42 protein-coding genes and 3 pseudogenes are annotated in these 48,851 nt (G+C 62.4%); 33 read left to right on the forward strand and 12 right to left on the reverse strand.

Going from position 1 to position 48,851, the window contains the following annotated elements:
* Both EOB80_RS35145 and EOB80_RS08855 read right to left on the reverse strand, forming a co-directional pair.
* Positions 1–359, reverse strand: a pseudogene (locus EOB80_RS35145) (anthranilate phosphoribosyltransferase); the annotation flags it as partial.
* Positions 356–2,248, reverse strand: coding sequence for a SurA N-terminal domain-containing protein (locus EOB80_RS08855; RefSeq protein WP_127327367.1), 1,893 nt, complete (start codon positions 2,246–2,248; stop codon positions 356–358). The pseudogene EOB80_RS35145 and the gene EOB80_RS08855, both read right to left, overlap by 4 nt.
* A 145-nt stretch (positions 2,249–2,393) precedes the next feature.
* Between EOB80_RS08855 and tpiA the strand changes: the two genes are divergently transcribed.
* From tpiA to EOB80_RS08880, 5 genes are all read left to right on the forward strand, one after another.
* Positions 2,394–3,161: a triose-phosphate isomerase gene (gene tpiA / locus EOB80_RS08860; protein WP_127327368.1), complete on the forward strand. Its 768-nt coding sequence runs from the start codon at positions 2,394–2,396 to the stop codon at positions 3,159–3,161.
* Between the two features lie 170 nt (positions 3,162–3,331).
* The gene (secG, locus tag EOB80_RS08865) at positions 3,332–3,802 is read left to right on the forward strand and encodes a preprotein translocase subunit SecG (RefSeq protein ID WP_127268768.1); all 471 of its coding nucleotides are present in this window, start codon (positions 3,332–3,334) and stop codon (positions 3,800–3,802) included.
* A gap of 211 nt (positions 3,803–4,013) precedes the next feature.
* A complete protein-coding gene (locus EOB80_RS08870; RefSeq protein WP_127327369.1) occupies positions 4,014–5,141 on the forward strand; it encodes a L,D-transpeptidase in 1,128 nt (375 codons plus the stop codon).
* A 146-nt stretch (positions 5,142–5,287) separates the two neighbouring features.
* Positions 5,288–6,916, forward strand: coding sequence for a CTP synthase (locus EOB80_RS08875; RefSeq protein ID WP_164748819.1), 1,629 nt, complete (start codon positions 5,288–5,290; stop codon positions 6,914–6,916).
* Between the two features lie 18 nt (positions 6,917–6,934).
* Positions 6,935–7,471, forward strand: a complete 537-nt coding sequence (locus EOB80_RS08880; RefSeq protein ID WP_127327370.1) for a DUF1697 domain-containing protein — start codon at positions 6,935–6,937, stop codon at positions 7,469–7,471.
* A gap of 37 nt (positions 7,472–7,508) precedes the next feature.
* On the opposite strand, the gene EOB80_RS08885 is transcribed toward EOB80_RS08880, so the two are convergent.
* On the reverse strand, positions 7,509–8,966 hold the full coding sequence (locus EOB80_RS08885) for an NCS1 family nucleobase:cation symporter-1 (RefSeq protein WP_127327371.1): 1,458 nt from the start codon (positions 8,964–8,966) through the stop codon (positions 7,509–7,511).
* 242 nt (positions 8,967–9,208) lie between these two features.
* On the reverse strand, positions 9,209–10,111 hold the full coding sequence (locus EOB80_RS08890; RefSeq protein ID WP_127327372.1) for a LysR family transcriptional regulator: 903 nt from the start codon (positions 10,109–10,111) through the stop codon (positions 9,209–9,211).
* 231 nt (positions 10,112–10,342) lie between these two features.
* On the opposite strand from EOB80_RS08890, the gene EOB80_RS08895 reads away from it, so the two are divergent.
* The 8 genes from EOB80_RS08895 (at position 10,343) to EOB80_RS08930 (ending at position 18,918) form a co-directional block, all read left to right on the forward strand.
* Positions 10,343–11,857 carry a leucyl aminopeptidase gene (locus tag EOB80_RS08895; protein ID WP_127327373.1) on the forward strand — a complete coding sequence of 505 codons (1,515 nt, stop codon included), beginning with the start codon at positions 10,343–10,345 and terminating at the stop codon, positions 11,855–11,857.
* 55 nt (positions 11,858–11,912) lie between these two features.
* Positions 11,913–12,818, forward strand: coding sequence for a proline iminopeptidase-family hydrolase (locus EOB80_RS08900; protein ID WP_127327374.1), 906 nt, complete (start codon positions 11,913–11,915; stop codon positions 12,816–12,818).
* A 19-nt stretch (positions 12,819–12,837) separates the two neighbouring features.
* Positions 12,838–14,499: an ABC transporter substrate-binding protein gene (locus EOB80_RS08905; protein WP_024503325.1), complete on the forward strand. Its 1,662-nt coding sequence runs from the start codon at positions 12,838–12,840 to the stop codon at positions 14,497–14,499.
* Between the two features lie 39 nt (positions 14,500–14,538).
* Positions 14,539–15,555 (forward strand): ABC transporter permease, encoded by a 1,017-nt coding sequence (locus tag EOB80_RS08910; protein WP_127267731.1) that lies wholly within the window; start codon positions 14,539–14,541, stop codon positions 15,553–15,555.
* A complete protein-coding gene (locus EOB80_RS08915) occupies positions 15,555–16,526 on the forward strand; it encodes an ABC transporter permease (RefSeq protein ID WP_127267730.1) in 972 nt (323 codons plus the stop codon). The genes EOB80_RS08910 and EOB80_RS08915 overlap by 1 nt, the downstream gene beginning before the upstream one ends.
* Complete coding sequence (locus EOB80_RS08920; protein ID WP_127327375.1) at positions 16,523–17,482, forward strand: ABC transporter ATP-binding protein; 960 nt, start codon at positions 16,523–16,525, stop codon at positions 17,480–17,482. The genes EOB80_RS08915 and EOB80_RS08920 overlap by 4 nt, the downstream gene beginning before the upstream one ends.
* Complete coding sequence (locus EOB80_RS08925) at positions 17,479–18,477, forward strand: dipeptide ABC transporter ATP-binding protein (RefSeq protein WP_245466299.1); 999 nt, start codon at positions 17,479–17,481, stop codon at positions 18,475–18,477. Before EOB80_RS08920 ends, EOB80_RS08925 begins: the two co-directional genes overlap by 4 nt.
* A gap of 138 nt (positions 18,478–18,615) precedes the next feature.
* On the forward strand, positions 18,616–18,918 hold the full coding sequence (locus EOB80_RS08930) for a DUF982 domain-containing protein (protein ID WP_127327376.1): 303 nt from the start codon (positions 18,616–18,618) through the stop codon (positions 18,916–18,918).
* A gap of 106 nt (positions 18,919–19,024) precedes the next feature.
* On the opposite strand, the gene EOB80_RS08935 is transcribed toward EOB80_RS08930, so the two are convergent.
* The 3 genes from EOB80_RS08935 to EOB80_RS08945 form a co-directional block, all read right to left on the reverse strand.
* On the reverse strand, positions 19,025–19,831 hold the full coding sequence (locus tag EOB80_RS08935; RefSeq protein ID WP_127327377.1) for a DUF1194 domain-containing protein: 807 nt from the start codon (positions 19,829–19,831) through the stop codon (positions 19,025–19,027).
* Between the two features lie 41 nt (positions 19,832–19,872).
* Positions 19,873–20,574, reverse strand: a complete 702-nt coding sequence (locus EOB80_RS08940) for a hypothetical protein (protein ID WP_127327378.1) — start codon at positions 20,572–20,574, stop codon at positions 19,873–19,875.
* A gap of 112 nt (positions 20,575–20,686) precedes the next feature.
* Positions 20,687–21,685, reverse strand: coding sequence for a DMT family transporter (locus tag EOB80_RS08945; protein ID WP_127327379.1), 999 nt, complete (start codon positions 21,683–21,685; stop codon positions 20,687–20,689).
* A gap of 292 nt (positions 21,686–21,977) precedes the next feature.
* Between EOB80_RS08945 and EOB80_RS08950 the strand changes: the two genes are divergently transcribed.
* The 3 genes and pseudogenes from EOB80_RS08950 to EOB80_RS08960 form a co-directional block, all read left to right on the forward strand.
* A complete protein-coding gene (locus EOB80_RS08950) occupies positions 21,978–23,819 on the forward strand; it encodes a BTAD domain-containing putative transcriptional regulator (RefSeq protein ID WP_245466300.1) in 1,842 nt (613 codons plus the stop codon).
* A 236-nt stretch (positions 23,820–24,055) separates the two neighbouring features.
* Positions 24,056–24,724: a succinylglutamate desuccinylase/aspartoacylase family protein gene (locus EOB80_RS08955; RefSeq protein ID WP_164762560.1), complete on the forward strand. Its 669-nt coding sequence runs from the start codon at positions 24,056–24,058 to the stop codon at positions 24,722–24,724.
* Positions 24,725–24,980: 256 nt separating this feature from the next.
* A pseudogene (locus tag EOB80_RS08960) lies at positions 24,981–25,106 on the forward strand (recombinase family protein); the annotation flags it as partial.
* 204 nt (positions 25,107–25,310) lie between these two features.
* Here the strand turns inward: EOB80_RS08960 and EOB80_RS08965 are convergent.
* Entirely contained in the window at positions 25,311–26,039 is a 729-nt protein-coding gene (locus tag EOB80_RS08965) for an SDR family oxidoreductase (protein ID WP_127327382.1), read from the reverse strand.
* A 95-nt stretch (positions 26,040–26,134) separates the two neighbouring features.
* Here EOB80_RS08965 and EOB80_RS08970 point away from each other — a divergent pair, with 95 nt between their 5' ends.
* Together EOB80_RS08970 and EOB80_RS08975 are read left to right on the forward strand one after the other, a co-directional pair.
* A complete protein-coding gene (locus EOB80_RS08970; RefSeq protein WP_127268214.1) occupies positions 26,135–26,557 on the forward strand; it encodes a helix-turn-helix domain-containing protein in 423 nt (140 codons plus the stop codon).
* 732 nt (positions 26,558–27,289) lie between these two features.
* The gene (locus tag EOB80_RS08975; RefSeq protein WP_127327383.1) at positions 27,290–27,616 is read left to right on the forward strand and encodes a DUF736 domain-containing protein; all 327 of its coding nucleotides are present in this window, start codon (positions 27,290–27,292) and stop codon (positions 27,614–27,616) included.
* Positions 27,617–27,646: 30 nt separating this feature from the next.
* On the opposite strand, the gene EOB80_RS08980 is transcribed toward EOB80_RS08975, so the two are convergent.
* Positions 27,647–29,023, reverse strand: a complete 1,377-nt coding sequence (locus tag EOB80_RS08980; protein WP_127268216.1) for a PLP-dependent aminotransferase family protein — start codon at positions 29,021–29,023, stop codon at positions 27,647–27,649.
* Positions 29,024–29,165: 142 nt separating this feature from the next.
* Here EOB80_RS08980 and EOB80_RS08985 point away from each other — a divergent pair, with 142 nt between their 5' ends.
* From EOB80_RS08985 to EOB80_RS09015, 7 genes are read left to right on the forward strand one after another with little or no spacing between them, the layout of a single operon-like run.
* Positions 29,166–30,485 carry a hydroxymethylglutaryl-CoA reductase, degradative gene (locus EOB80_RS08985; RefSeq protein ID WP_127327419.1) on the forward strand — a complete coding sequence of 440 codons (1,320 nt, stop codon included), beginning with the start codon at positions 29,166–29,168 and terminating at the stop codon, positions 30,483–30,485.
* Between the two features lie 3 nt (positions 30,486–30,488).
* A complete protein-coding gene (locus tag EOB80_RS08990) occupies positions 30,489–31,496 on the forward strand; it encodes an ABC transporter permease (protein ID WP_127327384.1) in 1,008 nt (335 codons plus the stop codon).
* A gap of 37 nt (positions 31,497–31,533) precedes the next feature.
* Positions 31,534–32,550, forward strand: a complete 1,017-nt coding sequence (locus tag EOB80_RS08995; protein ID WP_164762561.1) for a sugar ABC transporter substrate-binding protein — start codon at positions 31,534–31,536, stop codon at positions 32,548–32,550.
* A 13-nt stretch (positions 32,551–32,563) separates the two neighbouring features.
* Positions 32,564–34,678: an SMP-30/gluconolactonase/LRE family protein gene (locus tag EOB80_RS09000; RefSeq protein ID WP_127327386.1), complete on the forward strand. Its 2,115-nt coding sequence runs from the start codon at positions 32,564–32,566 to the stop codon at positions 34,676–34,678.
* Positions 34,678–35,784, forward strand: coding sequence for a strictosidine synthase (locus EOB80_RS09005; protein ID WP_127327387.1), 1,107 nt, complete (start codon positions 34,678–34,680; stop codon positions 35,782–35,784). The genes EOB80_RS09000 and EOB80_RS09005 overlap by 1 nt, the downstream gene beginning before the upstream one ends.
* On the forward strand, positions 35,777–37,291 hold the full coding sequence (locus EOB80_RS09010) for a sugar ABC transporter ATP-binding protein (RefSeq protein WP_127327388.1): 1,515 nt from the start codon (positions 35,777–35,779) through the stop codon (positions 37,289–37,291). The genes EOB80_RS09005 and EOB80_RS09010 overlap by 8 nt, the downstream gene beginning before the upstream one ends.
* Positions 37,275–38,165 (forward strand): hydroxymethylglutaryl-CoA lyase, encoded by an 891-nt coding sequence (locus EOB80_RS09015; RefSeq protein ID WP_127327389.1) that lies wholly within the window; start codon positions 37,275–37,277, stop codon positions 38,163–38,165. Before EOB80_RS09010 ends, EOB80_RS09015 begins: the two co-directional genes overlap by 17 nt.
* A 513-nt stretch (positions 38,166–38,678) precedes the next feature.
* Here EOB80_RS09015 and EOB80_RS09020 read toward each other — a convergent pair.
* Positions 38,679–39,515, reverse strand: coding sequence for an IclR family transcriptional regulator (locus tag EOB80_RS09020; RefSeq protein ID WP_256746366.1), 837 nt, complete (start codon positions 39,513–39,515; stop codon positions 38,679–38,681).
* A gap of 230 nt (positions 39,516–39,745) precedes the next feature.
* Here EOB80_RS09020 and EOB80_RS09025 point away from each other — a divergent pair, with 230 nt between their 5' ends.
* The 7 genes from EOB80_RS09025 (at position 39,746) to EOB80_RS09055 (ending at position 46,922) form a co-directional block, all read left to right on the forward strand.
* The gene (locus EOB80_RS09025) at positions 39,746–41,353 is read left to right on the forward strand and encodes an aldehyde dehydrogenase family protein (RefSeq protein ID WP_206516797.1); all 1,608 of its coding nucleotides are present in this window, start codon (positions 39,746–39,748) and stop codon (positions 41,351–41,353) included.
* 104 nt (positions 41,354–41,457) lie between these two features.
* Entirely contained in the window at positions 41,458–42,738 is a 1,281-nt protein-coding gene (locus EOB80_RS09030; protein WP_245466302.1) for an aspartate aminotransferase family protein, read from the forward strand.
* A gap of 62 nt (positions 42,739–42,800) precedes the next feature.
* Positions 42,801–43,970, forward strand: coding sequence for an FAD-binding oxidoreductase (locus EOB80_RS09035; protein ID WP_127320748.1), 1,170 nt, complete (start codon positions 42,801–42,803; stop codon positions 43,968–43,970).
* Positions 43,971–44,009: 39 nt separating this feature from the next.
* A complete protein-coding gene (locus EOB80_RS09040) occupies positions 44,010–44,771 on the forward strand; it encodes an amino acid ABC transporter ATP-binding protein (RefSeq protein WP_127327392.1) in 762 nt (253 codons plus the stop codon).
* The gene (locus EOB80_RS09045; RefSeq protein WP_127270812.1) at positions 44,768–45,412 is read left to right on the forward strand and encodes an amino acid ABC transporter permease; all 645 of its coding nucleotides are present in this window, start codon (positions 44,768–44,770) and stop codon (positions 45,410–45,412) included. The genes EOB80_RS09040 and EOB80_RS09045 overlap by 4 nt, the downstream gene beginning before the upstream one ends.
* A complete protein-coding gene (locus EOB80_RS09050; protein WP_127327393.1) occupies positions 45,409–46,068 on the forward strand; it encodes an amino acid ABC transporter permease in 660 nt (219 codons plus the stop codon). The genes EOB80_RS09045 and EOB80_RS09050 overlap by 4 nt, the downstream gene beginning before the upstream one ends.
* A gap of 38 nt (positions 46,069–46,106) precedes the next feature.
* Positions 46,107–46,922, forward strand: coding sequence for a transporter substrate-binding domain-containing protein (locus EOB80_RS09055; protein ID WP_164762562.1), 816 nt, complete (start codon positions 46,107–46,109; stop codon positions 46,920–46,922).
* A gap of 647 nt (positions 46,923–47,569) precedes the next feature.
* On the opposite strand, the pseudogene EOB80_RS35150 reads toward EOB80_RS09055, so the two are convergent.
* Together EOB80_RS35150 and EOB80_RS35155 are read right to left on the reverse strand one after the other, a co-directional pair.
* A pseudogene (locus EOB80_RS35150) lies at positions 47,570–47,683 on the reverse strand (conjugal transfer protein TraD); the annotation flags it as partial.
* Positions 47,684–47,726: 43 nt separating this feature from the next.
* The gene (locus EOB80_RS35155; protein WP_245466303.1) at positions 47,727–47,936 is read right to left on the reverse strand and encodes a hypothetical protein; all 210 of its coding nucleotides are present in this window, start codon (positions 47,934–47,936) and stop codon (positions 47,727–47,729) included.
* A gap of 377 nt (positions 47,937–48,313) precedes the next feature.
* On the opposite strand from EOB80_RS35155, the gene dusA reads away from it, so the two are divergent.
* A partial coding sequence (dusA, locus tag EOB80_RS35160) for a tRNA dihydrouridine(20/20a) synthase DusA (RefSeq protein ID WP_245466304.1) occupies positions 48,314–48,851 on the forward strand: 538 nt, incomplete at its 3' end.

The raw sequence follows: 48,851 nt of genomic DNA on the forward strand, positions 1-48,851 counted from the left end.
CCCGTCAACGATGACAGGCCGCGATTGCCGTGTTTGGCAACCGGCACGCCGCTGCCGGCAACGACGAAGGCCGATGCCGTCGAAATGTTGACGCTGTGAGAATTGTCGCCGCCGGTGCCGACGATGTCGATGGCGTCGGTCGGCGCGTCGACGTGCAGCATCTTGCCCCGCATGGTTGCGACGGCGCCTGAAATCTCGCTCACCGTCTCGCCGCGCACACGCAGCGCCATCAGGAAACCGCCGATCTGGCCGGGGGTCGCGTCACCCGACATGATGATGTCGAAGGCCTCGCGCGCTTCCTCGAAGGAAAGCGCGCTACCGGTCGCGATCTTGGCGATATGGGTTTTCAGCGCGCTCATCTTGTCGAGGCTTGGGCGACGGCGGCCTGGTCGATGCGAACGTCGTACTGCGTCTGCAACTGCGCCACCAACTGGTCGAGCAGGTCATCCGACATGCCGGAGGTGAAGGATTTCTGCGCGTCGTCCGGCACCGAACTGGCATCGGCTCCGGCGGGCTCGAACACTTCGGCGACCTTGTACAGGATCTGCCCGTCTCCGGTGGGTGAGGGGATCAGGCCGGTGCCGCCTTCGCCGACACCGAACATGGCTGCCGCACCCTCCTTACCGAAGTCGACATCGTCAGCCTCACGCTTGACACCGCGCTTGGTCTGCTTTTCGAGCTTCAGTTCGCTGGCGATGACATCGAGCGTTGCGCCGGCCTTGAGCCGCTTTTCCAGTTCGTCAGCCTTGGCGACCAGCCGCTTGCTTATTTCCGCCGCCGTCCAGTCGGCGACGACTTTCTGACGAACCTCATCCAGCGTGCGGTCGCGAGCCGGCGTGACGGACGCCACCTCATAGAAGACGAAGCCGTTGTCGGCTGTGGTCAAGGCATCGTTTTCCGTGTTGGGTTCGGCGTCGAAGACGGCTTTGATCAGCTCCGGCGATTGCGGCAGGTCCTTGACGATGCTTGCATCTGGCCGCAGTCCACTACGATCGATGGCGTCGATGGTGACGACCTTCAGCTTCAGCTTGGCCGCGGCCTCCGCCAGCGAACTCCCGGCGGCGCGGGTGTCATCGTAATTGTCGCGCACGTCCAGTAGGATGCGACTTGCCTCGCCCAGCGCCAGATCCTTGCGGATCTGATCGGACACCTCGGCCAGTGGTTTCACCACCTCGGGCTTGATCTCGGTGACGCGCAGCAGCACCGGACCGAAGGCGCCTTGCACGACCTGACTGACTTCATTGGCGTTGAGCGAAAAGGCCGCGTCGGCGACCGCCTTGTCGGCGATCTTGTCCTTGGCAAGCGTGCCGATCAACGTATCGGCCGGCGTCTTGCCTTCCGCCGTGACAAGCTTGTCGAAAGTGGCGCCGGCCTTGAGCGAATCGAGTGCGGCCTTGGCCGCATCCGGCGTCTTGAACACGAGCTGCTCGACGGTGCGCAGTTCCGGCGTGGTGTAACGCGCCTTGTTCTTGTTGTAGTCGTCGCTGACCTGGCTGTCGGTGACGGCGGTCGTATCCATGATGTCGACGGGTTCGAGGCGGACATAGGAAAATTTGCGGTATTCGGGTGCCGCATATGTCTTCTTGTTGGCTTCGAAATAGGCCGAGAGCACGCTATCGGACGGCGCCGCGATCGGCTCGACCAGTGCCTTGGGCAGCGTCAAATAGTCGATGGTGCGGTCTTCGCCGCGATAGAGCGCAACCGCCTTGAAGAAAGTGTCCGGAGCCTTGAGGCCATCCGAGACCGCTTCGACGATCTGCTGGCGCACCGCCACCTGGGCACGGTTCTTCAAATAGTCCTCGGGCCGCATGCCGATCTGCTGCAGCATATATTCGAACGTTCTGCGGTCGAACTGGCCGCCCGGGCCCTTGAAGGCGGGGTCCTCGCGTGTCAGCTCGGCCAGCCGGTCCTTGGAAAGTCCGAGGCCCAGCTTGCGGGCCTGTTCGTCGAGAACGGCACCAGAGACGAGCTGAGCCAACACCTGGTTGTCGACGCCGAGCGCCTTTGCCTGTTCGTGGCTGAGACGTTGGCCGAACTGTTGCGACATGACGGCGAGCTGGCGATCGTAGGCGAGACGGTATTCGTTGATCGATACTTTGGTGCCGCCGGCGGTTATCACCGAATCGTGGCCGGCAAGACCGCTCATCAGCTGTCCGGAAACGCCCCAGACCAAAAAGCTGAGCACCAGCAGCACCAACAGCCCCTTCGCGACCCAGGTGCCTGCCGCGCTTCTCAATATACCAAGCATTTTTACTTCCGATTTATGCGCATTTTCGCACGCGCCGAGTCTGAAACAAGCGCAATAGCGCCCTTCCGGCCCACTGTCGATTGCTTTGTGGCCTGATTTTGGTAGTGAGGGCCAGAGCCCCGATATCATCCGGAGAAGCAAACCCATGACGCCAGGAATTCGCCCGCTCGTCGCCGGCAACTGGAAAATGAACGGCACCAGCGCCTCGCTCAACGAGCTCCGGATGATCGGCAACGGTTTCATGAGCGGACTTGACGCGGAGACCGAAGCGCTGGTTTGCGTTCCCGCAACCCTGCTTGCTCACGCCGCGGAGATCCTGTCACGCACGCCGGTGCATGCCGGCGGTGAGGATTGCCATACCAAGGAGAGCGGCGCCTACACCGGCTGCATCTCGGCGGAAATGCTCAGGGATGCCGGTGCGAGCCATGTCATCGTCGGCCATTCCGAATGCCGCGAGCAACGCGGCGAGGATGACGCCACTGTCCAGGCCAAGGCATCCGCCGCATGGCGTGCCGGGCTTGTTGCCATCATTTGCGTCGGCGAAACGCATGAACAGCGTGAAGCGGGCGCCACGTTGGACGTGCTGTCGCGGCAGATCGATGGTTCGGTGCCGCCAAGCGCCACCCCGTCCAACACGATCATTGCCTATGAGCCGGTATGGGCGATCGGCACCGGCCTGACGCCGACGGCCGGCGATGTGGCGGCAGCACATGCACATATCCGCGAAAAGCTGTCGGAAAAGCTCGGCGGCGTCGCGGCGAAGATGCGCATTCTCTACGGCGGCTCGGTCAAGCCCTCCAACGCGGTCGAACTGCTCGGCGTCAGGAATGTCGACGGTGCGCTGGTCGGCGGCGCCAGCCTGAAAGCGGCGGATTTTCTCGGCATCGCCGAGGCTTATCGCAATATTGCCTGAAGACATTCGCTCCGCCGGACAGGGCTTCCGGTGCACGAAATCGTTGCAAAGGACGGGTTGCTTCCCATATTCCGGCCACGGGCTTGGAAATGCCGTCAAAGCATTGTATTGAGCCGCCTCCAATTCACCGGTCGTGTCCGCGGCCGGGCAAGGCCTTGCCAGGATAAACTATGGAAACCGTACTGATCGTCATCCATCTCATGGTCGTGCTCGCCCTTGTCGGCGTGGTGCTGCTGCAGCGTTCCGAAGGCGGCGGCCTCGGCATCGGTGGCGGATCCGGCTTCATGACCGCGCGTGGTGCTGCCAATGCCCTGACGCGTGCGACGGCGATCCTGGCGGCCGCCTTCTTCGCCACGTCACTGACACTGTCGATCGTCGCCCGCTACGGCGAGAAGCCGATCGACATCCTCGACCGCGTGCCGGCGACGTCGGACGGTGCGGGCAAAGGCGTGCTCAACCAGTTGCCCGGCACGACCACCCCGGCGCCCGCCGGCAGCACCACGCCGACGCCGCCTTCCGGCAACGACGCTGCGGCTCCGGCGACTGCCCCGGCCACGGCGCCTGCCGCCGGTTCGACGCCGCCGGCGACCAACGGCACGGCTCCCGCCGCACCGGCGACCCCGCAGGTCCCGAACCAATAGTCTTCCACGCTTGAAACCGCGATCTGTGGTCGTTTGAACACAGTCGCGGCAAATGCAGCAAGATCACGAAGATTCGACAGGGTGAGGCGGGGCCTCGCGCTTGAGGCAGCCGCGCTTATTCGACTATAGATTGCGCGCGGCATTTCCGGCGCCCTTGGGGGGCGCTGGGCGACGCCGTGGGCAACAAGCATAGAACGATCGGATCTTCGCCATGCAGCTTCGCAGCTTCATTTTCCTGGGACTTTGCGCCGCACTCGGCATGAGTTCCCCAGCCTCCGCCGGCGTGCCGGCAAATATGGCCGCACAGCCTTCGGCTGAAACAACTTCTGCAATCAACGTCGCCGTCAAGAGTGATGCGTCGCAATTGAAGCTTCTCAAGAAGAAGAAAAACCCGACGCCCGACGACCTCGCCCAGATCAAGAAGATCGAGGCCAAGATCGTTGCCGACAAGGAAGCCGCCAAAGCCAAGGCGCTCGAAGCCAGGAAACTGGCGATGCGCGAGGCGGCCAAGGCCAAGGCCGACGCTGAACGGCAGGCGTTCCTGGCCAAGAAGGGCAAGAGCGCGCAGGCAACCCAGGTGGCCGATGCCAAGCCAGCCAAGAAGCTGGTTGCCAAGATCATCGAACCGATCGAACCGATCGCGCCGATCCAGTCGGCCGAGCCGCTTCCGGCAGAGGCGATGAACATCGCCCTGACCGGCAACAATGGCGAGTTGCGCAGCGAGGTCATCGGCCAGAAGCAGCCGAGCAGCGGCGGTTTGTTCGCCGGTCTCTTCGGCGGTAGCTCTTCCTCTTCGTCGATTTCATATCTTCCCGAGACACGGGCTCTCGACCAGGCTCTCGCCAAGAGGGAAGCCAAGAAGCAGTTCAAGGTGAAGCCGGAATTCGTGCCGCAGGACGTGGAATTCAGCGGTTACGCTGCCGGCACCATCGTTATCGACACCAGCGCGCGCCGCCTCTACCTCGTCGAATCGTCCTCCACCGCGCGCCGCTACGCCATCGCGGTCGGCCGCGACGGCCTGCAGTTCAAGGGTACGGTTGCAGTCGGTGACAAGCAGGAATGGCCGCGCTGGATCCCGACGCTGGACATGCAGAAGCGCGAGCCGAAGCATTACGGCCAGTATAAGGACGGTATGCCCGGCGGTGGCCAAAATCCGCTCGGCGCGCGCGCCATCTATCTCTATGACGGCAAGAAGGACACGCATCTGCGCATCCACGGCACCATTGCGCCGCAGTCGATCGGAACCAGCGCTTCGAATGGTTGCTTCCGCATGATCAACGAGCACGTCATGGACCTTTACAGCCGCGTCAGGGTTGGCACCAAGGTCGTCATCATCTGACGTTTTCGTCATCCTGCCGAAAGGGCCGGCTCAGCCGGCCCTTTTGTTTTGCCTTGTTCACGATCCAAGCGCCTTCTTGGGAAAAAAGCTTCGCGGCGGTTTTTTCTCTGGCGGAATCAATCCGGCCGCGTTAAGCGATGACTCCCATGGCGCGATATGTATTCATCACAGGCGGCGTGGTTTCCTCACTTGGAAAAGGCATTGCCGCAGCGGCCCTTGGGGCTCTCCTGCAGGCGCGAGGCTATCGCGCACGCATCAAAAAACTCGATCCCTACCTGAATGTCGATCCCGGCACGATGTCGCCGTATCAGCATGGCGAAGTCTTCGTCACCGACGATGGCGCGGAAACCGATCTCGATCTTGGCCATTACGAGCGCTTCACAGGCCGCTCCGCCAACCAGCAGGACAACATCACCACCGGCCGCATCTACAAGAACATCATCGAGCGCGAGCGGCGCGGCGACTATCTCGGCGCAACCGTGCAGGTCATCCCGCACGTCACCGATGAGATCAAGAATTTCGTTCTCAACGGCAATGACGACTATGATTTCGTGTTGTGCGAGATCGGCGGCACGGTCGGCGACATCGAGGCGATGCCATTCCTGGAAGCTATTCGCCAGCTCGGCAACGACCTGCCGCGCAACAACGCCGTCTACGTCCATCTGACGCTGATGCCCTACATCCCGACGGCAGGCGAGCTGAAGACCAAGCCGACTCAGCATTCGGTCAAGGAGCTGCGCGGCATCGGCATCGCGCCCGATATCCTGCTGGTCCGTGCCGACCGCGCCATTCCCAAGGAAGAGCGCAGGAAACTGTCGCTGTTTTGCAATGTGCGCGAAAGTGCCGTGATTCAGGCGCTCGACGTGCCGCATATCTACGATGTGCCGATGGCATACCATAGGGAAGGGCTCGATTCGGAAGTGCTGGCCGCCTTCGGCATCGATCCGGCGCCGAAGCCGCGCATGGAGCCGTGGCAGGCGGTGTCCAACCGCATCCACAATCCTGAAGGCGAGGTCACCATCGCCGTTGTCGGCAAATATACCGGCCTCAAGGATGCCTACAAATCTCTGATCGAGGCGCTCTCGCATGGCGGCCTTGCCAACCACGTCAAGGTCAAGCTCGACTGGATCGAATCCGAGATCTTCGAAAAGGAAGATCCGACGCCATGGCTGGAAAAGGTGCATGGCATCCTGGTCCCAGGCGGCTTTGGCGAGCGCGGTGCGGAAGGCAAGATCCTGGCGGCGAAGTTCGCGCGTGAGCGCAAGGTGCCGTATTTCGGCATCTGCTTCGGCATGCAGATGGCCTGCATCGAGGCGGCGCGGTCGCTGGCCGGCGTCGAACATGCGTCTTCGACCGAGTTTGGTCCGACCGAGGAACCGGTGGTCGGCCTGATGACCGAATGGCTGAAAGGCAACATGCTGGAGAAGCGCCGCGAAACCGGCGATCTCGGCGGCACCATGCGGCTCGGCGCCTATCAGGCCGAGCTCGCCAAGGGCTCCAAGATCGCCGAGATTTATGGCGACACACAGATTTTCGAGCGCCATCGCCACCGCTACGAGGTCAATGTCGACTACAAGGAGCGGCTCGAGGATTGCGGCCTGGTGTTTGCCGGCATGTCGCCCGACGGCGTGTTGCCGGAAACGGTCGAATACCCGGACCATCCGTGGTTCATCGGCGTGCAGTATCACCCGGAACTGAAAAGCCGGCCGCTCGAGCCGCATCCGCTGTTCGCCAGTTTCATCGAGGCGGCCGTGGAGCAGAGCCGGCTGGTGTAGCGATCAGGTCGGGCGGCAATGCAGACCTATGTCGCGCTGCTTTACAGCATCATCCTGGGCGAGGGCCGCCGGGTCGTCATGGCCGACCTCAAGGCCATGGCCGAAGAGCTCGGGCTAAATAACCCGCGCACGTTGGTGGCGACGGGCAATCTGGTCTTCGAAGCGCCGGTGACGGATATCGCCGACCTCGAACAGTGGTTGGAGGCAGCCTTTGAAAAAACCTTCGGCCGCCATGTCGATATCATCGTGCGCGGTGCCGAGGACTGGTTGAAGCTTGCCGCCGGCAATCCGTTCCCGGCCGATTCGGCTAAAGCAGGCGATCAGGTGGCCGTACGGGTGATGCGTAAGCCTGCGCCCGAGGAGGCCGTGACGGCACTGCAGGCCTATGCCGCCGAGGACGAGAAAGTGACTTCGCTCGGCGGCGACATCTGGGTCGTCTTTTCGCGAGAGAGGCCAAGCTCGCGGCTGCTTGCGGCAATGAATCACAAGCGCATGGGCACGGGCACGTCTCGCAACTGGAACACAGTGCGCAGATTGGCCGAGATGCTGGGGTAGGTTTTGGGGCGGCTCTCGCCGCCCCAGATTCACCTTGTCAGGCTTTCGCGGTCTTGGCGCCTGCGCCAAGGGCGGCGGTGCGCAGCACGTAGTAGATAATGCCGGCGATCGCCACCCCGAAGAACCAGCCATAGACGCCCCACCAGGACGGCAGCCAGTTGGTGAAGTTGGGCAGGATCGACGAGAAGATGGCGCCGATGCCTGCTGCGATGAATGCATTGACGTGCCAGCCGCCCTGGAAACGGAACTCGCCGTCCTCGCGGTAGAGCGCCTCGACGTCGACCTCGCCCTTCCGGATCAGGTAGTAGTCGACCATCATCACGCCGAAGATCGGCCCCATTGTCGCGCCGATGATGTTGACGAAGGAAGCGGCACTGCCTTCCCACGGCGCGAAGGGGTAAAGCAGCAGGGCAATCACGGCCGCGATATAGCCGCCCTTCTTGAAGTCGATCTGCCTGGGAAAGACGTTGGAGAAGTCGAAGGCCGGCGAGACGAAGTTTGCCACCACGTTGATGCCGAGGGTTGCCACGGCAAAAGTCAGGGCTGCGAGCGCTGCCAGGAACCAGCTGTCGAATTTCGCCGAGATCTGGTCGGGATGCAGCAGCACTTCGCCATAGACATCAAAGGCGGCAATGGTGGTGACGCCGGCGACCAGCGAGAACAGGATCAGGTTGATCGGCAGGCCCCAGATGTTGCCCTTGCGCAGCGATGCCTTGTCCGGCGCGTAACGGGCGAAATCGCAGAAGTTGAGATAGAGCGCCGAGAAATAGGTGACCCAGATCGCCGCCACCGCAAACAGCGAGGTCCACGATCCCGGCGTGCCCGGCACGCCCGCGTCCTTCGTCTTGTCCAGCAGCACGTCCATCGGGATATCGCTGGTGAAGGCAAATCTCCCGGATTTGACGCAGAGATAGATCGCCAGGATCAGCATCATCACCCAAACCGCGGGGCCGGCCCAGTCCTGGAAGCGGCGCACCGTTTCCATGCCGTTCTGGATGATCAGCAGTTGCAGCCCCCAGATGACCACGTAGCAGATCACCTCCAGGCCGGTATGGCCGAGGAAATGCGTGCTGGCGTTGAAATCGGCGAACCATTGTGTGCGGATCAGCAGCGCCACGATCGCGCCCGAGGCGGCGGCCGTCTGCGCGCCGTACCAGAAACAGGCGACGATGGCGCGCACCAGTGCCGGTATGTTGGCGCCCCAGATGCCGAAAGAGGCGCGGGCAAGCACGGGGTAGGGCACGCCCGTCTTCACGCCGGCATAGCCGACCATGTTCATCAGCACATAGATGATCAGCGAGCCGATACCGATGGCGATGATGAAGTTGACGAAGCCGCCGCAGAACAGAAACAGGCTAGCGGCCAGATAGTAGCCCCAAAGGCTGTGGACGTCCGACGTCCAGACGTTGAAGATCGAGAATGGTCCCCAGTTTCGAACTTTGGCCGGAGCCAGATCCTCGTTGTACAGATCAGGTGAAGCACCCTGTATCGTCATGGCAATGTTCCCCTTTTGCAGCACGCGCCCTCACGCGTTGACCGCGTGCAGGTTAAGCCTGCCGCAGGGGAACCGACAAGCAACCTATTTGCCGGCTTTGGCCTTAAAGATATTCAATGAGAACTGCGATTATCGATGCAAGGTGATGGTGGGTCATCGCTGAACCCGGCACGGATGATTCGAAGTTCGACGCTGGGCTTCCAATGTGAAGCGGTGGCTGCCGACATCTTCGGTAGGGGGCCCTAAGCGATGGCCATCACCTGCTTGTGGTCCGCGACTTCAGCGAGCAGCCAATCCTGAAACAGGCCGGTGCCTGGTTTGTTGCCGATGCTGCGACGCTGATGCAGGTAAATGCCGGCCGGATAGGTGTGGCGGACATGGAACGGCGCGACCAGTTTGCCTTGCTGCAGAAAATCTTGCGCCATGATCGTGTCCGCAAGCGCTATTCCGGCGCCATTGATCGCTTCGCGCATGATGAGCGTACAATCATCCAGTGTTGTGCTGGATTTTGGCGTCGTTTCCAGAACGCCTTCCTGCTCCAGCCAACGCTTCCATCTCATGGTTTCGCATTCATGGATCAGATGATGATTGACCAGATCGGCCGGCGATCGCAGCGGCACAGGCCCCTCCAAAAGCGAAGGCGCACAGACCGGGGTCAAAAGCAGCGGGATCAGCAGCGTCAAAGCCGGGCCGGCCTTGTAGACGAACTCGTCGACAATGGCCAAATCGAAGTTGGCGCGCTTGCCTGAAGTGGAGATCTCCAAATCCACCGACGGATGCAACCGGCGAAAGTTCGGCAACCGGTCCGCCAGCCAAAGGTTCAGAACGGTGGGCACGCACAAGACCCGGACCCGTTGGATCTTGCCGTGGCGCGACCCCTCGGACAGGCTGACGTCATCGGTGGCGCGCCAGATGGCTTCGAACGCCTCCGAGAGGCTGCGCGCATAGTAGGAGCCCCTGATGGTTGGCGTTATCTGGCGAAAACCGCGTTCGAACAGGTCCTGGCCAAGATTTCGTTCAAGCGCGCGGATGTGGCGGCTGACAGCCGAGGGTGTCAGATGCAGTTCTTCCGCCGCGTCCTTGACGCTGCCGAGGCGAGCGGCGGCCTCGAAAGCGCGCATGCCATTGAGTGAGGGAAGGGCCATTGGCCGATCATGAATTGTCAGTTGAGTTTTTGTCAATCGACATGGGCAGAATTCGCGTTTGATCGCCTGCCCCGTTAGGGGATACCCAGAGGACAAGAGCAATTAAGTCGTCTCAAGCGACTGTTTGGGAACACCGGTACCATACCATCGGCTGAGACCGGCTTGACCAGTCTCACCGGTGGAGAGCGAAGCTTTGCTCGGTATCGCCGCAATTGGAGAGAGCGCCAGCCTATGCCTCAATCGCCAGCGCCGGTCTTCGAAGCTGCGGAGGAGATTTCCGCGGAAACCTCCGTCGTCGTGATTTTGCAAACTGCCCAACCAGGCTTTGGTCCCCGGGCAGCGGCTCTGGACGCTGAGATGAGCGGGATCGTGTCACGTGCTTGCTCCGACCCGGCCGCCTTGGCCGAATCCGGCACCTGCATCGATCTCATCGCCCCGCAAACAGTATCGACCAAGCGCGTGATCGTCCTGGCCTTGGGCAAAGCTGAAGCCGTAACCACCCTCTCGTTGGCGCGCGCCGGCGGTCTGCTTGCCGCGCATCTGGAGGGCAAGGGGGAATGCGCGGCCACTCTGGTCCTGGACCCCATCGCTGGCATTGAACTATCCGGCGCCGAAATCCTGGCGCGTGTCGCGCTTGGCATGCGGCTGCGCCGCTATCGTTTCGACATGCGCAACCGGCGGCAAGGCGCGGGGGCGGATCGAACCTTGCGGGTGAAACTGGTCGGAGCCGGCGGCCCGGATCTGACCGCGGCGCTGACGCGGATCAATGCAATCGCCGATGGCGTCGAATATGCACGCACCTTGGTCAACCTGCCGCCAAACCATCTCCACCCCGACAATTTCCATGATCATCTGGAGCCGCTGCGTGAAGCCGGCATCGACATCGAAATGCTCGATGCCGCGCAACTGAAGGAGCTCGGCATGAACGCGCTCCTCGCCGTTGGGTCGGGCTCGGCGCGTCCGCCACGGGTCGCTGTCCTGCGCTACCGCGGCAAGGGTGCTCCCGCCCAACCACTCGCTTTCGTCGGCAAAGGCGTCTGCTTCGATTCGGGAGGCCTCTGCATCAAGGGCGGAGCGCAGATGTTCGACATGAAAGCCGACATGGGCGGAGCGGCGGCTGTGGTCGGCCTGCTGATCGCGCTCGCCCGGCAAGGCAGCCCGGTACACGTTGTCGGTGTTCTCGGCATCGCCGAGAACATGCCATCGGGCACCGCGCTCAAACCGCGCGACATCATCACCACGGCCTCGGGACAGACAGTGGAAGTGTTCGACACGGATGCGGAGGGACGCCTGCTTCTGGCCGACTGCCTCTACTATGCAGCCACGCGCTTCAACCCTTCGGTGATCGTCGATCTGGCGACGCTGACCTATTCGGTGACGCGTGGCCTGGGGTCGATATTCGCAGGCCTATTCAGCACCGACGATGCCATCGCTTCACAGATGATCGCGGCCGGAGAAACGGTCGGCGAGCGGTTCTGGCGGCTGCCGCTCGACCGGGCCTATGATGAGGGTCTGCAATCGCCGTTCGCGGACCTCAGGCATCATGCCAAGGACATGGAAGACGGCGACGCTCCCTATGCGGCGGCCTTCCTGCGTCACTTCACGGAAGACCGCCCCTGGGTGCATCTCGACATCGCCAGCAAGGAACTGACCGACACCGATCGGCCTCTGGGCAGGCAAGGCGCCACGGCATTTGGCGTGCAGATGCTGGAAGAATGGGTGCAGGTCACCCGCAACATGAGTTAGGGCGCCTGCCGTCACGGACAAATACAAGATGCCTTCAACCGCACTGGGAACTGGGATGTCATCTGAGATCATAGGCATGGAAGGACGGGCCGCTTTCGGCGCCTACGAGACCTGGTATCGGGTCACCGGTGAACTCGGTGGCGAAAAGGCGCCTGTGGTGATCCTGCATGGCGGCCCGGGCGTCGCTCACAATTATGTCGACGCCTACAAGCTTCTTGCGCGCAGGGATCGCGTCGTCATCCACTACGACCAGTTGGGCTGCGGCAATTCCACCTTGCTGCCTGAGAAAGGCGCCGATTTCTGGACGCCTGGGCTGTTCATCGACGAGCTTGAAAACCTGGTCGACCATCTCGGCATTCGGGCGGGCTTCCACGTGCTCGGCCAGAGCTGGGGCGGCATGCTGGGCGCCGAATATGCCGTGACGCGGCCGCAGGGCCTGAAGTCGCTGACCATTGCCAACTCGCCGGCGTCCATGAAACTGTGGGTCGAAGAGGCCAACCGGTTGCGTGCGGATCTGCCTGCGGATGTGCAGGAGACCCTGACCCGACACGAGCAGGCCGGCACGACAAACGATGCGGCGTACCAGGCGGCGACGATGGTGTTCTACGAGCGGCATGTCTGCCAGGTCGTGCCTTTCCCGTCCGAAGTCACGGAAAGTTTCGCCCAGGTCGTGCGCAATCCGACCGTCTATAATCTGATGAATGGGCCAAACGAGTTCCACGTCATCGGAACGCTGAAGAACTGGAGCATCGTCGACCGTCTGCCGGCCATCGATGTTCCCACCCTGATCATCTCCGGACGTCACGACGAGGCCACGCCCGCGACCGTGCAGCCCTACAAGGACGGCATCAAGGGGTCTCGCTGGGAAATATTCGAGCATTCCAGCCACATGCCGCATGTCGAAGAGCAAGATGCGTGCATGCGGGTGGTGGGAGACTTCCTGGACCACAACGACAATTGAAGAAAAGGGGAATGAAGACATGAAGAAACTGCTTCTGGCGGCAACAGCCGCGGCATTGCTGGCCGGTACATGGCTGGCCCCGGCACAGGCCGAATATCTCAAGGAGCACCGAGGCGGCACCATCCGCCTGCTGGCCCGCTCCGCGGCCGGAACGCTCGATCCGCACATCAATTACACGGACCAGGGCTGGCAGATGTACCAGCCGATCTATGACGGCCTGGTAGCCTTCCGCAAGGCCGAGGGTATGGACGGCTTCACCATCGTTCCCGATCTGGCCGAGGCGTTGCCGCAGGTCAGCAATGACGGCAAGACCTTCACCTTCAAGCTGCGCAAGGGCATCAAGTTCTCCAGTGGCCAGGATCTTGGCGTGAAGGACGTCGTCGCTTCTTTCCAGCGCATCTTCAAGGTTTCCGGACCCACCTCCGGCACGTTCTATGCCGGCATCGTCGGTGCCGACAAATGCCTGGCCGACACCAAGAGCTGCACGCTGGAAGGCGGCGTTGTCGGCGACGAAGCGGCCGGCACCATCACCATCAACATCACCAAGCCGGATGCCGAGCTGCTCTACAAGCTCGCCTTGCCGCATGCCGTGGTCCTGCCGGCGGACACGCCCGCCGAAGACATGGGCTCCAAGCCCATTCCCAGCACCGGCGCGTACATGATCTCCGCCTTCGACCCGAACAAGGGCATGACGGTCTCCCGCAACCCCAATTTCAAGCAGTGGAGCGAAGAAGCCCAGCCGGACGGCTATCCGGATGTCGTCCAATATGATTTCGGCCTGTCCGAAGAGGCAGCCGTCACCGCGATCCAGAACGGCGAAGCGGACTGGATGTTCGACGCTCTGCCCAGCGATCGCCTGGGCGAACTGGGCAGCAAGTCCATGGACCAGCTGCACATCTCACCGCTTTCGGCTTGGTGGTACGCGCCGCTGAACAACCGTCTCGCACCCTTCGACAATGAAAAAGCCCGCCAGGCCGTTGCCTATGCGATCGATCGCAACACGCTGGTCAAGCTGTTCGGCGGCAAGGTGCTGGCCTCGCCGGTCTGTCAGGTCCTGCCCCCGGACTTCCCCGGCCATGAAGACTATTGCCCCTTCACCAAGAATCCGGGCGCCAAATGGTCGGCTCCTGATCTCGACAAGGCAAAGCAGCTCGTCGAGGACTCCGGCACCAAGGGCCAGAAGGTGACGATCATCGTCGAGGACACCGCCATTTCGCGCTCCATCGGCGTCTATCTGCAGAGCGTTCTGACCAGCATCGGCTATGTCGCCGACGTCAAGCCGATCTCGTCCAATATCCAGTTCACCTACATTCAGAACACCAACAACAAGGTGCAGATGTCCGTTACCCAATGGTACAAGGACTATCCTGCGGCTTCGGACTTCCTGAACATCCTGTTCAGCTGCGCCTCCTTCCGTGAAGGTTCGGATGCCTCGATCAACATCGCCGGCTTCTGCGACAAGGAAATCGACGCCAAGATGCAAAAGGCATTGGACCTCGGCGTCACCGATCAGAAAGCCGCCGACAAAATGTGGGCTGAAATCGACAGGCAGGTCACCGACAAGGCACCTGCCGTCGGCCTCTTCACGCCGAAGCGGCTTGACTTTGTCAGCAAACGTCTTGGCAATTTCAAGTTCAACCGTCAGTTCAACTGGATGATCACCCAATCCTGGGTGCAGTGATGGCCTGGGTGCAGTAACGAACCGCGGAGGGGCACGTCCGTGTCGAACGTAGCTGTCGCCGCGCCGCGCAAGACGCGAGGGCCCTGGGCCGTCGCGTTTGCGAAGCTGGCAAGGGACAGGGCTGCCATGGCGTCGCTGGCCGTGTTCCTCCTCATCGTCCTTGCCTGCCTCAGTGCGCCTCTTTATGCAAAATGGGCAGGCGTGGACCCCTTCGCCTCGACGCTCGACGCCGTCGTCCAGATCGACGGTGCCGACGTTCCGGTGATGGAACAGTCGACGGAAGGGCTAGGGCTTGGTTACACACCGCTCGGCCCGACCTGGCGGCTGGGCAATTATTTCCTCGGCGCCGACAGCCAGGGGCGCGATGTCATGGCCAGGATGCTCTATGGCGGGCTGAGCTCGTTGCTGATCTCCGGAGCAGCCACCATCTTCACCCTGATCCTGGGCACGGCGGCGGGATTGATCGCCGGCTATTTCGGCGGCGTCACCGACACGGTGCTGTCGCGCTTCCTCGACATACTGTGGGCGTTCCCCATCTATCTGCTGGCGATTTCGCTCTCCATCGTCACCATCGCGCATGGCATCACGATCGGACCGATCCAGATCGAGTCCGGCAGTTTGTGGCTGCCTGTCATCATCATCGGCATCGTCTACGTGCCCTACGTGGCCCGCCCAATACGCGGGCAGGTTCTGGCGCTGCGCAAGAGCGAGTTCGTGCTGGCCGCGATCAATCTGGGCGTGCCGGGGTGGCGCATCCTGTGGCGCGACATCCTGCCCAACGTCACCACCACGCTAATCGTCTTCGTGCCGCTGATGATGGCGCTGAACATGCTTACCGAATCAGCCCTTTCCTTCCTTTCGATCGGCGTGCAGCCGCCGGCCGCGAGCTGGGGCACCATCATCCAGGACGGACAGGCGCTGCTTTACACCAGGCCATTGGTGGCGCTGGTGCCGGGCCTGGCGATCGCGGTTTCCGTCATGGCGCTCAATGTCTTCGGCGACGGCCTGCGCGACGCGCTCGATCCGCGCTCCAAGGTTCGGCTGGGGCGCGACTGATGATCTACGCAATCCTGCGCCGGTTCGGCCAGATGCTGTTCGTGATGTTCGGCATCTCGGTCATCGTTTTCTTGATTTTCTTCGCAACGCCGGGCGCCGACCCGGCTGCGCGCATCGCCGGCCGCAATGCATCGCCCGAAGTGCTGGAGGCGGTACGCCACAGCTTCGGCTTCGACCGGCCGCTCTACGTGCAATATGTGACGATGATGGAGAAGATCTTCGTCACCGGCGATCTGACCTCCTTCGTCAATCGTGGCTGGAAGGTGGTGCCGGCGGTCATGGATTCGATCCCGGTCACGCTCTCGCTGGTGTTCGGAGCGGCGATCCTGTGGGTGGTCGTCTCCATCGTCATCGGCATCGCCGCCGCCGCCACGCGCGGCAGCTGGCTGGACAAGCTGCTGATGGCGCTAGGGCTGCTCGGCATTTCCATGCCGGTCTACTGGCTGGGCGAGGTGATGAACCTGATCACCCAGAGCCGCTATCACGACAGCTGGGCGTTCTCCTGGGTGCCGCCGCTCGGCTACAAGAATTTCTCCGACGATCCGAAGGGCTGGTTCCTGACCCTGGTCATTCCGTGGATCACACTGTCCATTCTCTATATCGGTATTTACGGGCGCGTGCTGCGCGCGGCAATCATCGAATCCCTGCAGGAAGACTATATCCGCACGGCCCGGGCCAAGGGGCTGTCGGAGACCCGCATCCTGCTGCGCCATGCCTTGCGCACGTCGCTCATCGCATTCGTCACTCTGTTCGGCCTGGACTTCGGTGCGCTGGTCGGAGGCTCAGCCCTGCTGACGGAGGTGGTGTTCGGGCTGCACGGCATCGGCAAGCTCACTTACGACGCTCTGCAGAATCTCGATCTGCCGATGATCATGGCAACCGTGATGTACGCGTCCATGTTCGTGGTCATCGCCAATGCGGTCGTCGATTTCGTCTACATCCTTCTCGATCCGCGCCTGAGGACATCATGATACTGTCGGTGCGCGACCTCAGAGTTTCCTTCCGCACAAATGATGGCCTGGTGCGGGCCATCGATGGCGTTTCCTTCGACCTTAAGGAGAGCGAAATCCTCGGCGTCGTCGGTGAGTCCGGTTCCGGCAAGACCGTGTCGCTGCTGGCCGTCATGGGTCTCATCACCGATCCCAACGCCACCATCGAAGGGTCGATCCGCTACAAAGGCCGCGAACTCGTGGGACTGCCCGCGCGCGAGCTCAGGCGGCTGCGCGGCAACGAGATCGCGATGATCTTTCAGGATCCGATGACCGCGCTGACGCCTGTCTACACGATCGGCTGGCAGATCGCCGAACAGATCCGCGCGCATCGCAGCATCAGCAAGTCCAAGGCGATGGAGCGCGTAGAAGAATTGCTGGCCGAGGTGAATTTTCCCAACCCGCACGAGGCGATGTCGCGCTACCCGCACCAACTGTCCGGAGGCATGCGTCAACGGGCGGTGATCGCAATGGCTTTGTCCTGCAATCCGGCGCTTCTGGTGGCTGACGAACCGACCACGGCGCTCGACGTCACCGTACAGGCCGGCATTCTCGATCTGGTGCGCAAGCTGCGCGCGACGCACAAGTCGGCGGTCGTCTTCATCACACATGACATGGGCGTGGTCTCCGAACTCGCCGACCGGGTCATGGTCATGTATGCCGGCCGCGTGGTGGAGCGCGGCAGTCGCGCGGAGCTGTTTTCCGATCCGCGACACCCCTATACGCGCGCGCTGCTGGGTTCGATCCCGCCGCTGACCGGCGAAAAACCACGGCGCTTGCCGGCCATTCCCGGTTCGCCGCCGTCATTGCTGCGATTGCCGCAGGGCTGTGCGTTCGGTCCGCGGTGCCCGGTTCACTACGAGCCCTGCGAGGCCGGCAAGCCCGACCTCGGGAGCGGCACCCATGCCGCGGCATGCTTCAGGGTGGCACAGGCATGAGCGGACCGATGATCGACAAGAACCGCCCAATCCTCGAGACGCGTTCGCTGGGCAAGCGCTTTACCATCGGCAGCCGTTTCTCCGCCGAAGGCAAGCGAACCGTTCATGCGGTCGACAATGTTTCCCTGACCGTGTGGCGCGGCGAGACGGTCGGGCTGGTCGGCGAATCCGGATGCGGCAAGTCCACGTTGGCGCGTTGCCTGGTGAGGCTCTACGACATATCGGACGGCGAGCTTCTGTTCGAAGGCAACGACATCACCTCCAAGTCGCTGTCCGAACTCAGGCCGCTGCGGCGCCGCCTGCAAATGGTTTTCCAGGATCCGTCGGCGTCGCTCAATCCGCGCCGGCGCGTCGGCGACCTGGTGGCCGAGCCGCTGCGCATCCATGGCAGGCTCTCGTCGAGCGAGATCACCAAACGCGTGGCGGAACTGTTCGACCTTGTCGGCTTGCTGCCGGATCACGTCATGCGGTTTCCGCACGAATTTTCCGGCGGACAACGCCAGCGCGTCGGCATCGCGCGGGCTATTGCATTGAATCCGGACCTCGTGGTCCTGGACGAACCCGTCTCCGCGCTCGACGTGTCGGTGCAGGCACAAATCGTCAACCTGCTTGCCGATCTGCAGGAGAAGCTCAATCTCACGTACATCTTCATCGCCCACGACCTGTCGGTGGTGCGTCAGGTTTCAACCCGCATAGCGGTCATGTATCTCGGCTCGATCGTCGAAGAAGGGCCGGCGGAAGACGTGTTTGCAGCACCGGCCCATCCCTATAGCCAGGCGCTGATTTCGGCGGTTCCCGTCGTGGAGACGACGCCGGGTGGGACGCGCAAGCGCATCATCCTCACCGGCGACGTACCGAGCCCTCTGAACCCTCCAACGGGCTGCCGTTTCCATCCCCGATGCCCAATCGCGGCGGAGCGCTGCCGTTCGGAGCGGCCACAGTTACGGGAATACCGACCCGGTCGCAAAGTCGCCTGCCACTTCCCGACGACGTAGGCGACACTCACCACCGCACGGGTGATCGCCTTCGCCTGATAGATTTCTAAAGAATTCCATTTTTGCCTGGAACCAACCGGCTATTGGCGCGTTTAGTGGGGTTCGATCGAGCGCATTGCGGTCGACCGGGAGGAAACGATGGATCAATTGCATTTCTTTTCGCCCGTGCGAATTTCGCGCGGGCAGGGACACCCTGCGGAAGAAATCGATAGTGTGGCCGAAGCCATGATGTTCTTGCGGAAATGGCCGACAGGACGGCGCGGTCCGGTTTATCAGTGCGCGTTGAATTGTTGCTCGGCCGCCTTGTCGGGCCAGATGTCGGCCGAGGAAGCAAGGAAAGCGTTCACCGGCTTTGCCCGCATCACGCGTCTTCTCGATGACGACATGGCGTTGCCGGTGCCCGGCGAAGGCGAGGTAAGGGTGCACGCGTTGCGGCGATAGGCTGTTGTCCTGGCGGTCCTACAAGGTCTCGCGCTGCAGCGGGGCGGGTCTTGTTGTGCAATGCGCTCGGATGGCGGGTCGAAAGTTCGTCTTGCGTGGCACACTTTCACAGCGGACGCTCGTCGTTCATGCTTACTTCAGTCACGAGCTTGCGGCGAAGCGCCATCGTGTAGTCGTCTGGCCCCTTCGGCGTCATGACGAAGGCCTGGGAACCGCCAATGACCGATCTGGCAAAATAGGATGCCAGAGGTTCGTCGGGATTCTCATCCTCCGTCGGGATGGCGATTGCATTGATCGTATATCCCTTGGCTATGGCGTTCGACCTGCTCGGCTGGACGGGAAGCCCGTCGTTGTTCTCGCCATTGGAGGAGATATCGATGACTTTCTTGGCCGCCTTTCCCGGAAACTGGTCGAGCAGGAGACTGCCGATGTCGATAGCCGAGGAAACGGATGTTCCGCCTCGCCCTCTGCGGATGAAGCCGGTATCGCCTTTCCTGCTGATCACCGCAGCCGCCGCTTTGGCATCTTCCAGTCCGCAGATGCTTGTCCACGGCAGCACGACGCGTGCGTGTCCGGGGCTCGACCATTCAAAATAGGCAACGCCGATGCAGCCAACATAATTCCGGCTGATGGCGGCGATGATCTCTGGCGAGGTGAGTGCTGCGGCATGTCCCTCGCGTTGCATATCGGCGATCTTCGGATCGATCGACGACGAGAAGTCGACCGCGAACACGATGGCGACGTCAACGTTCGCGGCATGGGCCGAGGCCCCCCAAAACAGCGAAGCTGCAAGTATCCCTGTCACTCTCGAGATTAAACCGGCCAGCGTCAGGAGACTGCCCCAGCCTGTCGCCCGCACCCGTTCGCGAAAGGATGGGGGGCCGGCGTCTTGATGATACACGCTGCCAAACATGTCATTCTCCATCTCGACATCCGGTCGTTTCAAAAGCGAGCTCAACATGTGGAAATCTGGCGGATCGCCTTGGTGCCCACGCCGAACAGCAGCAGATCGGCCTTGGTCCACAAGAGATAACAGCCGAGCAAGGTCAGTGGCATGGGGAGGGCCGCGAAGGAGCCGCCCGACCAGACCTCAGGCAAAGCACGGCCGAGGGCCACTGTCGTCGCCAGCATTGCAGGCAACCGGCTGGCGAGCACCGCACTGCGGAACGGATCGGGCCAAGCGGCCGGCCACATCGGAATTGGCGTGCCGGGCCTGTGGAAGGTGCTGCCGAATTTGCCGAGCGCATGCAGCAGGCCGGAGGTCGCCGCAAGCAATGGATCGCCGAGCAGCAACAGGGCAATGCCGAGCCCGATCGCCCCCAGGCCCGACAGGAAGTCGCCCAGACGGTTGAGGGCGGGATCGGGAGCATCCGGCCTTGCCCAGGCCCGGTGATAGGCCTCGCCGCCCCAGAAGAAGACCAGGGTGGTCAAGGTCAGCGCAACAGTGCCATGGCTGCCAGCGAAATATTCGATCACCGCCATGGTAACGCTGCTTCCCTCATGCAAGCCGACCGGCGCGGTGGCAATCTGGATGGCGAGACCGACAATGAGGCCGAGCGCGTTACCGCTGTTGTAATAGCCGCCCGGTCCCTTCATGCGGGCGCGAAGCGCCGATACCAAATGTGCGATAGGAAGAAGGATCGTCCGCGCGTCCATCGCTGCGCCTCCACGACAAGTCCTGCCGCCATCGGCAAGGCCACCGCCGCCTGGCTGATCGACGCCACTGGCCCGGTGTCGGGCGGCAGCCGGGGCCGGAATAGGTTTCGCATCACCGGCAAGGGTCATCACATTCCTCCACTGGACCTGAATTGTTGGGGTGACGATCGCCTGCCCAATTTGCGGCGGCAGCTGCAAAGGCAGGGGCCCCGTCGAAGGGTTGAACCGAAGCGGTTCGCAAGGACGTGCGTGCCTGCGGCGCTCGGTTCGACAGTGCCACGGACAGGATCGCACCCAGAATGATGGCGGCACCCAATGCGCTCGCGGACGAGCTCCGCTCGCCGAGAAAGATCGCCGCGCCCAGCGCCCCGAAAACGCTTTCTGCGCTGACGATCACGGCGGCGTGGCTGGCCGGCGTAAAGCGGAGGGCAACCGTCTGTATGCCGAAGGCAATCGCAGTGGAGAACACGCCGAGGATCGCCAGTTCCGGGCCAGCTGCGAATGCGGCGGTCAACGACAGATTGCCTTGCACTGCGCCGAGCGGCAGGGCGAAGGCGGCGGCGCCGAAGAACTGTGTCGCGGCTGCGGTGAACGGCCGCGCATGCACCTGCATGTGCCGGCCCAGTTCGACTGCCCAGAGCGCATAGCAGGCAGCCGAGAGGACAGCGGTGAGATCGCCACTGCTGAACCCGGCAATCCCATCCGACAACAGCAGGGCTCCAACAACGGTCAGCCCGGCGGCGACCGTGAGACTCGCTATCGGACGTTCGCCTACGAGAAACCAGGCGGCTAGCGGTGTCATTACCGTTGCCGTGCTGACCAGGAAGCTCGCATTGGTGACGGAGGCGCCGAGATAGCAAAGCTGCTGGAGCGTGATGGAGATGGCAAACAGCGCGCACACCTTGGCCAAGCTGGAAAAATAGTCCGGCCCGAGCGGAAGCCGCCTCTCCATCAAGACAAAGGGCAACACAAGCAGGCCGCCGATCAGGCAGCGCAGACCCACCGCACTCAGCGCGTCGAGATGCACAAGCACCATCTTTTGCGAGACATTGCCGAAGCCCCACAAAGCGGCTGCGAATAGCAGCAGCAAATTGGCTCTTGTCCTGGACACGCGTCCCCCTCGAACCAAGCCTTTCGTTGACTTGGTCACTTTAATTTAGCAAAGCCTAAACAGCCTGCCGTTACGGCAGCGCTTGAGCGCGAAGGCCGACTGTTGCGAAGCGTTAGTTTTGAGTTAGGATTTCGTCAGGCTGGGATAGCAAATGCAAAGTGAGGACAGGGGCGCTGCAAATAGAATCTCACTCTTCGGCGGTTTCCGGATTGAAAATGAAACGGCCGGTCCGCTTCGGCTGACCGGGAAACGAGGGCCGGCAATCATCGCCTATCTGGCCCGGTGTCCGGGCATGGCGGCGACGCGGGAGAGGCTGGCTGACCTCCTATGGGGCGACAGCGACGGCGAACATTCGCGCAACAGCCTTCGGCAAGCCCTCAGTGTCCTGCGCCAGGATCTGGCGCGAGAAGGGGTGGATCTCATCCATTCCAGCGGTGAGCTGATCGCCCTGAGGCCAGAGGCCTCTCAAGTCGACGTGGAGAAGTTCGAAACGGGTCTCTCGGCCCGTTCCGCTCAGGACCTCGCGAAGGCCTTGGCGAACTACACCGGGCCCTTCCTCGACGGGCTTTATCTGGGAAGCAATGCGTTCGATGACTGGATCACATCGGAACGCGACAGGCTGCTCGGCCGCGCGCTTGAGTCCTTCGAAAAACTGGCCCGTCTCGTCGACCCCGATGCCGGGCTGATCCTGGCCGATCGTATTCTGACCATGGAACCGACACGGGAAGAATCCTATCGGCTCAAGATGGAATTGCTGCTCGCATGTGGCCAACGCGACAGGGCAATCAGGACATACGAAGCTTGCAGAAGCATGCTGAAGAAGGAGTTCGGCGTCGAAGCCGGCCCTGAAACGCGGGCGCTTTGGCAATCTCTGTTGCTTGCCGCCGACGACACCTCAAATGTGCAGTCGACAAGTGGTGTTCCGGCCAGCCAGCGCCTTGGGCGTCCGTCCATCAGCGTTGCCGACTTCGTCAATCTGACTGGAAAGCAAGGCGACGACTTTTTCGCCAAGGGACTTGTCCAGGACATCACGACGGCCCTTTCCGAAGTGGCCGACTATGTCGTGCTCGCCGCGCTTCCGCCCGAGAAGAGCGGCCCGGGCGAAGAAGCCAAGACGCCAGGGATACTCCGGGCGCGATATATGCTCAGCGGCAGCGTCCAGAGATCCGGCAATGGGTTGAGGGTGAATGTCCAGCTCGTCGATGCCGCCGGCGGCCACCACGTCTGGGCCCAGAAGTTCGACGGCCACTCCGAGAACGCGCTCGAATTCCAGGACAGGATCGCACAGTCTGTTGTTCTTGCCGTGATCCTCGAACTTCAACTGACCAACTGGAAGGTTCGAGACAAAAGCCCGCCGGGTACCCCTGAAGTGCGCAGGCTGGTCAACGAAGCCCTCATGAAATATTTTGAGATGACTCGGGACTCACTTTTGGTCGGGATAGAGCTTGCCGAGAAGGCCTTCTCGCTAGGTCCCGACAACGCCCGTGCAAAGCGGACGCTCTCGATCGTAATATCCATGGGCGTGGCGTTTGGTGCACTGCCTCGGGAGCGAGGGGTGATCGAGCGTGCGGTCGAGCTTGCGGAAGCCGCGGTGCGGGCGGTACCGGACGATGAAATTGCCCGATGTATCTTGTCGTTCGCTCTCGAAAGTTGCGGTCGTATCGACGAGGCGATCGCCGAATGCCGCCACGCGATCAGCCTCAACCCGAGCTACCCGACTGGCCACGGCGATATTTCGATGCTCTTTGCATTGCGCGGACAGGTCGACGAAGCGGTGCGTGAGGCCAACGAAGCAATCCGGCTCGGAACGCACGATGTCATCGACTTCTGGCGCCACCACGGCCTGGTTGTGGCGCTCTTCGCTGGCGGAGACAACCAGCGGGCGCTCGAAGCCGCCCGCAAAGTGGTCAGGACAAAGCCGGGCTTCGTTCGCGGCGCCCTTTATTGGGCCGCGACCGCGTCGGCCACCGGAAACAACGAAGAAGCGTCCCGGGCCATCCACCATTGCCTGTCACAACTTCCGCATCTCAATCTCAGCAATGTCTGCCCTGGCTTTGTGCCGCGCTATGTGAAGGATCATCACCATTCCCGGTTCCTTGAGATGCTGTCGAGGGCTGGCCTTCCCAGTTCCTAGCCACATCATTGGCGTAGACACCGGCATACGAAGCTGGAGGCTTCCGTCCTCCGCCCAGGCATCGAAAGCAGATAACGCGTTGGCATTTCCGGCCAGGTCGACCTATAAGCTACCCTGCGATTGAGGTATTCGGCGCCGCACGCCGTCGCGCCGGCCAGGGCATTCGGCCGATTTGCGGCGGGGGCTGTCATGGCAGGCGATAGCGTTCACGCGACGCGTGCCCAAACTTTATTGCGGTGCTGGCGCGCGAAGCCTTCGATTCTGATCTCGTTCTCGATCTTCATTGCGATGACGAAGGGCTGATGCATCTTTTCGTGCGGCCGGAGATCGCGGCGGAACTGTCGGACATCTCGGGCGAACTCGGCTGCCGTGCCGTGTTTTCGCAGGGCGCCTCCGGCGGCTCGACCTTTGCCGAAGCAAGCGTCGAGCCGTGGTTGAAGCTCGCGGCGGCGTATCCCGACAAGCTGATACCGGTCGGCTGCATGGCAGCGACGGTCGAATTGCGCGGCTTCGTCGACATCGGCGACGAGATGGCCGCGACAGATGCGTCGGCGCTGCTGAATGTGCTGCGCCGCCGCGGCTATATCGCCGGTCAAGCACCCGCCGCGCCGCCGCTCTGCGACGTCACAGGCTTCGACGCCTGCGACGTGGTGCGCACGCCGGCGTTCGGCGTCATCGTCTACCGCGTCGAACTTGGCGAGCGGGTCACGTCCGGACAGCCGATCGCCGACATCGTCGCGCCCGCTGCGATTGGCGGCGATGCCCGTATCACCGTCCATGCGCGTACTGACGGCGTGGTCGTCACCCGCAGACTGAAGAAGCTGGTGGCGGCCAACCAAGTCATCGCCAAGGTAGCCGGCACCGAGCCGCTTTCCCATCGCAAGGGCTATCTTCTGGAGGATTGATAACATGTCGCTCGAAAGCTGCTCCGGTTTCGAGAGAACGACATGCATGCCTGTCACTGCGAGACACCGACCGGCATGAGCCCCGTTCCGCAGGGGAGACCGCAAGCCTGTTGAAGGAGAAGCGGCTGTCCCAACTTCAACGGAGTATCCTTCAGCAAGACCTTGAGCGAGCCAGGACGGTCCTGAACGGCATAGACAAGGACGGATCCTCATCTAGCTCCTGAAGGGAGCCCACCGTGCAAGTGCGCCGGTAGGGATTTTGATCCTGACCAAACTCGACCGGCTCGACCGTGACGCAACAGATGTCAGTACCACGGTCAAGGCACTGGATGAAATGGGCGTGAGAGTTTATTGCCCCGCACTCGGCGGCGCCGACCAGACACAGGACGCAACTGAGGTCATGAACCATCATTGGCACGGACACTGGGATGGGCGCGGCTCGCATCTGCCAGATGTCAGGGCTACTTCGCCGTATCCTCCAAGCGCATACGCCCACAACTCAGAGATCCGGACTCTATTCCGGCCCACGCGTAAAGCCACATCGCGCAACGGCGGCCGTCCAGGTTTCAGTGGTCGAAGGCGCACGTCACACCTGGGCCATGCCGCCATCGACGGCCAGTTCTGCGCCGGTTGTGAAACTGCTCTCGTCGCTGGCGAGGAAAACAACCGCGGCGGCCACCTCGTCAGGCCGGCCCATGCGCCCGAGAGGGATCATGCTGGAAAGCGCGTCTCGAATCTGTTGCGAGGCCCCGGCCATCATCGCCGTATCGGTCGGGCCGGGGCTGACGATGTTGACACGAATGCCTTTGGGAGCAAGTTCGTTGGCCCAGGTGCGGGTGAACGAGCGGACAGCGGCCTTGGTGGCGCCGTAGACGCCATATCCTTTGGTGCCGATGTCGCCTGCGATAGAGCCGATCAACACGATCGTTCCGCCTGGCTGCATGAGGTTGACGGCACCTTGTGCTGCGAAAACCAGGGAGCGCACATTCAGACCGAATGTCCTGTCGAAATGATCCTCCGAAATATCTTCAAGCGGGGCGTATTCGGAAAGGCCGGCATTCACAATGAGCACGTCGATACGCCCGCGTTCCGATCTGATCTGCTCGAATACACGTTCAAGATCCGCTCTGTTGCTTGCATCCGCCAGGACCGTCCGGATGCTGCCGGTGCCCGCCGCTTCCGAGGCGCCGTCCGCACCCTTGCGGCTGGTCGCATAGACCTGCGCTCCCTCCCTGGCGAACCTTTGTGAAACTGCCCCGCCGATACCGCCGGCACCGCCGACAACCAGTGCGATCTTGTTTGCCAATCTGCTCATGTGAACTCCATCAAAAAGTGATGGCTAAAGATATATGCTCTATACCTACGGTCAATTACGCACTACAACTAGAGCAGATATCGAGGAGTATACCTATGTCCGCCGTGACTGAAGACTTGCCCGTCAAGGTCAGCCCGCCCCGTCGTCCTAAGCCCGTGTCCGTCGAGGCGTTGATAGATGTGCAAAAGGCGCGGCCGGCACTTGAGCAGATCGCCAACAAGTGGTCGGTCCTGATTCTGACCGTTCTGTGCACCAGGCCGTCGAGATTCAACGAGATCATGCGGCGCCTGGACGGTATCACGCACAAGGCGCTCGCCGATGCGCTGAAGCGTCTGGAACGTAACGGTCTCATTCGCCGTGAAGTGCTGACGACGACGACGCCGGTCGGTGTCGAATACACGATCACTTCGCTCGGCCACTCCCTTCGGCAACCGTTCGAGGCGCTTTACGAATGGTCGATGACCTACGGGCCGGAACTCGAGCGCGCGCAAGACGAATACGACCGCGTTCGAGACTGATCACGTCCCCGGCCAGGCAGGCTTCTATTGCTCTGACGACACCCTGATAAAGGCCAGGAACGCCAAGGTAACAGCCGTTCGTATTCAGTTCTCCCCCAAGTTAAGGCCTGACCTTACACGGCAACTGCCGGTTTCGCATCCTGTCGCACTGAGTTTACCTGCGGCTGATCGAGCCAAACAACTACTCCCCAGAATGAGGAAATTATTATTATGGCGCATGGACTTCTACGACCCGTGCGTGCCGCGCCTAATCTGGCGGCGTCCATTCTCTCCCATCGACCGCTGATGACGATTCAGCCTAAAGATTAGGGAAGTCGGACGTCCCTTCTTCACCGGTTGGAGTAGGACCAACACCGCCCTCGGGCGTGAGGAAGCGTCTTTGACCGAAATAGAGAAGCGCAGCGGAGCAAGCGACAATGGCCGGGACTGATCTTAGCCACTGTGGCATTCCTTCCGCGTATTCTTTCTAAGCTACGCCCACGGCGTCCTCGAATGGATTGGGTCTGACTGAAGACCGCCTTCGCTTCTCTTAGTCTCGATCGCCTTCCCGTAACGACGTCGCTGCGCTCTCTTCCCCTGGTCGCTGCGCGTCCATTCCTCGGCGGCCCAAGAAAGCCTCGCGCCGCCGTTACTTCGTTTCAGCCCCTTCGGGATGCAGACCGATCGTCTCCGGCCTCACGACCACCATCGAGAGATGGGTGCGGCCCGAGAAAAACAGAAGGAACCACCACGATGGCTACGGTCGGCACATTCTCGCGCACCGCGAACGGCTTCTCCGGTTCGGTCAAGACCCTCAACCTCAACGTCAAGACTGTGACGTTCTCTCCGGTCGATGGCGACAATGAAAAGAGACCCGACTTCCGCATTTTCGCTGGCGCCCCGAGTTCGGGGCGGCCCTGGAAGAAGACCTCGCGCGAGGGCCGCGACTACCACTTCGTCAAGCTCGACGAGCCCAACTTCCCCGCTCCGATCTACGCGAGCTTGGTCGAGACCGACACCGGGGGCGACTTCTCGCTTATCTGGTCACGACGCGCCGCGGAGTGGTCCGTCAAGCACTAAGCCCCACCGCAAGGCGGGGCTTAGTCATGTTCAAGTCCGCCGATGCCTAAGCTCTGCCAGCATGAAGTCAAAAAAATGAGGATCCGAGGCCCAGGCGATGTTGACGCGGATGCCTGCCTTGGCAGGTTGGCGCTCCGGCGAAAACACGGTACCAGGTGCGATAAAAATCCCCTGGCGAGCGCCTTCCCGGGCGAGGGCGATGTCATCGACATACTCGGGAAGCTCCAGATAGACGTAGTATCCACCTGTCGGCTCGGCAAAGAGCTTAAGACCCATCTTCTGAAGGCGGGGAACGACCGTCTCGGTGGCCTGCTGCACACGCTGCGCCAAACGCTTGAGGTGGCGCCGATAGTGACCTTCACTGATCAATCCATGGATCAACCGCTCAATGTGTCCTGAGCTGTTGACTGTCGTCAGCATCTTCAACTCGGCAAGGGAAGCGATAAGGTCGGGGCGCGCTGCGATATAGCCGCAGCGCAGGCTGGCCGACAACGTCTTGGCAAAGGTGCGCACGCAGATGACGTTCCGCAACTGGTCGAGAGGCGCAAGGCCAACGCCACGGACCGTCGGCAGGTCGACGAACGGGTCGTCCTCGACCACCAGCATGTCGCAGCGCGCGGCGATGGTCAGGATCGAGTGAGCCGTTGGCAGGTTGGTCGAGCTGCCGGTTGGATTGTGCGCAAGCGATTGTGTGAAGAACAGCTTCGGACGCTCGCGCTCGGCCTTGCCGGCGAGATCGTCGAGGTCCGGACCGGTCGGCGTCCGCTTCACGCCGATCATGCGGATCTGCGCCAGCTTCAGCTTGGCGAAAAGCGGGTAATAGCCGGGGTCGTCGACCAGCACGGTATCGCCGGCGACGAGGAAGCGGCGTATGATCAGGTCCAGTGCGTGGTTGGCGCCGAATGTCAGCAGGATCTGGTCCGGGCTCGCCTGCACCTCGCGCTCCATGAGGTCGAAGGCGAGGCGCTCGCGCAGCGCCGGCAGGCCCATCGCCGAACCATAGCCGTCACTGCTGGACCTCTGGTGCCGGCCGAGCAGCCCGAGATGGCGCCGCACTTCCGATTCCTCCATCCATGAGGCGGGCGGCCGCCCGTCGCCGACGCGGATCGAAAAGCTCTCCTCCAACTGCGCATTGAGCAGCGAGGCGATGTCGACCGCTTCCGCGACATGGCGGGGACGCTCGCTCGGCGTCTGCCGGCGACGCTCGGCGACCATGAAGCCGGCGCCGGGCCGCGAAAACGCGATGCCCGCGGATACCAGCCGGTCATAGGCATCGACGATGGTGTTCTTGGAAACGTCGAATTGCTCGGCGGCCTTGCGTATCGACGGAAGCTTGGCGCCGACGGTAATCGAGCCGGTCTCGATGCGCCTTCTGATCTCTGCCGCCACGGCCTCGGCGCGCGTCATCCCAGAACATCCTCCGATGGGCTGCGTGCCCTGATATGGACTGGTACAGTTTGTCGCTGTTTCCTGTAGCTGTACCTTGATAGATGGTATCAGTTAAACGATAGCTGCCTCAACGACAAGCATTCGCAGGGAGGCGATCGTGATGGTGGCTGTCCAGGACAGCGGTGTCGAGCCGCGGCTGAATTCCCGCATCGAGAAATTCCGCGACCTGTCGCCGGCCGATCGCCTGGCGACGGTCGGCGACGCCGCTCGTCTTGGGCAGGCGGATCGCGATGCCTTGCGCGGCGGCGTCCTGCCGCTCGATCTCGCCAACGGCATGATCGAGAATGTGGTCGGCACCTTCGAGATTCCGCTCGGCGTCGCCACCAACTTCACCATCAACGGTCGCGATTACCTCATCCCGATGGCGGTGGAAGAGCCGTCGGTGGTCGCCGCCGCCTCCTACATGGCGCGCATCGCCCGCGGTTGCGGCGGCTTCGAGACATCGAGCACCGCACCGATCATGCGGGCACAGGTGCAGATACTCGGTCTGTCCGATCCGCACGGCGCACGCGCCAGGCTGCTGTCGGCCCGCGACCAGATCATCGCCGCCGCCAACGAGAAGGACCGGGTGCTGATCGGCCTCGGCGGCGGCTGCCGCGAGATCGAAGTGCAGGTGTTCGAGGAGACGCAAGTCGGACCGATGGTGGTGCTGCATCTGCTCGTCGACGTGCGCGACGCGATGGGCGCCAACACGGTCAATACCATGGCCGAGGCAGTCGCACCGATGATCGAGCGCATTTCGGGCGGCACCGTCCGGCTGCGCATCCTCTCCAACCTGGCCGACCTCAGGCTGGCGCGGGCGCGGGTGCGGCTGACGCCGAAGGCACTGGCGACGAAGGAGTTCACCGGCGAGCGTATCGTTGCCGGCATCGTCGAGGCCTGTTCGCTGGCGATCGTCGATCCTTACCGCGCGGCCACGCACAATAAGGGCATCATGAACGGCATCGATCCAGTCGTCGTCGCGACCGGCAACGACTGGCGGGCGATCGAGGCCGGCGCCCACGCCTGGGCGGCGCGCGGCGGCCGTTATACGTCGTTGAGCCGCTGGGAGACCGACGCCGCCGGAAACCTCGTGGGGACGCTGGAAATGCCGATGGCGCTGGGCATGGTCGGCGGCGCCACCAAGACGCACCCGGCCGCGCGCGCAGCGCTGAAACTCCTCGGCGTGACGACGGCGCAAGAGCTTGCCGAGGCAACCGTCGCGGTCGGGCTGGCGCAGAACATGGCGGCGCTCAGGGCGCTGGCAACCGAAGGCATCCAGCGTGGACACATGGCGCTGCATGCCCGCAACATAGCCATCGTGGCGGGCGCGAGCGGCGCGAATATCGATGCGGTGGCAAAGGAACTTGCGGCGGATCACGATGTGCGCGTCGATCGCGCCAGGGAAATCCTGCTCAGACTGGGCAAAGAGGAGACCTGAGCGGTGAGCGAGGCGGCCGCACACGGAAATCGGGCTCGGCTTTCCAGCCTGCTCAAAAGCCAGGAAGGCATCGTGCTGGTGCTGGCGGTGCTGGCCTTCGTGCTGTTCTCGTTGCTGCTGCCGTCCTTCTTCAGCCCCGGCAACATCCTAGCCCTGATCAGAAGCGTCTCGATTCTCGGCATCCTGGCGCTGGGAATGGCGCTGGTCGTCATCGCCAGGGGCATCGATGTCTCGATGATCGCAACGATGGTGGTGTCGGTGTCCTGGGCCTTCGTGATCGCCCGCTCGGGCTATTCGCTGGAATTCGCGCTGCTGATCGGCGCGCTGTTCGCGGTGGTCGCCGGCGTGCTGATCGGGATGCTGATCGCTTTCGGCGAGGTCGCGCCGATCTTCGCGACGCTTGCCGCCGGCTCCGTCATCTACGGCCTTGGCCGAACCTTCTTCTTCACGCTGGAGATGCAGAATGTGCCGCCGGGCGCTGAATGGTTCTCGCTGATCGGGCAGGGCCGCATCCTCGGCGTTCCGGTGACGGTGGTGATCTTTGCCATGCTTTGCCTGGCGCTGCATCTGGTGCTCAGCCGCACGCGGTTCGGCTGGCAGACCTATGCCATGGGCAACAATCCGGGCGCCGCCAGGATCACCGGCATTTCCAACCGGCCGATGATCGTCGCGCAATATGCGATCAGCGCGCTGATCGCCTACGGCGCCGGGCTGGTGCTTGCCTCGTCGGCGTCGGCGATCAACGCCCGGCTTTTCAATTCGACGATGATCTACGACATCCTTCTGGTCGTCGTGTTGGGCGGCATCGGCCTGAATGGCGGCCACGGCAAGGTTCGCAACGTCATTCTGGGCACGATCTTTGTCGGCATCCTGCTCAACGGCATGACGATCATGAACATCGCCTACACGATCCAGAACCTGGTCAAGGGCGTGGTCCTGCTTCTGGCCATCGTCATCGACTCGCTCGTCAACCCACGCGACGAGCAGACGTCCCAGCAAGGGGATCTCTGACACCAATTTCAACGCCAAAATGCAATGGGAGGAAACCATGCGACTTCTGAAAACGACAAAGTGGCTGGCCGCGGCCTGCATCGCGCTTGCCGGTATCGTCACCGCCAGCGCCCAGGACAAGGGCCTGGAAAATCCGCGCTCGACGACGTTCCACAAGACGCTGGAAGGCAAGAAGGTCGTCTTCCTGCCGCTGTCGATGGGTTTCGACCTGACCGAAGGCTGGGCGGCGGTGATGCGCCAGCAGGCCAAGCGCCTCAAGTATGATTTCGAGATCCGCGACCCCGCCTGGAGCACCGACGCGGGAACCCGCGCGCTGCAGTCGCTGATCAGCGAGAAGCCGGACCTGATCGTCGCGCACAATCCCGACATCCAGTCCTACGCCCGGTTGCTGGCTCAGGCGCAGGCCGCCGGCATCAAAGTTGTGCAGATCAACCTGGAATCGAACACCCAGACCGATTCGTATGTCGGCGCCGACTGGACCGAGATCGGCGAACAGGCGGCGCAGGCCGTGGTCGACGAATGCAGCCCCGGCAAGGGTGCTTCGACCAAGGTCGCTATCGACACCGGCGTGCCGACGGCGGCATCCGACGTGTTCCAACTCGACGGCATCTACCGTGTCTTGAACCAGCATCCCGACATCCAGGTCGTTTCGCAGCAGGCCACCGAATACAATCCGGAAAAGGCGCGCTCGATCATGGAGACCGTGCTGCAACAGCATCCGGATCTTTGCGGCGCCATCGGCATCTGGGACAATCAGGACACCGGCACGGCGTCTGCGATCCAGCAGGCCGGCAAGGGCGAACAGGTCTTCCTCGTCACAAGCGGCGGCGGCAACAAGGTCGGCTGCGAGAATGTCGAGAAGGGCCTGTTCAATCTCTACATCAGCTACAACGTGCCGCTGCAGGGCGAAATCCTGAATGCGGAGATCGCAAGGCTGCTGCTCTCCGACGGTACTGCCGGCGAGACCAAGACGCTCTATTTCAATCCGCTGACGCAGATCACCAAGGCCAATGTCAACCAGCGCAATTGCTGGACGCTGGACGATCTGAAGTAGGGAATCCTGACTTATGGCCACCAGCGATGCGCTTTCACGGCTGCGGTACCGGCTTTTGCCGGACCGCCTGTTCGGCGAATTGCTGACCAAGAGCTGGATCGACAACGTCATTCCGGCATTGGCGCTGGTGGTCACGATCCTCGTCATGACGTGGATCATCCCTGGCTATTTCTCGGTCGGCAACCTTACCGATCTCGCCCGCCAGGTGTCGGAATTCGGCCTGATCGCACTGGCGCTCACCATCGTCATCCTCTCGGGCGGCATCGACCTCTCGGTCGGCTCGATGTTCGCGCTATGCGTGCTTGCCGCCCTGGTATCGATGAACGTTGCCGGCCTGCCGGTCGGCGTGGCATTGATCGCGACGCTAGCCACGGGCCTCGTCTGCGGGCTGCTCAACGGGGTGCTGATCGGCTATCTCAGGCTGCGCGCCTTCATAACCACTCTGGTGACACTGGTCATCTACCGGGCGCTCTACGACATCATCTTTCCCCGGCTTGCCAGCGCGATCGTCGGCTCGATGCCGGTCTCCCCGACCTGGGACCTGATCGGCTTCGGCACCTTCTACGGCCTGCCCGTCTCCTTCGCCATTTTCGCCGTCATCGCCCTTGGCGCGCATATCGTCCTGTCAAGGCTAAGGCCAGGATGGCGGTTGCGCGCCGTCGGCGGTGCGCGCCGCTCCGCCTACAATGCCGGCATCAACGTCAAGCTGACGGTTTGCCTCGCCTATGTCGCATCGGGCCTGCTGACCGCGATCGCTGCCTTTCTGTTTTCCGCCCGGCTCGGCAGCACCGGCGCCGACACCGGCATAGGGCTGGAGATTTCCGTATTGACCGCCGTGGTGCTTGGCGGCGTTTCGCTGGGTGGCGGCCGCGGTTCGGTCGGCAATGCGGTGATCGGCTCCATCCTGGTGCTGATCCTGACCAGCGGCCTCATCCGCCTGTCGATGCCCGGCTCGGTCAACCAGCTGATCCTCGGTCTGGTGCTGATCGCCGCCGTGCTGTTCGACGCCAAATGGGTGAAGAACCGCGGCAAGCTGTTGAGCAAAGTCTATGTCTCGCCGACCTATCTGAAGCTGCCGAATTTGACGCCGCCGACCGGAACCGACGTGCTTGCCGTCAATGACAGGCTTGGCGCGGCGGAGCTCATAGGGCTTGGCGCGGTCGAAGGTCCCGAGGACGTCGTCCTCGACCGCGACGACAATCTCTATACCGGTACGCGGCACGGTACGATCGTCCGTTTCCTCGCGCCCGACTATGCGCGCAGCGAGGTCTTCGCCCGTATCGGGGGTCATCCGCTGGGGCTGGCCTTCGCGCCGAATGGCGACCTGCTCACCTGCGTCGGCGGCATGGGCGTCTACCGCGTCTCGCCGGACGGGACGGTGGCGAAGGTCACCGACGAAACCAATCGCAGCCTGCTGTCGGTGATCGACGATTCGCGGCTGAGGCTTCCCGACGATCTCGACATCGCGCCGGACGGACGCATCTTCTTCAGTGAAGCGACGATCCGCTACGAGATGTCTGAATGGGCGGTCGATGCGCTGGAGGGCAGGGGCAACGGCCGGCTGATCTGCCACGATCCGAGGACCGGCTCGACCCGCACCATATTGCGCGGCCTGATCTTTCCCAACGGCGTCACCATTTGCCGCGACGGCCAGTCGCTGCTCTTTGCCGAGACATGGGCGTGCCGCATCAGCCGCTACTGGTTCGACGGACCGGACAAGGGCAAGCGTGAAATCTTCCTCGACAATTTGCCGGGCTATCCCGACAATCTCAACCGCGGCTCCGACGGAACGTACTGGATCGCGCTGCTCGGCATGCGCACCAGAACCTTCGATCTCGCCATGCGCAAGCCGGGTTTTCGCCGCCGCATGGCCAAGCGGATCGCCGCCGACGAATGGCTGTTCCCCAACATCAATCGCGGCTGCGTGCTGCGCGTGTCGGAAACCGGCGAGATCATCGACGCGTTGTGGGACGAGGCCGGCGAAAACCATCCCTCGATCACCTCGACCTGCGAGCACAAGGGCTGGCTCTATCTGGGCGGCGTCTCCAACAACCGCATCGGCCGCGTTCGCATCGAAGGCGCCGATCCGCAGTGGACGGCGCATGACGATTACTGGGGGAAGCGCTGATGGCGGGGTTTGGCACGTTCGTCCGCCGGCTGTTTTCGGCTGATGATGCCGGCATCAGCGTGCCGGCCATGGACGGCGTCTTCAAACCGGACAACCGCCTGGAAGAGGCGGAGCGGCTGCTGTCGCTTCCCTCCATCGACAATCTCGTTGCGTCGCCAGCGAGACTGCTGTGCAGCAGCGGCAACACGCTCTTCCGGATCGACCTTGGGAGAGCGGGCGCTTCGGCGGTCGCAATAGCGGAGTTCGCGGCGCCGATCAGCTTTGTCGCATCCGCGCCCGATGGCCGCCTTGCCGTCGGCATCGAGGGTGAGGGCCTGCAAATCGGGCAGCCGGGCACCTGGAGGCGCATCGGCTTGCCAGGCGGCGTGGCGTCCTGCCTCACCGCCGGGCTCTTTACCGTGGATGGCTCGCTCTACCTGTGTGTCGGCTCGCGCAAGCATCCGGCGCGCGACTGGAAGCGCGATCTGATGGAGGGCGGCAGCAGCGGCGTCGTGCTCGCCATCGATCCGGACAGCGGCTCCCAGCGTGAGCTTGCAGCCGGATTGGCATTTCCCAACGGCGCGGTCATGCTCGGCAACGGCCGTCTGGCGATCAGCGAAAGCTGGCGCCATCGTATCGTCGCCCTTGATCCGAAATCCCCCCATCCGGTGGCGATCCTGGAAAATCTGCCGGCCTATCCGTCGCGCCTGTCACCCGCTTCCGATGGCGGCTTCTGGATGGCGCTGTTCGCGCCGCGCCGCCAGCTTCTCGAACTGGTGCTGCGCGAGGACGATTATCGCCGCGAGATGATGGCGACGATCGATCCCGGCGAATGGATCGGGCCGGAACTCGCCGGATCGGCGCGGCCGGACCAGCCGCTGAGCCAGGGCTCGGTCCGGCAGATGGGCGTGCTGAAGCCGTGGGCGCCATCGCGCTCCTACGGCCTCGTCGCGCGCTGCGACGACAGCGGCCGGCCCAGCGAAAGCTGGCACAGCCGCGCCGACGGCAGCATGCATGGCGTCACCTCCGTCTGTGAGCATGGCGGCAGCGTCTACGCCGCCTCGCGCGGCTCCGGCACGCTGCTGCGCCTGCCCGGCGCGACATCCGGTGGAGCCCTGCATGGCTGATCCCCACGCGGCCGAGATCGTCCGGTTCCGCAAGGCCACCAAGGCGTTCGCCGGCAACGCGGCGGTGCGCGACGTCGATTTCACGCTGCGGCAAGGCGAGGTCCATGCGCTGCTCGGCGAGAACGGTGCGGGGAAGTCGACGTTGACCAAGGTGCTGGCCGGCCTCTATCCGCTGACGTCGGGCGAGATGCTGATTGACGGCAAACCGGTTGGCTTTTCCTCGCCCGCCGATGCCATGAAGCACGGCATCGCCATGGTGTTCCAGGAAACCAATCTCATCCCGTCGATGAATGTCGCCCAGAACATCTTCCTCGGCGAAGAGAGCTTCTTCAACCGGTTGCGCGGCATCAACATCAAGGCGCAGCAGCATCTGCAGCGGCTGAACTTCCATGTCGAGCCGACCGCGCTGGTGTCGACGCTCGGCGCCGCCAAGAAGCAGATGGTCGAGATCGCCCGCGCGGTTCACCACAAGGCCCGCATCTTCATCTTCGACGAGCCGACGGCGACGCTGACGCCGGAGGAAAAGCAGCACTTCTTCGCCCTGGTCGAGCGGCTGAAAGGCGAGGGCGCTTCCATCATCTTCATTTCACACGCGCTGGAAGAGGCGCTGTCGATCGCCGACCGCATCAGCGTGCTGCGCGACGGCGCGCTGATCGTCACCGACGATGCGCGCAATCTCACCCGCGAGAAAATCGTCCAGGCGATGGTTGGCCGGCAACTGACCGATACGCTCTATGGCGACGATGCCGCCAAACGCGTCGCGCGCCGCCCGGGCGAAAAGGTGCTGGCGCTCGAGAACGTCTCGATGGGTAAGGCGGTGCGCAGCGCCACGCTGTCGGTCTTTGCCGGCCAGGTGACGGGGCTGTTCGGCCTGGTCGGTGCCGGCCGCACCGAAATGATGAAGATCGCGGCGGGCGTTTTGAAGCGTGACTTCTTCCATGGTGGCCGCATCACGCTGCGCGGCGAGGTGGTGCACTTCCGCGTGCCACGGCAGGCCGTGCGGCGCGGCGTCGCATATATCACAGAGGACCGCAAGCTCGACGGCCTATTCGACACGATGGGCATCGCCCAGAACGTATTCCTCGGCAAGCTGGCCAAGGGCTCCAATCCGGTCTCGGTAATCGGCCTTGGCGAAGCGCGCCGGCAATCGGCCGAATGGATCGAGACGATGAAGGTCCGCACGATCGGCGCCAATGCTCGGGTGGTCGAGCTTTCCGGCGGCAATCAGCAGAAAGTGGTCATCGCCAAATCGCTAATCCAGGCGCCGTCGCTGATCATCTTCGACGAGCCGACGCGTGGCGTCGATGTCGGCGCCATCGCCGAGATCCATCAGATTATCGAGCGGCTTGCCGATGCGGGTGCGGCCGTCGTCGTTATTTCGTCCTATCTGCCTGAAATCCTCAATCTGTCGGACCGCATCCTGGTGGCGCGCCAGGGCCGTATCGTCGAGGAGATGACCATCGACGAGGCCTCCGAAGAAAAGATCATGTATGCCGCCGTCCATTGAATCGACCGGTGGGGATCGGCAGGCCACGATCGTCGAAGTCGGTCCGCGCGACGGCCTGCAGAACGAAAAGCGGCTGGTCTCGACCGGGCAGAAGCTGCGCCTGATCGGCATGCTGGCCGATTGCGGCTTCGCCCGCATCGAGGCGACGGCTTTCGTCTCGCCGAAATGGGTGCCGCAGATGGCCGATCATGATGAGGTCATGCGGCGCGCTGTGCGGCGCCCGGGGCTTATGCTGTCCGCGCTGGTGCCCAACGAGCAAGGTGCGCGGGCCGCGATCTCGGCCGGCGCGCAGGAACTCGCGGTCTTCACCAGCGCCTCCGAGACGTTTTCGAAACGAAACACCAATTGTACCATCGAGGAAGGGCTGGCTCGTTTTCTGCCAGTGATCGCGCTGGCCGCCGAGCATTCCTTGCCGGTGCGGGGCTATGTCTCCTGTGCCGTCGATTGTCCCTATGAAGGCCCGATCGAACCCGGCGCGGCCGCGAGAGTCGTCGCGCGCCTGCGCGATCTCGGCTGCGCCGAAATCGCCGTTGCCGACACGATCGGCAGGGCGACACCCGAGCGCGTGCATGCCATGGTGCTGGCAACCCTCGAAGAAGCAGAGGCTGCGCGGCTGGCCGGGCATTTCCACGACACCGGCGGCCTGGCGCTCGCCAACGTCGATGCTGCCTGGGACCTCGGGCTCAGGGTGTTCGATGCCGCTGCCGGCGGGCTAGGCGGCTGTCCCTACGCGCCCGGTGCGGCCGGCAATCTTCGCAGCGGCGCGCTGGTGGCGCACCTTGCGTCGAAAGGGATTTCCACCGGCATAAATCGCGAATTGCTGGCCGGCATCGAAACCATGCTCGCCGAGGGTAAGTTTTTCGCCGAGCCATAAAGCCACGACAACCCCGCAGCAAGTTTGCCTGAAATCAGTGCCGTCCCGATCTTCGGGGCTGGCGGCTCGGAAAATGCGACACGAGCTATATATTGCTGCCTTGGCTGCCCGCTCGGCTTTAGCAAAATTTGACGAGGCATCGAATTTCTGGCGCGCGTGCCGCCCTTGTTGTGAACGTCAGTACCAATGCCCCGATCGCCTTCACACCGAATGGAGAGTGTCGGCGATCGTTCCCATCAGGTTCTGCATGTCCATCCGCATCGACTGATTGATCGCTTTCGGCCAGGTCGACAGCTTCACGCCGGCGAAATCGCGCTGGTGGTCGATGTAGATTATCTGCCATCCGAGCAGCTACTCTGAATGCAATGGGCGAGCCTCCAAGTTTAAGGTTTTCTATTGGGTGGTTCTCAGAGGGATGGAGCCGGACATTCACTTCCGTCGAGAACATATCGCGAACTACAGGTTCAAAGCGCAACATCTCTTCGCGCGATGACCGGCCTCTCAAGCACCGACCTATCGCTGATCCGCTGCAGCACTCTTTGCGGCCATAGCCGATCCGTTGTAGGCGTGCATCTGCGCCAGCTTCGCCATGCGCTGGGCGGCTTCTGCGAGCGCCGAGCAATGCTGCTTGAAGTTTTGCTCTATGATCTGACCGTAGGGTCCCGTAAGTCCCACCGCGTACATCACCTCACCGCTCGTCGGCCTTATCGGAAATGCGATCGAGCCCAGGCCCGGAACATGCTCGGCCAGGTCCATGGCATAGCCCTGCTGCCGAACCTCCGCCAATTCCCTGGTCAACTCCGCGATCTTCGTTTTAGTCCGATCGGTATAGCTGCGCAGCTCGGTCGCCAAGATCCTGTTCACGGTCTCCTGCGGATGAAACGCAAGGATCGCCTTGGCCGAAGCGGTCGCATTTACAGGCATGGCCATGCCCGGCATGACATAGGTCCGGACCGGAGTGTCGGGCGCGACGCAGGTGACCGAGCGCACCTCGGTACCGTCGAACTTCGACAGGAACGCCGACTGGCCGGTGCGGTCCGCCAAATCCTGAAGCGGTCGCTGCGCGAGCGTCGTCAGCCAGCCGCTATCCGGAGACATCTGTAGCAGCTGCAGCAAGCGATCGCCGAGGCGGTATGTCCGATTGCGAACGCTCTCGGCGGTGATCATCCCGCTTTCGATCAAGGCATGCAGCAGCCTGTTGATCGTGGTTTTGGGCAGTCCAAGCGTCGTTTCGAGCTCGATCGCCGTCAAGCCATGCTCGAACGGCGCGACCGTTTCCATGATCGAGATGTAGCGCTCGAGGGGACTGTCCTTGGCGCTCGGCTTCTTCGATTTCGTATTCAAGGGCACCTACGCCGATCTGACAATTGCGACTGCAAGAAGGTTATCGTTCAAAACAGACATGAGGGGCAAGGTCGGTCTCTCGTTATCCCGCCGCGCGTCGAGTCCGAGGGGCTCCGTAGAATAGCCGAACGGCCGCACGCCCTCGGCTGTCGGGCTCCGCCAGGTAACCCGAACCCGAAATCTCCTCACGAACAATACCGAAATTCGGTATTATTTCCATTTTATGGTCCCCTCGATTGACTCGCAAGCCAAATCCTGATTATCGGGATAAATACCGATTTTCGGAGGAACTTGAAATGGCTGAACTCCCGCGTGTGACCTACTCGAACATCGGGGTGGATTTTTCCCCTGTTCACGCTCACCTCGATGCAATGATCCCGGATTTCGAGAAGAACACACTGGGTCGCGAGTGGTCGACGCCGTTTGCGACTGGCGCTCGGAAAGAGATCCTGAGCCCTATCGACAAGAAGATCTCTCTCGGCAAGTTCCCGGTTTCAACCCCGTCAGACGTCAAGTCCGCGATCCAGGCAGCCCGGGCCGGCGCGAAGACCTGGAACCGTTCGACGCTGGACGATCGCCTTGCATTCGGCGCCCGCTGGCGAGAGGCACTGGCGGAGCGGAAATATGACCTCGGTTTGGCGGCGCTCTACGAGATCGGAAAGTCCCGCATCGAGGCAGTCGGCGAAGCCGAGGAATGCCTCGACATGGTCGAGTACTACGCATCGGAGATGAAGGCGAACAACGGGTTCGTCCGGCCCATGAACGTGTTGGTCGAAAACGAGACTGCTACGAGCGTCATGAAGCCCTATGGCGTCTTCGCGGTCATCGCTCCTTTCAACTTTCCGCTCGCCTTGTCGATCGGCATGGTCTCGGGTGCGCTGTTGACAGGCAATGCGGTGGTCTACAAGCCGTCGCCGGGTTGCGCGCTGACCGGACTGCTGATTGCCGAAACGCTTCGCAAAGCGGGATTGCCCGAAGGTGTTTTCAACATCGTGCTTGGCGATGGAGAGGTGGGGCGCCTTCTTGCCACCGATAACGGCATCGACGGCGTTGCATTCACGGGCTCCCATAAGACCGGCATGAGCATCTTCCGTCATATGGCAACGCTGCCCCACATGAAGCCCGTCATCGCCGAAATGGGTGGCAAGAACCCCGCCTACGTGACGAGCAAGGCCGACCTCGACCGCGCGGCGCAGGGGGTGGCGCGCTCCGCTTTTGGCCTGCAAGGCCAGAAGTGCTCCGCATGCTCGGTCGTGTATGTCGACGAGAAGGTCAAGGCGGAATTCATCGAGAAACTGGTAGCGTTCGCTGGAAAGCTGGTGGTCGGAGATCCTCGTAAGGCCGAGACCTTTATGGGCCCTGTCTATGGCGACGCCACAGTCGGCCGTTTCCAGGCAGCGCTGTCGGAAGTCGAGGGCAAAGGCAAGGTGCATTTTGGGGGCGCCGCCCTGGGCCAGGGCTTTGCGAACAACTACGTCCTGCCGACGGTGGTCGAACTTGATGGTCCGGGCCGGCTGACCCGCGACGAACTCTTCATGCCTTTCGTGGTCGTCCGCGGTTTTGATAGTCTCGATGCCGCGATCGAAGAGGGCAACGACATCCCCTACGGATTGTCGGCCGGCATCTTTACCAACGACCAAAAAGAGTTGCGTCACTTCCTCGATACCGCCGAAGCGGGGGTTCTCTATGCCAACCGTGCGAGCGGCGCAACGACGGGTGCATGGCCAGGCGCGCAGCCATTCTGCGGCTGGAAGGGCACCGGGGTCAGCGGCAAGGGCGGTCTCGGCTCCTGGTTCCTGCCACAGTACCTGCGCGAGCAGAGCCACACGATCATGACCAAGTGATCGAAAGAGGTCGCGCCCTTCGTCGCGGCCATCCAAGGCTGTCTCCTTCATCGGTTTACAAGATTATGCGCCACTATCCAGATTCAATGCCGAAGTCCCGCGAGATGTTCGAACGGGCCCGCAAGGTCATGCCGGGAGGAAACACCCGGACAACGGTCTTCATCGACCCGTTTCCGATCTATGCCCAGCGCGGCGAGGGCTGCCGCGTCTGGGACGTCGATGGAAACGTCTACTACGACTGCATCAACAATTTCACGGCCATGATCCATGGCTACGGCCATCCCGCCGTCACGGCCGCGGTGGTGGACCAGATGCCCCAGGGATCGGCTTTCGGAGCGCCCACCGAGAGCGAACTTGATCTTGCTGAACTGTTGGTGGAGCGCCTTCCGTCAGTCGAGCAGGTTCGCTTCGCCAACTCCGGCACGGAAGGCGTCATGATGGCGATCAAGGCGGCTCGGGCGTTCACCGAGCGGCCGAAGATCGTCAAGATCGAAGGTGCCTACCATGGCTCCTACGACTTCGCGGAAGTCAGCCTGGACAGTTCGCCCGCCAACTGGGGCGACATGCCTGCCTCAACGGCATACGCGAAAGGCACGCCGAAGGGAGTTCTCGATGATGTCATCGCGGTGCCGTTCAACGATACGGAGGCGCTGCGTGCCGTCTTCGACGCGCATGGCGACACGATAGCGGGTGTTCTGATCGACCCGATGCCGAACCGCGCCGGACTTATTCCCGCGCGAAAGGATTATCTCGACGCGATGGTCGAGATCGCTCATGCCGCCGGCTCGCTGGTGATCTTCGACGAGGTGATCTCGCTCCGCCTTGGCTATTCGGGGGCGCAGGGCCTGTGGAGCATCACGCCCGATCTGACGGCTCTCGGCAAGATCATCGGCGGAGGATTCCCGGTCGGCGCCGTCGGCGGCCGCGCCGACGTGATGGCGGTGTTCGATCCAACACGAGGCAAGCCCGCATTGCCGCATGGCGGCACCTTCACCGCGAACCCGGTGACGATGCGAGCCGGTCTGGCGGCGATGCGCGCGTTGACCCCGGCTAGCTTCGCGCATCTGGACGCTATCGGCAGCCTGCTTCGCGAGGGCATCACGGCCTCGCTTGCTCGCCATGGCCTCAACGGGCAGTGCGTCGGTCTCGGCTCGCTCTTCAAAGTTCATTTCACGGCGTTGCCGATCACGGACTACCGGTCAGTCTATCCGGGTGCGTCCGAACGCATGAAACTCGACCTGTTCCACAAGGGTCTGCTCGACCGCGGCGTGCTTTCGGCGAGTTACGGACTCTTCGCGCTTTCCACCTCCATGACCGAGGAAGACGCACGCGAGATCCTTTCCGCAATCGACGGCGCCCTCGCAGCAATCGCTCCGAAGCAATGACGTAGCGCGTCCAGCGCCGGATCCATCCGGCACGGGACGACGCAGCAACAGATGGAAGTCACATGACAGCTTCTCCTCACGTCGTCGTCATCGGTGCGGGTACCCTCGGTATGTGTTCTGCGCACGCGCTCGCGGAACAGGGCGCTCGCGTCACCGTCATCGACGCACAATCCATTGCGTCAGGATCCAGCGGCCGCTCGGTCGGGGTCGTTGGGACACAGCTCACGGATCCGTTCGAGATACAGCTGCGCATGCAATCGGTGCAGCGCGTCCGCCGGTGGCAAGAGCGCCTCGGTCTCGGCTTCAGCCCTATCGGCTACCTGCGTCTGGCGCGCACCTCCGAGCAGATGGAACTGTTCGCGCGCTCGGTGGAGATCCAGCGCGATGCCGGCTTCAGATCCAGGGTCTACCAGGCGAACGAGCTTCAGCAACTCGTGCCGCACTTGAGTTCAGATGGGCTCGAAGGCGGCATCTTCGGGCCGGACGACGGCTTCCTCGATCCCCACGAAATGTGCACGCTGCTGGCGCAACAGGTGAAGAAGCTCGGCTCCGAGGTTTTCCAGTTCCGCAAGCTGCTTGGTGCCGCGCGGACATCCGGTGGCTATCGGTTGGACACCAGCAAGGGGCCGATCGGCTGCGACTTCGTCGTGAATGCGGCAGGCGCCTGGGCGCCACGCGTTGCCGAGATGCTCGGACAGACGCTGCACATCCACCCCGAGCGCCACGAGGCGCTGACAATCCACTTGGACGCGCCGCTCCCGTACACAATGCCGATGGTCATGGATCTGGTGAACGGGCAGGGCACGGGACTCAACTTTCGGCACGAGAAAGCGAGCGAGCTCATCGCCGAGATACACAAGGTAAGTTCGCCGTCGCCCGAAGATCCGGACAACTACAACGAGCAGTGCGAGGAAGGGTCCAAGGTCATGCTGGCCGAGATGCTGATCGAACGCCTGCCTGATCTGCCGGGCGCCCGGCTCGGCCGGGGCTGGGCAGGCCTCTACCCTGTCACCGCCGACCACCGTCCCTATGTCGGACCAGTCGATCAGTCGGAGCCCGGTCTGATCACCGCGGCCGGTGCGGGCGGCTACGGGATTCAGCTCGCGCCGGTGATTGGGCTGATCGTCGCAGACTGGGTGCTCAAGGGCTCTCCCGCATCGATCCCACGCACCGAAAGTCTCGCTCCAACTCCGGAAAGAAACGTTCCGGGCACACATACTGCGGCGGCTTGACCAGTGGGACACCGGCGTTAGCGCAAGGACAAAGAAGCCATGCCCGAGGCAGAAAATATCGTACGCATCAAGAACATCAACGTGATCTATGGCGGCCATCACGCCGTGAAGAACGTCTCGCTCGACATCACGCGCGGCGAGGTCGTGGCGATCGTCGGACCCAGCGGCGCGGGGAAGAGCACGCTGCTGCGCGCGATCAACATGCTCGAACAGCCGTCATCCGGCACCCTTGAAGTGGGTGCCATCCGGTTTTCGGTCGACCGCAATCTGTCCGCCGGAGAGCTGCTGAGGCTCCGACGTTCCACCGGGATGGTTTTCCAGTCCTTCAACCTGTTTCCGCACATGACCGTGCAGCGCAACATTTCGCTGCCGCAGATGCGGGTTCTGGGGCGCACCAAGGAGCAGGCGGACGCGCGCACCGCCCAATTGCTCGAACGCGTACACCTTACGGACAAGGCGCAATCCTATCCGGCGCGCCTGTCGGGTGGCCAGCAGCAGCGTATCGCGATCGCACGCGCCCTGGCTCTTGACCCCAAGGTGATGCTCTTCGACGAACCCACGAGCGCCCTGGATCCCGAACTCGGGCTTGAGGTGTTGGCCGTGATCCGCGAGCTCGCCCAGGAAGGCATGACAATGATCATCGTCACGCACGAGATCGCCTTTGCCGCAGACGTCGCCGACCGCGTAATCGTCATGGCTAATGGAGAGATCATCGAGCAGGGTCCGCCTGATGCCATGATCCGCAATCCGTCGTCGCCCCGCACGCGGCAGTTCTTCCGTGCCGTGGTCGATCGCAGATGATCGACCTGCTGGTTTCACTGCTCAGAGGCGTTCCGGCCACGCTGCTGGTGACCTTCGGCGCTTTCGGAGTCGGGGCCATCGCAGCCATGCCGCTGGTGCTGATGCGACGTTCCCGGTTGCTTCTGCTAAGCGCGCCGGCGCGCCTATACATCGACGTTGTCCGAGGAATCCCGCCGATCGTCTGGCTGTTCATTATTTTCTTCGGATTGGGCAGCGGAGTGATCGTTCTCAGTTCATATCAGGCTGCCATCCTGGGCATGGGGTTGGTATCAACGGCCTATCTCGCCGAAATCTATAGGGGTGGCTTCCTGGCCCTCTCGAAGGGCCAGCGGGAGGCGTCCACGGCGCTCGGTATGTCGCGCCTGGATACGCTGCGCTATATCCTGGCGCCGCAGGTACTGCGCGTCTCGGTTCCACCCATGGCGACCTTCCTTGTTAGCCTGCTCAAAGACACGACCGTGGCCTCCACGATCGGTGTCCGCGACGTGATGATGTACGCATCGCAGCAGGCTCAAGGCGGCGGCGGCAGCTTCGCGCCGTTCATTTTCGCGGCGCTTCTCTACATCGTGCTGTCCATACCCGTTGTCGTGTTGGCACGCGCCGTGGACGGGCGGCTGCGCTCAAGGGGGCAAGCGAAATGAGCGAGATGCTGGCTAACTGGCTGGACTGGTCGCCCCAGCTTTTCCAAGGAGCTATTGTCAGTCTTCAGTTGGCGGGCCTGGCGCTGCTGTTCGGATTGCCTACCGGCCTCGTTCTTGCGCTTGCCTCTTCCTCTGGAAACAGGCTCGTCCGCTATTTCGCGGTGGTATTGGTCGAGATCGGGCGTGGTGCGCCTGCACTCGTCGTCCTGCAGATGGTCTACTATGGATTGCCTGCTTCCGGGATGACCGTAAGTGCCTTCACCTCTGGCGTGATTGCGTTGGCGCTAACGACAGGCGCCTACACCAGCGAGATCCTTCGCGCCGGTCTGAACGCGGTTCCGCATTGTGAGATCGAGGCGGGCTGGGCGCTCGGCATGACCCGCCGGGACATCCTGCGCTTCGTAGTTATCCCCCAAGGAATCCTGTTCGCAATACCCGCACTGATGGGCTTTGCCATTCTCATCTTCCAGGCGACGGCCCTTACATACACGATCGCCATCCCCGAACTTCTGGCGCGCGCCTATCGCGTGGGTGCGGCCACCTACCTCTACCTCGATGTCCTGATCTTGGCGGGCCTGTTCTATCTCGCCATCACCGTCCCGTTCGGGTGGCTGGTCTCGTACACCGAACGTAGGCTGGGCAGCCATCTCGGCTGACCTGCAATCAAAAACCATCAATGTCAGAGGAGAGCACAGTGAAAAATTGGAGTAAGATTATCTCGGCCGCGGCCATTGCTACGGCCTTGGGTGCCAGCGTCGCGTCCGCACAGGATTGCAAGCCGCAGCACGTTTTCGAAACCGTGTCAGCGGGCAAACTCACAGTCGCGCTTACCAACACCGCTCCGTATTCGCTCGAAAAAGACAGCGGCATCGCGGGTATCGACGGCGATCTCGTGAAGCGTTTTGCCAAGGAGAACTGCCTGGAGATCGCTTATGAGATCTTCACATATCCAGGCGCGGTTTCCGCAGTTCAGTCGCGGCGCGCGGACATCGCGCTTGGCGGCTTCTATCGTACCGCCGCCCGCGCGAAGGTCGTCGCTCTGTCTACGCCGGTCTATCTCGACCAACTGTCCGTCACCTCGACCAACGGCATTGATACTGTCGATGGTCTGCTGGGCAAGAAGGTCGGCACCGTTGAAGGATATTTATGGGTCCAGGACATGGAGAAGCTTTACGAAGGCTCCAAGACCTATCCGTCGTCGCTGAACCTCGCGCAGGACCTTCATGCCGGTCGTATTGAGGCGGCGCTCGACGGCTTCGGCTCCGCTGTCATTCAGAACGAAGGACAGAATTATAAGGTAAATGTGCTGAAACAAGATCCGCGCATCGATGCGACCATGAACCCGTCGCAGACCGCCTTCCTGCTGGACAAGAGCAACGAGGATCTTGCGAAGGCCGTTGACACGTCCCTAGAAGCTTACCGCAAGGATGGCGCGATCGCGGAAGCGCTCAAGGCTTACGGGTTGGATCCGTCAGCCGCAGATGTCGGTGACGCCCGCGTCATCGAGTAAGCCGCTGGTATGAAGGGCCGCTCCGCCTGTGCCTCCCGTTTTTAGGAAGAAAACCGAGCGAGGCGGGCGGCCTGGACGTTTGCTGCGCGGCTGCGATCCGAGCGTGTGCTAAATGCCTGCCGTCGACTACGTCGCCGCCGATGCCTACATCAATTCGGACGCCGGCAGGATCATGGCCTCGCCGGGCGACCAGATGTCGATTGAACCGCAGGATCCAGCCTGACGAATGGGACGTGGCAGTGCTGGTCGATTGGCTTCAGCGCGAGACACTGGCGACTGTCAGCTCGCCGACCTCATCCAAGGCGAGGAGCTTCCCTCGCTTTACGCCGTTCCTGCTATGCAGAGCAGTGCCGCTGGCTCGCACCCTGGCTATAGACCTTCTATCAACGCGCAGTGTGCATGATCGCATCTGTGGGGTGCGGGAGGTTACGAGGGGAACACGGTCTGGCATTTGAAGTTTGCTCCTAGGCAGCGCCTGCTTTGACGAGCTTCGCCAACTCAAGTCTTGCGCCCTTCCGAGAGAAGATTGTCGCCGGTAGTGACGAAGAGCGCGAAAACTTATTGCGCAAGCTTGACTGCGGCGCTGGCGCACCGGCGGAAGTCTGCTGTTCGGGCTTCGTGCTGGCCGTTGCTCGCGCCAACCGTGGCTAAGTTCGCCGTCCCATCCACTCTTCACGCCGTTCAGCATCGAACGCCTGCCGACCCTTCGCGGCCCATAGATCTCGTGCATGCTCGCCTTCAGCGCTCTGCAATTTGTCGGCCGCCTATCCCGCTGGTTGCCTTTGCCAACGAGGCCAAGCCTCTTCAGGCCATCCGCGCGAGATCAACCGGTTTGACCTTGACGGGCAGCCCGTGCACCGCAGCGGCATGAGCCAGAATGAGTTTTACGAAACCGATGTCGATGCCTAGCGTCATCGGTCCAGCACCTTGGGCAGCCCGGTCACGGCCGAAACGAATGAGCCGTTCGCGATCGAGAGCCGCGATGTTGCACTTGCCGAGATGTCTTTGGAGCATAGCGAGGGCTGCGGCCTTGGAGCGGCGAGGGGACTTGCCTACATCGCACATGTCGTCGATATGAAGGTCGATGAGTTCGCCGAAGGTTTTCAGGCGCGCTGTTCGAGACTTTGTCGGTGTCTCACCGCGATCGACTTGGCGCTCGGTTTCGTCGCCCAGCGGCGTGCGTCGTCTCGGCGCAGGAAGGTTTCGCTGACGTAGCGACCTTTGCGACGGACTTGGACACGCCAGGACCCGGACGAGAGCTTTGTGTAGGTGGCCATTTTTTCGTGTGCGCTCCGTGTGCACTGAGAGATCGAAACGTGGCGAAAAGGGTCGTATTCTGGCGTAAATTGTGTGCACTTGGCACGTTCTAACGATTTGATGTTAAACAACAAATGCTGCAAAATCAAGATCATAGGCTATCCGTGGCCCCGATGATGGACTGGACGGACCGGCATTGCCGGTTCTTCCACCGCCAGCTGACAAGCCATGCGCTGCTTTACACCGAGATGGTGGTGGCCGACGCGGTCATCCATGGCGCGCGCGAGCGGCTGCTCGGCTTCGATGCGGTGGAACATCCGGTCGCGCTGCAGCTCGGCGGCTCGGATCGTAAAAAGCTCGCCGAGGCTGCCCGCATTGGCGAGGCCTTTGGCTATGACGAGATCAACCTCAATGTCGGCTGTCCGTCAGACCGCGTCCAGTCGGGCACGTTCGGTGCCTGCCTGATGAAAGTGCCGGACCTCGTCGCCGGCTGCGTCGCGGCGATGAAAGCGGCGGTGAAGATCCCCGTGACCGTTAAATGCCGTATCGGCGTCGACGAGCAGGATCCGGAGCCGGCCCTGGATGCGCTGGCGGATGGGGTTTTCGATGCCGGCGCCGACGCGTTGTGGGTGCATGCACGCAAGGCGTGGCTGGAAGGGCTGAGTCCCAAGG

Origin of the sequence: Mesorhizobium sp. M7A.F.Ca.MR.245.00.0.0, from assembly GCF_003997415.1 — a bacterium.
Classification (GTDB): domain Bacteria; phylum Pseudomonadota; class Alphaproteobacteria; order Rhizobiales; family Rhizobiaceae; genus Mesorhizobium.

Bases quoted from the DNA above. Each gene is read 5' to 3' on its own strand.
- EOB80_RS09050 (WP_127327393.1), top strand. From the start codon at position 45,409: ATGAGCGAGATGCTGGCTAACTGGCTGGACTGGTCGCCCCAGCTTTTC.
- secG (WP_127268768.1), top strand. From the start codon at position 3,332: ATGGAAACCGTACTGATCGTCATCCATCTCATGGTCGTGCTCGCCCTT.
- EOB80_RS08965 (WP_127327382.1), bottom strand. From the start codon at position 26,039: ATGAGCAGATTGGCAAACAAGATCGCACTGGTTGTCGGCGGTGCCGGC.
- EOB80_RS08980 (WP_127268216.1), bottom strand. From the start codon at position 29,023: ATGACGCGCGCCGAGGCCGTGGCGGCAGAGATCAGAAGGCGCATCGAG.
- EOB80_RS09010 (WP_127327388.1), top strand. From the start codon at position 35,777: ATGGCTGATCCCCACGCGGCCGAGATCGTCCGGTTCCGCAAGGCCACC.
- EOB80_RS09030 (WP_245466302.1), top strand. From the start codon at position 41,458: ATGTTCGAACGGGCCCGCAAGGTCATGCCGGGAGGAAACACCCGGACA.
- EOB80_RS08950 (WP_245466300.1), top strand. From the start codon at position 21,978: ATGGCGGCGACGCGGGAGAGGCTGGCTGACCTCCTATGGGGCGACAGC.
- EOB80_RS09045 (WP_127270812.1), top strand. From the start codon at position 44,768: ATGATCGACCTGCTGGTTTCACTGCTCAGAGGCGTTCCGGCCACGCTG.
- EOB80_RS08940 (WP_127327378.1), bottom strand. From the start codon at position 20,574: ATGGACGCGCGGACGATCCTTCTTCCTATCGCACATTTGGTATCGGCG.
- EOB80_RS08935 (WP_127327377.1), bottom strand. From the start codon at position 19,831: ATGTTTGGCAGCGTGTATCATCAAGACGCCGGCCCCCCATCCTTTCGC.
- EOB80_RS08905 (WP_024503325.1), top strand. From the start codon at position 12,838: ATGAAGAAACTGCTTCTGGCGGCAACAGCCGCGGCATTGCTGGCCGGT.
- EOB80_RS08875 (WP_164748819.1), top strand. From the start codon at position 5,288: ATGGCGCGATATGTATTCATCACAGGCGGCGTGGTTTCCTCACTTGGA.
- EOB80_RS08855 (WP_127327367.1), bottom strand. From the start codon at position 2,248: ATGCTTGGTATATTGAGAAGCGCGGCAGGCACCTGGGTCGCGAAGGGG.
- EOB80_RS09000 (WP_127327386.1), top strand. From the start codon at position 32,564: ATGGCCACCAGCGATGCGCTTTCACGGCTGCGGTACCGGCTTTTGCCG.
- EOB80_RS08925 (WP_245466299.1), top strand. From the start codon at position 17,479: ATGAGCGGACCGATGATCGACAAGAACCGCCCAATCCTCGAGACGCGT.
- EOB80_RS08930 (WP_127327376.1), top strand. From the start codon at position 18,616: ATGGATCAATTGCATTTCTTTTCGCCCGTGCGAATTTCGCGCGGGCAG.
- EOB80_RS08975 (WP_127327383.1), top strand. From the start codon at position 27,290: ATGGCTACGGTCGGCACATTCTCGCGCACCGCGAACGGCTTCTCCGGT.
- EOB80_RS09015 (WP_127327389.1), top strand. From the start codon at position 37,275: ATGCCGCCGTCCATTGAATCGACCGGTGGGGATCGGCAGGCCACGATC.
- EOB80_RS09040 (WP_127327392.1), top strand. From the start codon at position 44,010: ATGCCCGAGGCAGAAAATATCGTACGCATCAAGAACATCAACGTGATC.
- tpiA (WP_127327368.1), top strand. From the start codon at position 2,394: ATGACGCCAGGAATTCGCCCGCTCGTCGCCGGCAACTGGAAAATGAAC.
- EOB80_RS09035 (WP_127320748.1), top strand. From the start codon at position 42,801: ATGACAGCTTCTCCTCACGTCGTCGTCATCGGTGCGGGTACCCTCGGT.
- EOB80_RS08970 (WP_127268214.1), top strand. From the start codon at position 26,135: ATGTCCGCCGTGACTGAAGACTTGCCCGTCAAGGTCAGCCCGCCCCGT.
- EOB80_RS08995 (WP_164762561.1), top strand. From the start codon at position 31,534: ATGCGACTTCTGAAAACGACAAAGTGGCTGGCCGCGGCCTGCATCGCG.
- EOB80_RS35155 (WP_245466303.1), bottom strand. From the start codon at position 47,936: ATGCTCCAAAGACATCTCGGCAAGTGCAACATCGCGGCTCTCGATCGC.
- EOB80_RS08915 (WP_127267730.1), top strand. From the start codon at position 15,555: ATGATCTACGCAATCCTGCGCCGGTTCGGCCAGATGCTGTTCGTGATG.
- EOB80_RS08900 (WP_127327374.1), top strand. From the start codon at position 11,913: ATGTCATCTGAGATCATAGGCATGGAAGGACGGGCCGCTTTCGGCGCC.
- EOB80_RS08985 (WP_127327419.1), top strand. From the start codon at position 29,166: ATGGTGGCTGTCCAGGACAGCGGTGTCGAGCCGCGGCTGAATTCCCGC.
- EOB80_RS08880 (WP_127327370.1), top strand. From the start codon at position 6,935: ATGCAGACCTATGTCGCGCTGCTTTACAGCATCATCCTGGGCGAGGGC.
- EOB80_RS08890 (WP_127327372.1), bottom strand. From the start codon at position 10,111: ATGGCCCTTCCCTCACTCAATGGCATGCGCGCTTTCGAGGCCGCCGCT.
- EOB80_RS08885 (WP_127327371.1), bottom strand. From the start codon at position 8,966: ATGACGATACAGGGTGCTTCACCTGATCTGTACAACGAGGATCTGGCT.
- EOB80_RS08895 (WP_127327373.1), top strand. From the start codon at position 10,343: ATGCCTCAATCGCCAGCGCCGGTCTTCGAAGCTGCGGAGGAGATTTCC.
- EOB80_RS08920 (WP_127327375.1), top strand. From the start codon at position 16,523: ATGATACTGTCGGTGCGCGACCTCAGAGTTTCCTTCCGCACAAATGAT.
- EOB80_RS09005 (WP_127327387.1), top strand. From the start codon at position 34,678: ATGGCGGGGTTTGGCACGTTCGTCCGCCGGCTGTTTTCGGCTGATGAT.
- EOB80_RS08870 (WP_127327369.1), top strand. From the start codon at position 4,014: ATGCAGCTTCGCAGCTTCATTTTCCTGGGACTTTGCGCCGCACTCGGC.